Source organism: Candidatus Enterococcus avicola, assembly GCF_047470845.1.
GTDB lineage: Bacteria > Bacillota > Bacilli > Lactobacillales > Enterococcaceae > Enterococcus_D > Enterococcus_D casseliflavus.
Window position 1 is genome coordinate 1 of sequence record NZ_JBLGTY010000023.1, and the last position, 45,890, is coordinate 45,890.

Sequence of the window (45,890 nt, forward strand, 5' to 3'; positions counted from 1 at the left end):
AATCTGAGCCAGAATGTGGTTCATTCTGACCCAGATTTGATTTTACACAACTCATCAGTCCTTATTGACAAAGAGCCCTTTTTACTTAGAATCATTTGAACTTTATTTAAAGCTTTTGCTTATTTTATACTTAACTCTTTGCAGGAAACTTCTCGTTTGATACTCAAATTGCGCCAGTTTGCTCTTTTTTTCATTTAAGGTCAATAAAGATTTTATATGGCGAATCGCTTTTGGCGAAGCAGTTACGGAATCGATCGCTTCGATTAAGTCTTGATAAACATAATAAATCTGGTACTTTTCTTTTGCTTCAACGGAGAAATTGACTGTTTCGCTTTTGAAGTCATCGAAGTTATCTAATCGAACGCGGATCATTTCTACTAATTTATCTATATCACCTAATGGATAGACACAACCGTGATTAAAGAAATCATATGCTGACATGTGCCCTGGATTATTGGATATAATAACTGGTACACCGTTTAAAAGAGCCTCAACATAAACTAAACCGAATGTTTCCATTGCTGAAGAAAAAACGCATATATCTTTCGATGTCACGTGCTCCCATGGATTGTCTACATTTCCTAGAAAAGTAATATTTTTTAAACGATTTTTTTTGATATAATCGAGACATTTTTCTTTATACTCATCATCCCATGCACCAATAAAAACCAACTCAATATCGTCCCTGTTCAACTGATGATATGCTTTAATTAGTTCTAATTGATTTTTTCTCGGGTTGATACGTCCTACTGAAACGATTCTTTGAACATCTCCCTTTTTAAGGGAAACTTGTTCTAACTCTGTATAGGGAGCGAATGATTTAATTTTTTTTCTTGTAAACAGCTCTTGCAAATTATTGCTCAACTCGCCTCTAACAGCAAAAATCTCATCAGAAAATTCTTCTATAAACTCAATTTTATCCTTGTAGTAAGCAAATTCGCCGGAAGGAAATTCATGAATTAACCAGATATGAGAAACGTCTTGAACAGCCGCCGCCATCGCACCTTGGAACATGTTTGCTGTATTTGTGATTACCAACTCAATATCAAACTCGTCTATCTTTTTTGCAATGAGATCGATAGTATTTCTAAAAGATGCCGCTCGTTGTTCTTCACTTCCAAATAACATTCCTGGTGCATCCTCCCACCACCACCGTTGATTTGAAACTAAAAAACATTTGATCCCATTACTTTCAAAAATTCGCGAGTAGTCATTTACTTCGACGTCTCCACTAACCGGTGCAATATTTACTACTTCATATCCTTGCTCAACTAGATATTTCATTAAATTAAATATTGAAATTTCTGCCCCGTTGTCCATTGTGCCAGTTGGTGAAAGGAATAATATTTTTTTCATTAAAATCTCCTTTTCTTATTCTTATAAATAGCCATACAGTGCGACACAAGAATTAAAAAATGTAATGACATAGATTGTTTTAACGCAAAAGCTAGTAATTTTATTTGAATCCAAATGACTCATTACCTTTTCACTTTCAAAGCCTACTTTATTAAGAATAGGCCCTAGAAATAACGGCAGGAATGCGAGTAAATAAAAATGATACCTACCTTGTACACCTGGGACTCTTAAATCACCAATTGCAAATACTCGTGGATCACCTGTTATTGCCAAGATTGTTCCTGAAATAATCACAAAAAAAGTAGCCAAAGTAAGCACACGTGTCTTCTTAGGGATAGTGATTTTAATAAGCATAGCAGAAAGAGTAATCATCAAAGTATAGTTTATCAAATTGATGAACCCCGCGGCTTCACTAGCCATAAAGTATGGCATTGGATTCTTCAGAAAATAACCGATAGAAGCAATTACATCCGAATATGATCGTAAAAACAAAGTAATTGTGTATCCAATATTACTGATTAAATACGAAAGAACATCTTCATTTTCATCCACTGCGACAGTATTAGCTGCAGGAACATCCTCGAATATATGGAAAATCGCACCGTTCATCAACCATAAAAAGCCTAATGAAAAACATAGAAGTACTGCAAAAACCGTAATTTTTTTTGTTTTCCTCGTATCAAAATATTTTGTAGGCACAAATAAAGGCAGTGCAGCCAACAGAATCACTGGTGCCTTACAAAAAACCAGCCCAAGGCAAGTAAGCATATAAAGTATGATTTTTCGAAAATTAACTTCGCGTTCACCAACAAAAAAATTGGTGAATTGAGCCAATATCAATAGTACTAGACCATAATAAAGATTATCGTAGGTAAAACCAGATGAGATCCATACGGCAAATGGGGTCGTAGCTGCAACGAAAAGCGCTAATTTATAAACTTTGCTTACCTTTATAGCCCAAAAAGCCAACAATGCATAAAACAGAACATTAAAAATTCTCCCTAAATAATAGTGAACAGATACTCTTTGCGAGAATAATCGTCCAATGGATATGCCTATAGCACTTGGTATATAAGCGGGATTATTAAACCCGCTTTTTTCAAGCCAGTCTTCATTATAGGTAGAGGGAATAGATTCAATTTCAAGGAATTCTTTGTGGTAAAGATTAGTATTCAGTTCATTTCCATACTCGGGTTTACTAGGTAATTTGGTAATAGCTAAGAAATCTGGGGATATGGCAAGAAAATTTCTTTCATCTGTTTGATTTCTGACTTTTCCATCTGCTACTTCTAATGCGTGGTAATAATGCGTATTCTCGTCATAGTTTTGTCGAATTGGTAGAATCAGTGTATTTAATGTACCAGCAATAAAGATTAAGACAAACGCATTTCTGGCAATTTTCGTTTCATCACTTATTCTTGAAACTATCAGTAAGAGTATAGCAGCCGCTAAGGCCAAAACAATATACAGTTTAGGCCAAGTTAATTCTATATATTGTAAGAAAAACTGAGCAGTCAAAAGAATGAATAGAAAAAGAATAAGCAGCTTGTAATTCTTTTTTAGTTCAATTAGATTGTTTTTAATAAATAGCATTAATGGATACTCCTTAAAAAAGCACTTAGTTCATCTTCATGCTCTGATGTTGTACAATTTTCAATTACGTAATTATAAGCATTCTCACCGATAGTTTCTCTAAAAGTCTTATCGTTTATCACTTTTTCTAATTGGTTGAACCACTCATTATCTTTGACGAGTATGCCGTTTCTGTTGTGCGTTACCATCTCTTTAAAAGCGCCAATTTCACTTGCTAATGTAGGTATTTTCACTAAAGCAGCCTCCATCCATTTGATTTCAGACTTTGCCTCATTAAAAATCGAATGTACCAGCGGTGCTAAATTAATGTCCACTTGGCAAATCAGTTTCGGCAATTCTTTCCAATCAACAAATGGATGAATGACCAGTTGCGATTCTACCCTTTCCATTTCTTTCGGGACATCTAAATGCCCAACTAAATGCAATTCCACTTGCGGAAAAGTTTCTAAGATTTCTAGAATAGCAGGCTTAATCAATTCGAAATTCTCATTATGGGTAATTGATCCCGAAAAGTACCCGATTTTCACCTTTGTACTATCTTCCATCTTATTTTCAACTGCATCATGACTGATCGCCACCAACTCTTGGTTCGCAAGATTTCGATTAAGCAGTACATTCTGGTGATAATTCAGAAGTTCCTCTTTTAAGACACCTGTGGAAGCTATTGCTCCATCACACATAAGCATCATTTTTTTGTAACTGATAACGCCGCTATCGTAATTGTTTTTTTCAACTTTTGTAAGATTTTGGACGTACGTCAACTGATCCGTGTACTTGGTATCGATCACTAAATCATCAATATCATACAACACAGGTTTATGGTACTTTCTTGCTAAACGAATCAGTTCTGCTAATCGCTCATCATATGGTGCACGATAAATAATGATATGACTTGCGTGTTCAGCTAATCCCATCTGAAATGTAGAAAGATTAACATGCCAGACATCAAAGCCTAGGTTTTTTAACTGTTCAATCTTATTTTGTACACGGTATTTTGTTAACTGCGGAATTGCATTTTCGACACCATCTATTATGAGAATATGTTCTTTGTGCTTTTTATTTTTGATATCCTCCATGATTTGATCGATCACAGCACCTGGATACTCTGTTTCATTTCTAATATATTCAATTAATTCAGGAACTTCTGTTTTCCTCTGAAGTCCTTGCCAAGCAAATTTCTCGTCTGTATCGTTTGCAAAAGCTGTGTATTTAACGATAGGTACACCCTCTCGAACCATTTGAAGGGGATGGATATACATTGGACTATCCGTATTCTTTTCGGTTAAAGCCCCGTGTTTAAAGCCCAAGTCGCTGAAATGTTTTGTAAAAACCGTTTCATGCTTTCCGATTGCTTTTTCTCTTGAGTTTGTATCTCCAAGATTTTTCCAATAGTCATAAAATGATGGATCGTGGAACATTGATTTCTCAATTACTAAAAAATAGGACTGTAAGTGAATAGGGATATATCCATACTTGTTATACTTGGTAAAATCAGGTTGTTCTTCTCCATAAGAAATTCCCCAGAAATCAAGTTTTTTAGCTGCCATTTTATTAAATGCTTCTGTTAAATCTGAGACTGGACCAACATTCGTATCATTCACCAATAACAATTCATCATACTTACTTAATTCCTTTTCGCCAAGAAAATCGATACCATGTTTAAAGGCTGCCGTATCATATCCATCATTAGATCTAAGAACGACCTCCCCAAACTTACGAAGCTTTTCTAAGTCAGACTCCGGTAATTTACCATTCACTACGATTAATACTTTTTCTGAAAAATCTGCTAAAGAGGAAAGAAAAATGAGTTTATACTCTTGCAGCTGGGATTGGCTTTCATAGATAACATATACCAATACTCTTTTTGGATTTTGATAAACATTTTTTTTGCGTGTTGCTTTTCGTTTGCTAGATAAAACTAAAAATTGCAAATTAGGGATTTTTCTGAGTTTAACCAATAACTTTTGTTTTGCTTTATCAACAAGTACTAATCCTTTACTAGGATTTCTTAAAAATCTTAGTCCATAACTAAAAGGCTTCACAATAAGTTTACCAACCCTGTATGACTTAGATGACATCAACGCTTGTTTATCGTTTTCCAGCAACTGAATTAATTGCGCCATAGATAAATTCTGATTTTGCAAGTCATTTTTTTCAAGATTTTCTTCACGTAATCGCTGATCTATCGCCTGTTTTTCATTGTTTAAGTCTTCCACAGATACTTTTAATTCATTAACTTCTGCAAGCAATAATTCATTATCTTTGTTTTGTTGTTTTATATAATTAGTCAAATCTGCAAGATGATTGATTAAATCTTCGTTTCGGTCTTCCAGTTGCATGATATTATTCTTAATTGCTGAAAGAACCAGTTGTGGATATTGTTCCTGATGCTTGCTCAGGAGATAAAGATAAATCTCATAATAAAATTTTTCGGTCCCATGCTGCCCTTTCCTTGATATTGATTCTTGTAGCACTCGATAATTTAATTTTGTGGAAGAACATTTAACAGCTTTCGCATGGTTGGTAAGAATCAGTCGCATAAAAAAGTCATAGTCGACTAATTTTTTTCTGTTTAACGCTAAATCATATGTTAGCTGACCAACAATTTCTTTTCTTATCAACGAGCAATTATCAATAAAGTTACTAGAAAGAAACTCTTCCAATTGGAATGGTTTGGCTTCCATAAACAGCTCACCTGTTTCAACATTTACAAGATCAGTATATACAATATCTGCTTCTTCTTTTTCGGCAGTTTCAACTAGCTTTTCAATATATTGATTATCTAGATAATTATCACTGTCGACAAATAATAGGTATTTTCCGACAGCTCGCTCGAGTCCTTTATTTCGTGTCACACAAACGCCTCGGTTTTCTTGAACCAAATACTCATGTTTTAGCGAAACATGTGATAAATAATCTCTAATAATCTGATCTGAATTATCTGTCGATCCATCATTGATAATCACTAATTCTAAATGTTTATAGGTTTGGGAAGATACACTTTCCAGACACTGACCAACATATTTTTCATGATTATAACAAGTTATAATCACGGAAACTAATGGTTCCAATACGACTCACCTTTTTCTATAAGTAGATTTTTCTGATCACTTAAGCTTCTGCCAGCTTCCATTGCTTGTCAAAATACCGCTTGAGGCGATCCGCTCGCTTTTTGATCGATTTTTTCTTGGGGAAACGATTATTACGGGTGAATTTTCTTGATCTGAAAAAGCAAATGGTTCGTCCGCGGCGTTTCGAATTGATACGCCTAACCTTAATTTGCATTCATTGATATGATTTAACTCGCAAGCATATTTAAAAGTCTTTTTACCGATACCTTTTGTCATTTCATCATATGAATTGTCGTTGTACATCCAAATGTTGCGATCGATATCTGTCATTGAAAAAGCAATATACGTCTCCATATCTTTTAACACTTCATAAGAAATCAAAAACTCTACTCGTCGATTCTCATCGGTAAGCATTTCATCAGATAATAAATCTACTGTAAAGTTTCGAATTGTTTCCTCTTCTTTACTTTTTGTTTCAACTTCTTGTGGTTCTTCTAAAACCTCTTCCTTTTCAATAACGGTGGAGGCCCCCGTCTGTGTAACATTGTCTAAAGAATATTGATTTGCTACATCATCTGGGGTTCCGATGATTTTTACTTCCCCTTTATCGATCATCAGTGCTTTATTACAGTATTTACGAACAGATTCCATTGAGTGAGTCACGAGTATAATGGTCTTGTTCTCATCTTTGGCCTTCATGAAATAGTCATTGCATTTTCTTTGGAACGCTTCATCCCCGACAGCCAATACTTCATCTAAAACTAAAATATCGCTTTTCGCTTGAATCGCTACAGAAAACGCAAGCCGAACCTGCATGCCGCTTGAATAATTCTTTAATTTTTGATTCATAAATTCAGTTAATTCCGCAAACTCAACGATATCGGAATACATTCCATCCACTTCTTTTTCGGAAAAACCAAGCATAGCGCCATTCAAATAGACATTCTCTCTCCCAGTTAATTCTGGATTGAATCCAACGCCTAACTCGATGAAAGAAACCAATTTTCCGTTCACTTCTACAGACCCTTTTTCAGGTGTATAAATTTGGGAGATAATTTTTAATAAGGTTGATTTTCCACTCCCATTTCTTCCGACAATTCCAAAGAAATCTCCTTTATTCACTTCAAACGAAATATCTCTTAGGACTTTTTGCTCATTGTATCCTTTGATTCCTTTAAAATAATTAACGATCGTTCTTTTTAAGCTCGTTGTACTTTCTGTAGGAAGACGAAACGATTTTCCTATATGATCAACTTTCACTGCTATTTCATTATTCATATTAAATAATCTCCGCAAATTTTTTCGAATTTTTATTAAAAATCATGTAGCCGGCAACTAATACGATCCATGGCAAAACATATGGAATTGCGACGATCCAATTCGTATTTATTAATTGCCATACCGTAATATTGCTTGTACTTGTTAAGATATGCCGCATATCTTGAATAATTTGAGCCATTGGATTCATCATCAAAAGTTTGGCAATGTTCACGTCCATATTCATTACAAGTGTCAATGGGTAAATTAACGGTGTAAGGTAAAAACCCGCTTGAAGGACAACCTCCCAGATCGGTCCAATGTCTCGAAACCTAACATAGATTGTTGCCAAAATAAAAGACACGCCCAATGAAAAGGCATAGAGTTCAATCAGAAGCAGCGGTGCTAAAAAAGCATAGATTGAAATATCCGCTCCATTGATCATCGCAAATAAAAGAACGATCACAAGGCTGATTACTAGATTGATTAAGGCGTTGATCGATACAGCAATAACAATGATATGTGTAGGAAAGCTTAGTTTTCTAAGCAGATCGCCTCGTGTGACGATTGATGACATACCTAAATTTGTCGTTTCGCTAAAAAAGCTCCATAGAACGGTTCCCAAAAGTAACGCCACTTCAAAGTGAGGAACATCTTGTCCAAATTTAAGAAAACGTACAAAGACCACATACATGACAGTAAACAGCATCAAGGGCTTCAAAACAGACCAAACATAGCCCATAATACTTCCTTGATATCTTAGTTTAAAATCGGTTTTTACTAATTCTTTCAATAAAATTCTATTTTTACGCTCGAACATCATTTTCTCCTTTAAGGTTCCACTAATCTTTTTTACGGTAAAACTTTTTAAAGCTATCCTTAAAAAGTATACTCGACATTCCCCTCTTTCTCAACCTCTACCAGATCATTTCAAAAATTGAGAAAAAAAATTAATGTTTCATTGACAGATTAAACGAAAAAAAGAAAGCCGCATTCAACGAACGAAATTTGGCCTCCTTTTTCTCAAAGTTTTTAGTCTCTTTCAAACAAATCTCTTGTGTATACTTTGTCTTCTACGTCATGCAGTACATCTTCCATACGATTTGCTACAATAACATCAGAGATCTTTTTAAACGTCTCAAAGTCATCAATCACTTCAGAGTTATAGAAGGATTTCTCTTTTAAAGAAGGCTCGTATACTACTACGTTGATTCCATGGGCTTTGATCCGCTTCATAATTCCTTGAATGGAAGAATAGCGGAAATTATCAGAATGAGCTTTCATAGTCAATCGATAGATGCCCACAACTTTCGGTTGTCGACCAAGGATCTGCTCCGCGATGAAATCTTTGCGGGTCGTATTTGCTTCGACGATCGCTTGAATGATATTATTCGGAACCTTATCATAGTTAGCTAGGAGCTGCTTGGTATCTTTGGGCAGACAGTAGCCACCGTATCCAAAAGACGGATTGTTGTAGTGGGAGCCGATTCTAGGATCCAGCCCGACGCCTTCAATGATTTGTCGTGAATCAAGTCCCCTCACTTCCGCATAGGTATCTAATTCGTTGAAATATGCCACGCGCAGCGCCAGATACGTGTTAGAAAACAGTTTTATTGCTTCAGCTTCAGTCGGATTTGTTAAAAGCACGGGAATTTCATTTTCCCATGCATTTCGCTTGAACATCTCGGCGATCTCTTTCGCTCGCTCACTGCATTCTCCAACAACAATTCTCGAAGGATGCAAATTGTCGTATAAAGCTTTTCCCTCACGCAAAAATTCAGGTGAAAATAAAATGTTCTCTGTGTTAAAACGTGCTTTAAGATCTAATGTATATCCTACAGGAACTGTTGATTTAATAATAAACACAGCATCTGGACGCAACTCTAGCGCTTTTTCGATCACCGATTCTACAGTCGACGTATCAAAATAGTTTTTATGCTCATCGTAATCTGTAGGCGTCGCAATAATTAATACATCCCCAAAGTCAACAGCTTCATCAAAAGCTTTGGTGAAACGAACGGACAAGTCTGTCCGCTCCAAAAACTGGTGAATTTCTTTGTCTTCAAGAGGTGAGATGTTCTTTTGCAATTGATCGATTTTTTCATCCACAATATCATAAGCAAGTACTTCTTCTTTTTGCGCCAATAACAAAGCGTTTGCTAATCCTACATAACCTAAACCAAAAACGGAAACTTTCATCATGATCCCTCTTTTTCTAGTTTTCTTCTTTCTCTAAAGATGCAGTCATATCAGCCAATGCTTCTTCCCAAGTAGGAATAACAAAACCGGTATTCTTTGCTTTTGTAAGATCCAACACCGAGTATTGTGGTCGTTTTGCTTTTTGCGGATATTCTGCTGAAGTCACAGGTGCAACCTCAACATCCGTTTCTTTCAGAATTTCTTTGGCAAATTCGTACCATGAACAGCTATTGTCATTTGATAGATGGTAGATTCCATAGTCTGCATTGTTTTCGATAATATAGACCATAAATTCAGCTAATGTTCGGGTCCATGTTGGACGGCCATATTGATCATCAACGACGGTTAAGCGCGGGTGCGTTTGCGCTAAACGTTTCATTGTATATACAAAATTATGTCCATATTTACCAAAAACCCATGAAGTTCGGATAATGAAGTATTCATCTAAAAGGTCTTTCACTGCTTGTTCACCCAGCAATTTTGTACGTCCGTATTCATTTTGAGGATTCGGCGTATCTGTTTCTTTGTAGACCCCCTCTTTTTTCGTTCCATCGAACACATAATCAGTACTGATGTAAACAAACTTTGCTCCTACCGCTTTCGCCGCTTTCGCCACGTTTTCCGTCCCGTTGACATTGATTTTCTCATCAAGTTCCTTGCCTTCATCTTCCGCCTTATCTACTGCTGTGTATGCAGCACAATGATAAATAACGGTCGGTTTTAATTCTTGAATTAACGCAAGAGTTGCTTTTTCGTCCGTAATATCCATTTCCTGGGCATCCGTTGAGACATAGTTTAATCCTTTTTCATCTAATAGATGTCGCAGCTCCGTGCCCAGCTGCCCATTTCCGCCTGTCAGTAAAATCATATTTCTCATCCCTTCAAAAAAAGCAGGTTTCCCTGCTTTTATTTATTGTCCATTCGCAGCATAATTATTCTCTACCGCTTCTTTTTCTGTCTTCCACCATTTTTCGTTGTTGCGATACCACTCAATCGTATCGGCTAAGCCATCTCGGAAATTGGTGAATTCCGGTTGCCAGCCCAATTCTTCTTTCAATTTTGTCGAATCAATTGCATAGCGTAAATCATGACCTGGTCGATCATTTACGTGCTCATACGCGTCTTTGGGCTGATCCATTAGTTCTAAAATCAGTTCAATTACTGCTTTATTATCCTCTTCACCATCGGCACCGATGAGATACGTTTCACCCATTTGTCCCTTTGTTAAAATCGTCCACACAGCAGATGAATGATCATTTGTATGAATCCAGTCACGGACATTTTTCCCGTCACCGTACAATTTCGGCTTGATGCCGCTCAAAATATTGGTAATTTGTCGAGGAATAAATTTCTCAATGTGTTGATAAGGTCCATAATTATTAGAACAATTGGAGATCGTCGCTTGGAGACCGAATGAGCGCACCCAAGCTTTTACCAAAAGATCGGAACCAGCTTTTGTTGAAGAGTAAGGACTTGATGGGTTATACGGCGTTTTGTCCGTGAATTTTTCTCCCGCTCCTTCGCCATGTCCCGGAAGATCTTCTCTCAAAGGAAGATCGCCATATACTTCATCGGTTGAAACATGATGGTATCTTACATTGTACTTTCGGCATGCTTCTATCAGCGTATACGTTCCAATAATGTTGGTTTGAACAAACGGAAAAGGATCTTTCAACGAGTTGTCATTATGAGATTCTGCAGCATAATGAACGACAGCGTCTGTATCCTGAACCAATCTATCTACCAGCTCCTGATCAGCAATGTCGCCGACAACTAATTCAAAGCGATCCTTTGGAAGACCATTAAGATTGTTTTTATTTCCCGCATAGGTCAGCTTATCTAAAACTGTTACAAAAACATCAGGCTGATTATTGATCACATAATGAACAAAGTTAGAGCCGATAAATCCTGCTCCACCAGTTACAATAATTTTTTTCATCACTTTCACTCCTTATACTTCACCATAGATAAATGTATTTTCTATTTCAAATTCTTTCAGTGTTGGATGTTTTTTATCTTTTTCTGATAGAATCGCTTTTTTCACATCTATAGGCCAAGTAATTGCCAAATCGGGATCATCAAATGCAATGCCGCCATCAGCTTCAGCATTATAATAGTTGTCACACTTATACAAGAAGTTCACATTTGGAGTCAGTGTCATAAACCCGTGAGCATATCCGCGAGGTACTAATAACTGACGATGGTTGTGTTCGGTTAACAAGTACCCTTCCCACTCTCCATAGGTCGGGCTGCCTTTACGAATATCTACGATAACATCAAGTACCGCACCAGTCACCACACGAATCAATTTTGTCTGTGCTGCTTCACCTTTTTGAAAATGCAGGCCTCTTAACACACCTGCTTCAGCAGATAATGAGTGGTTATCTTGAACAAAATCAAAGTCAATTCCTTGTGCTGAAAATTTTTCTTTTGAATAGCTTTCAGTAAAAAAACCTCGATGATCGCCATAAACGTCCATCTCTATTAGTTTTACATCTGTCAATTTTGTTTCTATAACTTTCATCAAAGCGTCTCCTCTTTATTCAGCAGCTAGTCGTAATAAATATTGACCATACTGATTTTTTTTCAATGGCTCAGCTAAAGCAACTAACTGCTCTCTTGTGATATAGCCCATTCGGAATGATATTTCTTCCAAACACGCAACTTTCAAGTTTTGCCGTTTTTCAATCGTTTCAATAAAAGTAGATGCCTCAAGCAATGTTTCATGTGTTCCTGTATCAAGCCAAGCGAAACCTCTTCCCATGACTTCAACAGAAAGTTTATTTTTATCTAGATAAACTTTATTGATATCGGTAATTTCTAATTCTCCACGCGCAGACGGTTTGATATTCTTGGCGATTTCGACTACTTCGTTATCATAAAAATACAGACCTGTTACAGCATAATTTGATTTCGGCTTCTCAGGTTTTTCTTCAATAGACAAGGCGTGCATATCGTCATCAAACTCCACTACACCAAATCGTTCAGGATCATTTACATGATAGCCAAAAACGGTTGCACCTGATTCTTTTGCAGCAGCTCGTTGAAGCATTTTTGATAGACCGCCCCCATAATAAATATTGTCTCCTAGGACTAAACAAACACTATCAGTGCCGATAAACTCTTCCCCAATAATGAATGCTTGAGCGAGGCCGTCAGGACTTGGCTGTACTGCATAGTCAATTTGCAGTCCTAAGTCTTTGCCATCGCCAAATAACTCTTGAAAGCGAGGAGTATCTTGAGGAGTGGAAATAATTAAAATTTCTTTGATCCCCGCCAACATCAAAGTAGACATTGGGTAAAAAATCATTGGTTTGTCATAAATAGGCATCAATTGTTTAGAAGTTGCTTTTGTTAATGGATAAAGGCGTGTTCCTGAACCGCCTGCTAAAATAATCCCTTTCATTCATTACGCTCCTTAATTAATTTACTTGTATTTCTCACCACAGCATTATCTCATTTCTAGAAAGCTTTGTCATTCAATTCAAAGTTTTGAAATGAAAATGTAACTTTTATTTATCAAATACCTTTCTCATGATCAGGCTTCTGATTAAACCCCAGCGCCACACGAATTGCTGGGCAAATGAAGCGGATGTTTTGATTTCACTGGCATTTTTTTCATGTCTGCGATACAACGTTAACTGCTTATCGATAAGCTCGATACGGTTGCCTGCCATTGCACCGATCCACATATCATGCATTGGAATTGCTTGCGGAAACGGAAGAATAGATGGCTTCAACTCTCTTCGAAAAGCCATGCCTGCTCCGATGTATTTATTTTTAAGCAAATTTCGTAAAAATCCGACTTTCACATTCCTATAGGCAAAATAGGAGGGTTCAATCAGTTCAAGCTGTTCATCGACAATTCTCAAATCAGAAATGACTACCTGTATCTCTTTTTTTTCATTAAATTTTGCTTTTGTATCAGCAACTTTATCGGGAAGCCACACATCGTCTTGGTCGGCCAAAAAAATCAGATCGCCTGAAGCCTGGTTAATTGCGTGTTCAAAATTTTTGATAATGCCTTTTTGCGGTCCTTCCAAAAGTTTGATTCGGGGATCTGCGCGATAAGAATCGAGGATACTTCTTGTCTTGTCAGTAGAGAAGTCATCCGAAATTATCAGCTCATCATCAGGTGCAAGTTGAATTAGAATGCTGTCCAGCTGTTCTTGAAGATACTTTTCTCCGTTATAAGTGGCTACACATACTGATATCATAAATGATCCTTCCTAAATGACAAGTATTCTTTCCATGTTCTTCGACTGAATCGGTACATTTTGGGTGAAAGTGCTTGTTTTATTGTTCGAAAAAAAAGCTGTTTTTCATGTTCCTTTTTCTTTTCTTTATCGAAATCCCTATAGAATTTCGATTCACTGGTAAGAATCTGCTCATATCTTTCCCTAGTCATCGTTTTATAATGCATGACTGAAAGATCATGATTCAGCTTTTGGTTTGCGATCAAAAACCGAAAGCCTTCTTGATGTAAGCGAAGAAAAAGCCAATGATCTAAAAAATCCAGCGGAAAAGCATCATTGAATCCGCCGATTTTTTTTATAGCCGCGAGAGTGACTGCGGTGCCGGAATTGATTGCCATAATCCGCTGTTTTTGCTCACCGATAGCAGGATATGCCAGATTTCGATTGATGTAACGATCAGCTAAGACCGGTGATACCTGTATTGTGCCACTGTAAATCAGCGGCACAACAGCACCTATTTCAGTTCCGATCGTCTCAGCCATAAGAAAGTTTAGGTAGGCTTTTGTCAGCTCCGTATCTTGGTCCAAGAGAAGCAGCAAATCAAAATCGCCGCTAGACGCAGACTTAAACCCTTTATTGTATGCTTTGGAGAGGCCGGGATTGGCTGGATCATGAAAATAGGTCACTAATGGATGCTGAAAAAAAGGCTCATCATGACTTTGTGGACTGTTATCATAAACCAGCAATTGGATTTGCTGGTTCTTCACCGCTTTTTCCAAAAGCGGTGAAGCCGATGCTTCTTGCCAGCTTCTTTCATACATTACGATCGTCACAAATAAACGGTTCATCAAAACAGCCTCCAACCCCATTTATTAAAAAATTTCATCATCGAATGCATAAACACCAAAAAGAGTTTTGCACTTCTATGAGCTCCTTTACCGTATAAGTGCACGACTTTTTCAAAGGGCGTATACAAAATGCGGTACCCCGCTTTTTCATATCTCAAACACAAATCATTGTCTTCAAAATACATAAAGAACTGTTCGTCAAAGCCGCCGATTTCTTTAAAGCGAGCGATTTCTACCAGCATAAAACAACCAGAGCCCATTCGGATATAACTGGTTTGATCTTGTGGAAGGTCACGGCACTCATAAGCAGACAGTCTTTTTTTAAATACTTTTTTTACCCAATGAAACGGAATAAATCGCAAGAAATAATCGAATACAGCTAATCGTTTTCTTACTAAATACTGAATAGAGCCATCTTCGTTCAAAACCTGAGGAACTACGACAGCTGCTTCATTCTCTTGAATTCTTTTTAATAATCCTTCAATTGATTCTTTCGTGACAAGAATATCAGGATTGCAAATAAATCCGTATTCTTGCGTTGCATTCATTAATAATTGATTGTGTCCATGACCAAATCCAAGATTTTCATTGGCTGAGATGACAGTGACAAATGGATAATCTTGCATTTTAGCAATGTATTCTGCTTTCGAATTATTATCAAATATTTTCACTTCAAAGCGTGGATCCTCTCCTATCTCTTTCTCCAGATGATCCAATGTTTTGAATATATCACGACTATTATGTGTCACAATACTGATGATTATTTTATTCGTTTTTCTATTATCCATAGTGTATTGTCCTTAATGTTATAAAATGAGAGATACTAGTCAATTTGTTATTATATCACATCCCCGCGCGTAAAAAAAGCACACTCGAGCAAGCAAAGCGATTTCTTCTATTCAGTCCCAGCCGCCCTTTGGATTGCTGCTTGCTTCTTTTCTGAAGTAATCCCTCATCGTCAAGAGCAGATAAAAAACACCAGCCCCGCTAGAGACTTTCTAGCAAGGGATGGTGTGATGAGTGAATCATTTACGCTTTCGCACAAAATTTGTTTAAATTACGGATAAATCCGATTCAACAACCGTGGAAATGGAATGGATTCTCTTACGTGCTCGATTCCTGATAACCAGGTAACGGTCCGTTCTAATCCAAGACCAAATCCGGTGTGAGGAACTGAGCCGTACTTGCGTAGATCTAAATACCATGAATATTCATTTTCGTCCAAGCCGTGGGCGCGGATTTGTTCTAGCAGGTATTCATGATCGATAGCACGTTCAGAACCGCCTATGATCTCGCCATAGCCTTCTGGTGCGATCATATCGGCACAGATCACGACATCTTCTCTCGTTGGATGTGGCTTCATATAGAAAGGTTTGATGTATTTTGGATAGTTTAAGATAAAGACGGGCTGATCGAATGAATTGGCAATAAAGGTCTCATGTGGTGAGCCAAAGTCATCGCCCCATTGAATATCATCAAAGCCGTTCTTTTGTAATAATGCCACTGCATCATCGTAAGAGATTCGTGGGAATGGTAATTTGGTGTATTTTTTCAAGACTTCACGGTCACGGCCTAAGACGTCTAATGCATAGTCACAGTTATCGAGCACATTTTGCACTAAGAATGCCACGTACTGCTCTTGGACTTCCAAGCTTTCTTCTTGGTGCATAAAGGCCATTTCTGGTTCAATCATCCAAAATTCAATCAAGTGACGACGTGTCTTTGATTTTTCGGCACGGAAAGTTGGTCCAAAAGAAAAGACTTTGCCAAACGCCATAGCGGCAGCTTCCATGTACAATTGACCAGACTGAGACAAATATGCTTTTTGATCGAAATAGTTGGTTTCGAATAAATCAGTCGTTCCTTCTGGTGCTGATCCGGTTAGGATCGGTGGATCGATTTTGATGAAGCCATTCTTGTTGAAAAATTCATACGTTGCCCGAATGATTTCGTTTCGGATTTGCATGATGGCGTGTTGTTTTGAGGAACGCAACCATAAATGACGATGGTCCATCAAGAAATCTGTTCCGTGTTCTTTTGGGGTGATTGGGTAATCATGGCTTTCCCCAACAACCTCTAAACCAGAGATACCAATTTCATAGCCGAATTTTGAGCGGCTGTCTTCTCTGATTTCCCCAGTGACCAGTACGGCAGTTTCCTGATTTAGATTTTTCGCTAATTGGAAAACTTCTTCCCCTACTTCACTTTTTACAACGATTCCTTGAAAATACGCTGTTCCGTCACGAAGTTGTAAAAAGGCGATCTTGCCGCTAGAACGTTTGTTAGCAACCCATGCTCCGATTTGAACGGTTTCGCCAACGTGTTTTTTTGCATCTAAAATTTGAATAGATTCCACTTGATTCTCTCCTATCTAATTAATAAAGGCACCATAGAGCATTTTAAGCTTTTTGGCGTTTCTTTTCAACAAAATCATGGATTCGTTTGGTAGCTTCCGCTAACGTGTCCCAATCAGTTGCATAGCTGATGCGTAAATAGTCTGGTGTACCAAAACCAGCACCAGTCACTACTGCCACGTGGGCTTCCATCAGCAAGGCCTCCACGAAGGCATCAATGGTTTGATAGCCGCACATCGTCATGGCTTCTTTGACATTTGGGAACAAGTAAAACGCGCCTTGGGGTTTCGTCACCTGAAAACCAGGAATAGCGGCAATTAGCGGATATAGTTTGTTCAAGCGCTCTTCGAAGGCTTGACGCATCACTTCGATCGATTCTTGATTCCCAGTCAGTGCCTCAACTGCTGCGTATTGGCTAGCAGCCGGCGGGTTGCTAGTAGCTTGGGAAGCGATATCGATCATCGCTTTGATAATTTTTGCATCGCCGACAGCAAATCCGATCCGCCACCCAGTCATAGAATAGGTTTTAGAAACGCCATTGATCACGATGGTTTGCTTGCGGATCTCTTCTGATAAGCTTGCGATCGATGTAAAGGTATTGCCGTTATAAACCAAACGACCATAGATATCATCGGCAATGATCCAAATATTATTTTCCACTGCCCAGTTGCCGATTGCCGTTAACGCTTCTTTTGAGTAAATCGCCCCTGTAGGGTTGGCAGGCGAGTTTAAAATGATGGCTTTCGTTTTCTCTGTACGAGCAGCTTCTAATTGAGCCACAGAAACTTTAAAATCGGCTTCTTGCTTGGCTTCAACAAACACAGGTGTCCCTTGCGCTAAACGGACTTGTTCCGCATAGCTGACCCAATAAGGCACTGGAATGAGTACTTCATCCTCTTCATCAAGGAGCGCTTGAAACAGCGTATAAAGGGCAAACTTCGCGCCATCTGTCACGATCACTTGGTTTGAATCATAGTCAGCACCATAAAACTCTTTCATATAAGCAAGAATCGCCTGTTTTAACTCAGGAATCCCCGCAGTTGCTGTGTAAAAACTGGCCTTGCCGCTCTCAATCGCTGCGATCGCTGCTTGGCGAATGTTTTTCGGGGTAATAAAGTCGGGTTCACCGACAGTTAGACTTAATACGTCTACACCTTGGTCCGCTAACGCTTTTGCCTTAGCAGATGCCGCTAACGTTGCGGAGGGTTCCAATTTTTCTGCTCTTTTTGAAAGTACCATGTTTATCATCCTTTCTACGATCCAAAATTCATTCTATCATAAGCGTCTTCCTATAGTTCAGTGATCGCTTTGATTTCTTCGCCATCTTTGAAACCAATCAAATAATAGTTCAAACGACCCTCGCCATCTTTCGTCATGACTTCCCAAGTTGGCTCGCCTTCAAAAATACCCAATGCGGCCTTTTGGATTTCCTGACCTTGATGATTGTCGCGAACAAATGCCTTAGCTTGTGCTTCCGTCAGCCCATCCGCTTGATTAAAAACAGAAACCTTCTCACCGCTTTTTGGGATGATCACAACGATCTCATTGTTATTCGTATCCTTTCCAACAATGCTAAAGGAGGTTTCCTCACGAGTAAACCAATAAAATTGTTCGACCTCTGCTAAATCGGTGTATCTTTCTGCTATTTCGATTGCTTCGTTTCTTGCTTGTCGCATTGGACGAGAAGAACGGAGATAGAAAATAGAAGCGAAGAGAATAACGACCAGTAAGACTGTGATCGCACTCAGCAAAATAACCACACGCCGATGTTCTTTGTCTTTTGTTTTCACACTTCGTACTCCAATCTTAAATAAAATCCATTATATCAGATGTTCAACTCATTTTTCAAAATCGGCTGCTGCTTTTTCCTCTTGCGCAAAAAAATGTTGGATGTCTTCGGCGATCTCGGTTGGACTTGCTTCAATCAGAGGTAAGTTTTTGGGTAAGCCTTTGACCATTCGTTTGCCATATTTTGTCGATAGCAAGCGTCGATCAAGGACGACCATCACGCCGGTATCCTCCTCGGAACGGATCAAGCGCCCCAATGCTTGGCGCAGCCGTAAAATCGCTTTAGGTAAGGCATCTTCTTTAAAAGAATCAATGCCTTCTGCTTCCAAAAAGGCGTGCCGTGCTTGGACCATGGGTTGTTTAGGGTTCTCAAAAGGCAATCGGGTCACCACAGCGATCTTCAGTGCCTGTCCTGGTAAATCGATCCCTTCCCAAAAACTGCTAGTCCCTAATAAGATACCATTTTCCGCTAATAAAAATTTCTTTAAGATTTTTTCACGGGTTCCGCCAGTCCCTTGAGCAACGATTTCTCTGCCATAATGCAGGGCTTTTTTATTCAATCGATCATAGACATTTTTCAAAGTTTCGTGCGCCGTAAACAACACAAGCGCTGGTTGCGGATTGTCAAACAAAATCGGGACTAACGCTTCGACTAAATAATCCGCGTATTCGGCAGCTGATGCTTGTTGGATCGAGAGACCTTTTTTGATTACATACAGTCGCGTTTGCTTGCTGTAATCATAAAAGGCAGGAATCGTTTTGACTGGCACATCCGTCAAGCCGATCTGATGGGCAAAATATTCTTTGTTGCCTGGGATCTTCAATGTCCCCCCTAGATAAATGATGTGCTGATAGCGTTGGTACCATGTGCTCTCCACGATCGAATGTCCTTCTAGATCAGCTAACTCAATCACAGCATTTCCTGACTGGGGATGCTTTTTCAGCCAATGAACGTAACGAGGATGCCACCAAGTCAACCACGCGGTCACTGTTTGTTCCTGTGCGTCCATTTGACTAAAGAAATCAAATAAACGGGCAATCACGATCCGTTGTCTTGCATACCACCGATCATTGGTCAACTCGAATCGCTGACGCAGCTGCTGTTGAATCTCATTGATTTCCTGATAATAGAGGCTCAATTTTTGATGTAGCTTGTCCTGCTCTAATGACCCATCATAGAGGTCATGATGCTGAACGACTTGTAATTCTGGGGCATCGATCGATAAGGTGCGAAAATACTGTTCTTGTGTTTCGACCAAAACCGACAATGCATTTCGATACAACGAGAACATCCGTTGCAAAAAATCGTCCTCGGTAATGATCTGAGCAATTTCTTCAAATAGTCCTTCTTCATTCAGCTGTAAAAACTGCCGCTTGAAATGAGCAGAGTCAAAGATATGTTGACTAAACCCTTCTGCTTGCTGCGGCAACTGTTGGGCTTCATCGATCAACAAATAATCACTCGTTGGCAACAGTGGCTGCGCCCGTCGGTTTTCCTGCATTAAAAAGGCATGATTGACGATCAAAACATTGCTTTGCGCCATCCGCCGATATAAATGTCGAACAAAATCTTGTTCATAGAAGGGTTGATCTTTGGCTAAAAAGTCGACCCCGCGATGGCGAATGTCGGTAAATAAAGGATGATCAAGACGAACTAAATTCAATTCATCAAAGTCACCTGTTTCTGTTTTGGTCAGCCAGACTAAGATCCCCATCTGATATTGGGCGTATTGCTTTTGTTCTACCGGTTGATCCAGCGTCGCTTTAAAGCGCTGCAAATCAATGTAATGACGATGGCTTTTGACCAAGACCGCTTGCAAAGGCTGCTGCAGTACTTGGTTCACCAATGGAATGTCTTTGCTAATGATCTGATTTTGTAAAAGAATCGATGAGGTGCTAACGATCAATGGATTTTCTGGCGTCGCTAAATAAGCGGCTGGAAACAAGTAACCGATGGTTTTTCCCATCCCCGTTTCTGCTTCAATAATCAAATTTTTCTCTGGTTGGGTGTAATGCGTATACACCGCATTCATCAAACGTGCTTGTTGTTTCCGATAGATCAAGTGCTCGCCAAAGCGCTGTTCTTTTTCCGTTTTTACTTTCGGATACGTTTCTTGAAAATGCGTGGCTTCAAAAAGCGGAACAGTTTTTTTTCGCAGGACGACGCCGTCGATCACTTCGAAATCTTCCGCCAACTCTGGTCCTTTTTCTTTCAAAATTCCGTGAATATACTCACTCGTTTGCATCCCCATCTGACCGCTTAAAAGCGCAATCTGTTTAAGAGTCGTCCGTGGTAGCTGTCGCATGATTGCTTCAATGTATAAAAATAATGCTGCGGTCACTTCTGCATCACTATCGGCTTGATGCGGGTTGTCATGACGAAAGCCGATGCTGTCTGCTAGATCACCTAAGCGAAAGCTGCTTTCTGTCGGCAAAAACACTTGCGCCAATTCCACCGTATCGATCCCTGGAATCGATAAAGGCGGCAGACCGCAACGAACCAATTCATTGCTTAAAAAATGATAGTCAAAATAAATGTTATGCGCCACAAAAATCGTATTGCTGAGTAAGTTGTAAATTGTGTCAGCTATGTCTTCGAAATAAGGCGCTTTGCTTACTTGCTGGTTTGTGATGTGTGTCAATCGTTGAATTTGCTTAGAAATTCTGCGGTCAGGGTTGATATCTGCGGCAAAACGATTAATGATCTTGCCATCTTGGACTAAGACGCAGCCAAATTGAATAATTCGATCAATCGTCGAATCAGTTCCTGTTGTTTCAAGATCCACCACAGCGTATATGGGTTTCATTGTATTCCTCCTTGCACACTGTCTGCATTATACTACAAAATCAATGGCGATTACATCTGTTTTCCCATCGGATACGAGGGTTCGCAGGAAGAAGAACCTTACTATCTAGTATCCGTATTTATCAGCTAAAGGAATTTGTCACTCGTCGCTGATCGCTTTTTTCGACAAAAAAAGGGATCTTTTTTATAATTTACTCTAAGGAGGCGAAAAAAATGAATGATTTCAAAAACAAACGAGTGATTGTAACGGGGGCTGCTTCAGGGATTGGAAAAGCGGTGGCAGAACAATTTCTAGCCCAGGGTGCTCTTGTTGGGTTGATTGATCGCAACGAAGAGGAGCTACAGGAGTTTCTTGCTGACTATGACGCACAAACCCACTATCGTGCCGTTGACGTCACTGAAGCAGAGAAGCTGCAAGAAGCGATGAATGGTCTTGTGGAAGAACTAGGTGGTCTCGATGTACTTCACGTCAATGCCGGCATCAACGGTACTTGGACACCGATCGAAGAATTGACGGTGGCGGAATGGGACCAGACAATCAACACAAATTTACGCAGTACCTTTATTACCGTCAAAGCTGCGATCCCATTTATGAAAGCAAACGGCGGCAGCATTGTCATTACGAGTTCAGTCAATGGAAACCGCATCTTCAGCAATTTTGGTGCGACTGCTTACAGTACATCTAAGGCAGGTCAAGTCGCCTTTACAAAAATGGCTGCGCTGGAACTTTCTGGTTATAATATTCGGGTCAATGCCATCTGCCCTGGGGCGATCGCAACGAATATCGATGCCAGCACAGAAATTGAAGAAGAGGTTGCTCGCGTTGAGATCCCCGTCAAATATCCAGAACGTTCTCGACCATTAAAACAAGAAACAGGCGTGCCAGAACAAGTCGCCAACCTTGTGCTTTTTCTATCTTCAGAGGCTGCGGGCAATATTTCTGGAACGGAAGTCTATATTGATGGAGCGGAATCTTTGCTTTAATACAACAAAAAAACGAAAAATCAAACCTGATCCCCTCACTTGTTTCAAGTAAAACCTGTGAGATGGATCATTTCTTGATTTTTCGTTTTTTCTTTTTGTTTATTTTTCCACCAAAGCTGCGATTTCTTCTAGAAAAGCAGTCTTGCCATAAAAATCTGCATTCAATAACTCGGGAAAAATGGCTTCAAAGAAATAGGTCACACATGGACGATGCTGAAACGCTTTGACCGTCAAAACCGCTTCACGAAACATTTCTTTGAACACTTTGTCGGGGTTGCTTTTTGAGATCTCTTCAAAAGATTCATACAAAAGATCGATCTTATCCGCAATTGCCAAAAGCTGTCCTTCAAGGCTGTTGTCTTTGCCATCCGCCAAGCGTCTGCGATACGTCGCTTGAAAGCTTTGGGGGATTTCTTCTTCGATGAAGGCATCGGTCATTTTTTCTTCAACGGTTGATAACATCGCCCGCAATTCTTTGTTTGCATATTTGACTGGCGTTTTGATGTCGCCGATGAAACGTTCCGTGTAATCATGGTTCAAGGCTTTTTCATAAAGAATTTGCCAATCGACTTGATTTCCCGCTTGTTCTTCGATATCGGCTAAGGTCTGGGCAATCATGGTTACTCGAAACGAATGAGCGGCCACGCTGTGCTCGGTAAACTTAAAAAATCCAGGTGCTCGTTGGATTTTTTCTAAATTAGCCAATCCAAGAATAAATTCATTCAATCCCATCAGTCTGCCTCCTTTTTTTCTAAGAGTATAACAACTACTTTCTCCGCAAGCAAATATCACGCGCACAAAAAAAAGAGCAGCTAAGCTGCTCTTAAAAGGCATTCATAAATTACGCTTTGTTAACGTTAGTCGCTTGAGGGCCACGTTGTCCGTCTTCGATATCGAAAGTCACTGCTTGACCTTCTTCTAAAGTTTTGAAGCCTTCGCCTTGGATAGCTGAGAAATGAACGAATACATCGTTACCGTTTTCTGCAGTGATGAATCCAAAACCTTTGTCTGAGTTAAACCATTTAACTGTACCTGTTTCCATAATAAAAATCCTCCTTGTGTTTATACACATATTTTGCAATTACTTGTATAAGGTGAAAATGTGGAAGATGTTTAAGATGAAACAAGCTACCATAATTTACCGTAACAAAAACTACACTTTGTATTATAGCACATTATCTTCTTTATGACTAATAGAAAATCAAAAAAAATGAAAACGCCTTTATTTTTTTGTGATTCGCAAAAAGACTGCTGCACTAAAGATCTGCAACAGTCTTTTCTTTTTTGGAAACGATTTATTTACGAAGGACGAAACTGCGTTTAGTAGCGCAAAATCGCAGTCAAACTTTTTTCTCCTGGGGCATCTTTTTGTTCCAAAATAGATACCTCGCCGCCGTTTTCTAAAACATCGATTGCCAGCGTATTTAACACTTGGCGACGATCGTATTCCGTGTCAGGATCTTCTCCAAACCCATCGGCGAGATTGGAAGTCGCTACAAACAGATTGGCGATCCTGCCTTCTTTAGCTGCAGGTACGATATCAACCAATTGGTCAATAAATTTCCGATCCAACAGCTTGCCGTATTCCCCAACTTCTTTTTGTGTCAACTCCGCAATCAGCTTTTGCGTACACGTTTGGATCTCTTTCAAAGATAACGATGCTGGTGAAGAGGAAATGCTTGGTTCTGCTTTGAAAAAGTTCGTTTTTGCCACTTTTTTAAACAGCGTTTGATTTTCTGGTAAAGCAAAAAGATACATTGGTAAATGCTCTTCGTTTGAAAAATCATTCTTAAAAAATGCATCAACTGCTTGGTAGTAGTTGACGTGATCGATCTCGACTTCTTCATCTTTGGCACTAAAGCCGTGATAAGCGACGCCTTCTCCCCCTGAGTTAGGGCCACCTTGGGCACTGTAATTAAAGTTGCCGCCGCCAGTGATTTCTTCCCCCAGCGCTTTTTCGATCGTTGTCGGTGCCTCTTCTGGCAACTCGACTTCACGCACTTGATTGTTTTCAACTTGATAGACTTGCATTGAATCGCGATTCAACGCTAAGAGATAAAATGGGTAATTAAATTGTGCGTTTTTGATGACAGCTAATACATACGGGGTTTCCCCTACGTAATATTGATCATCCACACGAATACTTAACCGATGAACTAGTACATCTTCTGGTGTGATAATCACCGCCACACTCGTTGTACTGTTACGCCAAAATGATTGATCTGCAAGCAGTTCATCAATTTTCGTTTGAAAAAGATCCCAAGAATGTTCTGGGTATTTCTTTTCAAAGCGGCGCTTCGCATCTTTGGCAAAGTTCTTAAATTTGATTTGATCCTTTTCGACATTCTGGTGGCCGACATGCGTATTGAGCATGATCGTGACAAATGGTCCTTTGATTCCGTCAGATATTACCTGCGATAAAAAACTTTTTCCAAATTTTCCCATTCCACATTACCTCCTGCTTAATCAAATACAAATAAAGTGTACCATGCTTATTTTCTTCCATAAAGTAAAACGATTGCACGCGTTTATTTCCTCATTCGTTTTTCTGATTACTCACTATACTGGCTATTTTTCAGCGGATCAGCCAAGGGATTTCTGGTGGCCCATAGAAAGCCTCGTTTGGTCCAAGTCTGAATGGTGGGCTCTTCTAGCTCTTTTAGACTGTGTCCAACGGATTGGAAAAAGACTCTGCCCTTGCCCCATTTTTTGATCCACATCATTGGCAGTATGACGTCTTGGTTAGCTGCATTCGGATGATCTTTAGCGGCAAATGTTGAGGTAGCTAACACAGTGACGGCTGGATCAACCAGACAATAGTATTGCTCCGTCGTCAACTGAGGGATCGATTGAGTATTTGCCGTAATATAGTGATCTGTCGTAAGATCGATGCTATAGGTCGTTTCCAATCCACCAGGATGTGCCAAAAAACAGCCGCCAGTCAGAAACAACCAGCCTTTACTGGCTTGAAAAGCCGAGGCAAAGCCGCCATGAACGCCTGCTAATCCTAACCCTTCTGCTACAGCCTGAGTGACATTTTGCAGCGGCTCATCAGGCAATTCTCCTCGCGTCCAATTCATGATCAACAGATCCAGCCTTTTTAATTCTTCTTTATGATAGAGAGGTTCAAAATCTGAGGCGAGTGTCACCTGATATCCTTCTGACTCCAGCAACGTTTGGTAAAACTGACTGGTTTCTTTTGGGGCGTGTCCTTCCCAACCTCCGTAAATGATCAATGCTTGTTTCATTTTGTGTTTCCTCCTTTCTTTCTAACTTAGCGAAAAAAATGCAAAAAGCGAAGCAGAACGATTCTCCGTTTTCCTTCGCTAGTAATTTTTTCTGATTTAACGGTTGATTGAACGCCCGACACGATTGATGGTATGGCGAATACCTCTAATTGCAACTGATGTTTCGAAAATATTTTCGGTCGGTGCCATGCCGCCATAGCCAGCATCACCAATATGCTGCAGATCGACCCCACAAGTTTTGTTGATAATGGCTAATTGTCGCAACGTTTCTGGACGCGCGCTTTCTTGACTCGTTCCGATCGCTGACATCGTCAATAAGTCATATTGTTTGGCAATTTGAACAGCTTCGATCAGATCCTTTTCTAGAAAGCCTTGAATCGAGCCCACGGAAGGCAGTAACAAAATATCTGCCCCAGCTTCAGCGTAAGAAATGATGGCTTCTCGATCAACCACAGGTTCATCTGAGCCGGCACTGTGCATTTTTCCAGCGATGATCAACCCAGAGAAATGTTCTTTTGCCAATTTTACTGCTTTAGCGATTTCTCGGTTGGTCACACCCGTTCCAGGATTGCCTGTAAAGCAAAGAAAGTCCACCCCGAGTTCTTGGGCTTTTTTGATGGTGTCAACCGAACTTGTTCGGCCTTGACTGATGCTGATCTTTTCACTCATCATTTCCGTCGTAGCTGGGATCGGCTCAAGATTGATGCCAACAGGTCGTCCAATCAGTTGTTTTAGTTGAGGAATCGGATTTTCAATGGGTTGTGTAGGATCAAGCAGCTGCTCCAATGTGATACCAGGCATCCCAAAAATAGCTGGACGATAACAATCAAAGCCATTCAACAAAATCAAGTCAGACCCAAAAGCTGCCGCGACTTCTGCGTTGGGGATGTCGCCAGCTTGCGGCATGGTTTGAACCACCGTTTCACAGACGATCACTCGTCCTTCGCTCGCTTTAATGGATTGTTTCAATTCTTGCGCCGACATTTCTTTGATTTCACTATAGTTTGCACTTATCAATCGTTTGACCATGTTTTTCTTCCTTTCTTTTCCTTCTCATCTTGCGAGAAACACGAATAACAGGTAAAATATAGCTATTGTGTTCCCTTAGTTAAATGGATATAACAAGTCCCTCCTAAGGATTAGTTGCTGGTTCGATTCCGGCAGGGAACGTTTTTTGAAGAAAAAGATTCCTTATTTTTAAGGAATCTTTTTTTGTTGGAAAGCAACTACCTCTGCCTCGATTTGCTTAGAAATAATCTTCCAGAATCGGCTTTCCGTCTGGTAAGTTTTCCTGAATCATCACTGCAGCTTCCTTCTCCGTTTCCATTTGCTGGAAAAAAACCAAGGAATCAAGGGATTGTGCCTGCAAAAACAGTTGCACAAAGCGCTGAATCGACAAGGTTGCTTTTGGCAGCTGGGTGGCGGTCGTTTTCGTGACATGATGCTGAGCGTTTTCGATCGTCACTTCATAACACCCATTATTCCATGGGGCATATTCGTCCCCTTGAATTTCTATGGCAAAACGACCAGCTTTTTTCAACGTAAATGGATAGCTTGTTAGAAACCCTTCCACATCGACGACTCTTGCCATCATGTCCGGGCGCACTTGGTAGTGAGCCAATGGTTTGGCTGCATTTACTTGCAGGACTTCCCCATCAAACCCTGGTCGATAATGGATCTGCGCTACTGAATCTGCATGGGAAACGATAAACCGATTGAATCCTTGATATGCGTCAGCGGTCAAATAGCCCCACTCTTGAATATCAAAGCGTCCTCCTTCAACAAAGTAGATCAAATACCCTTCAGGAACGCCCGCTTCATTGCGATAAATCGCAAACGTATACGGTCTGCGCAAAACAAACTTGATTTCTTCCCACCAGGCTTGGCGAATCAGCCCACCTTTTTGATGGCGAGGCAATTGATGATAAATCTCGTGAATGATCGGCTGTGCTTCCTCCCAATTCATGCGTTGAATCCTTCCGTTCACTTTCTTCCCATCGGGCCATTGATGCGCATCAACTTCATAAACGGTGCGTTCAAAGGTATATTCATACCCATATCTGCGATAAAACGCAAAGGAGAAAGGTGCCAGATAGGACAGAACGATTTTTTGTTCATAGCAATCTTTAATGATTTGTTTCATGATCCGATCGATCCGACCTTGGCTGCGATACTCTGGATAAGAAGCCACAAAACCGATCCCTGCCATTGGATAGGTCGTTCCATGAAAATTCACATCAAAAATAGTTGCCATGATTTGGCTCGCTAGTTTTCCATCCTCGTCGTAGGAACCATAATTCCATGAATTCTCCGCGAGCTTGCGATAGCGCTTGATATTTGTTTCATTCAACTCCCACTGAAAGGCATAAGAAACCAATTCCAGTACTTCTTGCGAACCGAATTCGGTCATTTTTTTGACATCTGTCATTCCTTCATCTCCTCTACTTGAAAACACGCAAGAAACGCAAAAAAGGCGTCAGTCGACCCCTTAATATGCTTCTTCCATCATACTCAACATTTTTTTAAATTGCTTGCGTTTGAAATATCCTAGAATGGTGCCTAAGAGCATGTCATTCAATTGTTGCATGAAGCCATGTGATTTCATGGTTTCCGTATAAATGACTTTACTGCTCTTTTCATCAAGCGGCGCTACTTCATAGCGAGCGACAAATTCATTTTTCGTTGTTTCTGTTTTGAATTGATAAACTTGATTTTCAATGATTTCTTCGATCTCTATCTTCGCACGACTCGTAGTAGAAAATTCCTTTACATATTGAAATCCTGCCAGTTGCTTTCTAGAAAGTGTTTTTCCAGTTGCTTTTCGTACGTCAAAGATAACAGAATCCATAATTTGATCGTAAAAGACATTTGCTGGAATCGATAAATCTTTTTCAATTCTCATTAAGACTTCCTCCTATCTGACTCTTCGGCTTTCTTCTTTCCTTTCATGAACAAAAGACTGCCAGAAATAAGCAAGAAAATACCTGTTGTAAAACTGAATATATCTAACTGCTGATTACTTGGATTCATACTGTATAGGACTACGAGTAGACCGATACTACATATAAACAAGCCGTTTTTTATCATTTTCAATCATCCTATCTATTCGTTGATCCACAGAGAACCTACTCAAACACCAACTGCTTGAAAGTATAAAACAGAACCCCAAGGCTGTGCTTTGATCAATTCTTTTGCTTTTTTTGCCGCCGCTTCTGAATCGGAAGCTGTGGTAGTAAAAATAAGTTTAATCCCTTGTTTTTCTTTGAATGTAAAAGAAATTCCATCTTCGTTATATCCTTCAAGTAATTCTTTGATGGCATCTTGCTGCATTGCACTTGCTATTGAAATCATATTCTTTTCCTCCTAAATAATCAATAATAAAAGGAGGAGCTGCTTTACTTCAAGCGAAGCCATAGCAGTTCCTCACAATCTACAGGTCTATTCGCCTAGTTTTGGATCAATTTTATTTGCTGAAATAACGAACGGCGCCCAAATGAAGAATGTAACGACCATACATACCAACGTTACGATTGGGGCACGCCAGTCAGCTCCTGTTGCCAAGAATGATAGCAACATTGGTGGAACGACCCACGTTACTTGTTGTGAAACAGGTGCTACTAAACCAAAGTACGTTGCTAACCAGCCGATTGAAGTGGCTACTAGCGGAGCAATAATGAACGGAATAAACATGATCGCATTCAATACGATTGGCAGACCGAACATTACCGGTTCATTGATGTTGAATACACCAGGTCCGATTGACAATTTTGCAACAGTTAGATAATCCGCACGTTTTGATAGGATCAAAATAGCAATCAGCAATACAATTGTACCACCTGAACCGCCAAACCAAGCAAATGAGTCAAAGGATCCGCGTACCCACATATATGCCTTGCCGTCTTCGATTGCGGCAAGGACCGCGTTTGTCCCAGTTTGTCCTTCATATCCTTTTTGGAAGATATCGATATTGATCAACTGCGCTTGTCCCCAGATACCTTCTAAAACTGGAGCCAGTACGTTTGGACCATGGATTCCGAAGAACCAGAAAATTTGAACAAAAACAGTTACGATCAAAACTGCGCCAAGTCCTTGAGACAAGCCCAGGAATGGTTCTGCAATATATTTTTGGACAAGATCAATAATTAATTGTCCATCAGTTAGTTTACCGACAATAAAGTTAATAATTGCAATGACATATAAGGCGATTGTTGCTGGCAAAATCGCTGCGAACGCTTTCGATACTGCTGGCGGTACTGAATCAGGCATTTTGATAGTGATATCAGCTAACATCAATTTACAGAAAATAATAACTGAAATAGCCCCCATGATCATTACGGTAAAATAAGCGTTTCCGTTTAGATGATCGAGTTTCAACCAACCCCATCCACCTGCTGTAATTGCATCTGCTGTTGCAGACCATCCGGAAGTTGCTGACCCAGCATTGATTTCATCCATCAAAGCTGTTGGAACAGCTGTCGCCACAGAAGTGCTGTATGAAAAAGCAATACCTTGAATCAATGTCGCTACCCCAACGATCCCACCTGCGAGATCATTCACTCGATAAGCACGAGCCAGATTATATCCCCAAGAAAAGGCAAATACTAAACCAGCAACAGCCAATGTACCATTCCATACGAAGCCATTGATACTAATAATTTCACGAATAACTGGAATGGTACTGGCATCATAACTCGGCCAAAATTGCGGTGGTAAGTCACGAATGATCGCGTTGATCATTACTGCGATCGAACCAGCCATAGTAGCGGGCATTGTTCCAATAAAGGCATCACGTAATGCAACTAAGTGCTTCTGGGCTCCAATTTTTGCAGCTACAGGGAGAATGTACTTCTCCATCCAACTTGTTAATCCATCCATTCTTAATTCCTCCTATAAGTTCTATTCGTCAAAGAAGATTTTTTGATTCATCGACAATAACTACTTCTATCCGTTCAAAGATTATTCGTTATTTAGACGTCGATAGACATCAATGATTTCTTTCGCTAAATCGGTAAATGCGATTGACGTCATTAGGTGATCTTGTGAATGCACTGTCAACAATGTCACGGTCATATGATTGCCTTGAGCTTCTTGTGTCAATAATCCTGTTTGCGAATGATGCGCTTCCACAAGAGATGCTTCAGCATCTTTGATTTTTTGGTCAGCTAATTCGAAGTCCCCTTCTTTTGCTGCCGCGATTGCTTCCATTGCGTCACTTTTTGCATTACCACCATACATGATCAATCCCATAATGGCTTCCAAATTTTGCTCATCCATCTTTAAAAATCCTCCTTACACTTCGATCCTAAAAATCTTAGTTCATTAATGTTTCTGCTTGTTGCAATACTTTTTCGCCGTTCATCATGCCATAGTCTGCCATGTTGATCACGTCCAAAGGAATGCCTTTTGGTGCTAGTTTTTGTTCAAATTGTGATTTCATGAATCGTACTTGTGGTCCTAATAATAGAACATCGACTGGTTTCGACTCCAAATGTTGGTCGGCTTCTGAAGCTGAAACAGCAAAGATATCTGCTTCCATTCCTTTTGCTTCGGCTGCTTTTTGCATTTTCGTCACCAATAGACTGGTACTCATTCCTGCTGAACAAACAAGCATAATCGTTTTTTTCGCCATCGCGTATCTGCTCCTTTCTGTTGTAAGTTACACTTTACTATAAAGCAAAAAGCGTGCCAAAAAAAAATAAGTCCAGACCTTTATATATCAATGGTCTGAACCAATTTTTCTTTTGCACACTCACGGATTTATCATTACACACTAATATTGTGTGCGGATTCATCATAACTTTTTATTTCATTTTCTAAGAACATTTGTGTTAAATAGGCGATCTCATCTTCAGAGATTTTGATTTGATAGTTTTTCTCTATCTGCAATAAATGAGTTCGCAACACATCTGTTTCGATACGATAGCGTTTTTGGAAGGCCGTCAAATTGGGGAAGGTACGGGAATGTTCCTTCTTCAATAAACTTTCCACTAGAAAGGCTAAATGAATCACTAAGCCCGCATCAACGGTAGGTTCAACAATCACATGCAATTGATTTTGAATTTGATGAACGATTCGCTGCAGACTTTCGATCAGATGATAGACGGACCCCACATGCGTTAAGGTATTTTCTAATGAACGTACGATTTTTTCAATCGGCACTTCATCTGAAACGATCCGCTTCAGCACATTCAACCGATTGTCATCAAAGACATCATAGGCGGAAAAGAACGGGATATTTTGATAATCGATCTCGACGGTGCCCGCAATGGCTTTGATCTCATATTCTTCTAGCAAGCCATCAATATGTTTCTTGAAGGTTTCTTTTTCAATAAATTGCATTTGAATGATCTCGACTTTTGATTGATCGACGACGGGATAAATTCGTTGATAAAGTTTAGCAGCGACACCTTCTCCAGTAAAGCAAGTGACGATGACTGCTTTTTTATTCCCCTTCGCTTCGCGAACTGTGCGGAACTGTTCTTGCACGATGGTTTCAAAAGAACGCTGAATGTTTTGATAAATGTCTTCTAAACTTCGGCCACTTTCCGCCATTCGCAAAGCCTCTAAGACGATCATCGTACTGACCATCGAGATGGCTTTCGTACGAATCCCGGTCTCTTCAGAAATCAAATTCGCAAATGAATTGAGGGAACCCATATCAGTTAAAAGCAATAAGCCGTTGCTCATCTTTTCCTTATTGTCAGTGACATAGTTCAATAGCTGCTCATACATTTGACCGACTTCCATATCTAAAGACATATTCATCGCTTTGCCGTGGTCGGTTTCAAGCAGCTCTTGTGCCGTTTCCAACATACTGCTGGCAGTCGCCTTGCCGTGCATCAAGACAATGATCTCGACTTTTTCAAGGGGCAGCTGCGAGGGTTGTTTGACTTGAATCGCTAAAAACATACTGATAAAGCCGATCTCATCGAAGGGGATCTCGACATGGCGTTCTTCTTCGATAATGGTCGATAGATCCATTGCCACCTGGAACTCGGATTTCAAGTTTTTTCTGACTGTATTCAAATCTGGATGAACGATCATATGTCCTTCTTTGACACGTTCCAGTGTACTTTGCAGATGCAGTGCAAAGGCAAAGCGGGCTTTTTCACTATAGGTTCGAGACAATCTTTGCCCAGCTAGATCATAAAGAACATTTGTCAGTTTCCAAATGTCTTCTGGAATCAGTTCTTTATGAACGGGATTTTGGATCAATTCTTCGACATACTTTTCAAAGTACGCATCGACATCTTTAGAGATCAAATTTTCCAGATCGACATTGGCTACGCCCGTTTCAATCAGCGAGCTGACTTTTTCTTCGATCTCGTTATACACTTGCATATTCCGTTGTGGATCACGAGACCAGACGACATCTGGGTCGCCAGGTTCAAAACTTAGAAAGTCGCCTTTGCCATCCAAAAACCGATCCAAGCGTTCCGACATTTCTTTGATCTTTAACAAGCCTTTTTGAACTTGCAAGGAGCAGTCGCCTTTTCGAATCAGCAAGTGTTTTTTTCCATAGGTTCGATAATGCAAAAATGCTTTGGCACAGACGAGTTTAAGGTCGCGCTTGATTTGGCCAATGTTGCCTTCTGCATCATAGAGCATAAAGGCCAATATCGCATCTCGTTCGACATCGATTCGTTGATTCAGACGGGTCGCCTCTTGCTTGATAAACAATGAAATGATTTCATACCGTTCATCTAAGGAACGACTTTCCACATTTGGCAAAGTAATAGCCATGGGAATTCGCCGATTGAAGGTCGTTAAAAAGGTTTCTGATGATTCCGTGGTGGCACCGATGATCTGCACGGCGGCTTCATGAACTTGATTACTTTCCCCTAGAGGACGGTAGATCCCTTTATCAATGAAGGTAAAGAGCATTTCTTGGCCTTCTGGCGGCAGTCGATGGATCTCATCTAAGAACAGGATGCCGCCATCGGCTTTTGCCATCAACCCTGGACTATCTTCTGCGGCACCAGTGTAGGCGCCTTTTTTGATGCCAAAGATGTGACCAAACAACAATTGCGGATTTTGTGCATAATCCGCACAGTTAAAGGATACGAATGGGGCATCTTTTTCTAACATATTTGATTCAACCGCAAAGTGATACATACATTCGGCAAATAAGGATTTACCCGTACCTGTCTCCCCAAAAATAATGGTATGGAGCCCTCTAGGCGGATATAAGATCGCCGCTTTGGCTTGCTGGATACTTACTTTCAAGGAAGCTTGGACTCCAACCAGACTTTCAAAACTCACTTCAGAGGAAACATCCACATGGACCGTTTCTTCTAAAGGCTCATAAACAACCGGACGGCCGGAACGTTTGCCGATTTTCTTTTCTTTATAAAGCTCACTGAGATAACGGCTTGCATTGCTGCGATCGATTTGTAAGATTTTAGCGACATCAACTGCGGTCAACCCTTGCTTATGCAGTTCGATCGTTTGAAAAATCTCTTCTTTTCGCGAATTCATTCGATAGCCTCCTCATTTTTTTACACACTAATAATAAACAACGTTAATGGTAACACAAAAAGACGCTCAATGGCGTCTTTTTCCTTTGTCTTTTTGCTTTTTCGTCTTTTTCTTGCTCTTTTTGACAGGAGTGTGTAATTTTTCAGGCGTTTTCTTGGAAATTTTCTGCACACTTGCTGTTTTCGTTTCTTTCTTGCTTTCTTTTTCGACAACAGGTGCTTCTGTGTGTAACTGTCCCCCATGCAGATAGACTTCCTTGAGTTCTATGGACAACTGATTCGCGATTTTTTTCAAATCCTTCAAGGAATGGTCTTGAACGATCGTGACGACGGTTCCTTCTTTGCCCATTCTCCCAACGCGTCCTGCGCGGTGTAAATAGGATTCTTTTTCTAAAGGGACTTCTGTATTGATCACGTAAGGCAAATCCACGACATCTAAGCCGCGAGAGGCGACATCGGTCGTCAATAGTTCCACTAGTTTTCCTTGGCGAAAGCTCTCTAATGCACCTTTTCGTGCAAGTTTGTTTTGATCAGATGCCAGAGATGCCACCGGCAAGCCATGAAACAATAGCTTTTCTTCCGCATTCCCCATTGTGCTTAATTCATTGAAGAAAACCAAAGCTTGAAAGTTTGTTAAATGAGCAAAGCGTCTTAAAGCATCCACGATTCGTCGTTGCGGATAGTTCAAATAGTAATGATGGATGACGCCTTTGCTCTGATCTTCTTGGGTAACATCAATGATCAGCGGCTCTTTTGACACGAATGGTCGAATCTCATCAATCACTTCGTTCGCGGTTGCTGAAAAGAAACTACGCTGGATTTGTTTTGGTAATGTTTGATTGATCTTGGCTGCTAGGGTGAAGGCACCCTCCTTCAATAATTGGTCAACCTCATCCAATACCAATGATTGCAGCTGCTGGGTCTTGATTTTTTTGGCTTTGATCAATTCTAACACTCGGCCTGGGGTACCGATCAAGACCTCGGGTTTGTCTTTTAGTTTTTCCACTTGGCGTTTCGTACTTGCGCCGCCAATTAACGGCAGAACGGTCAAACCAATGGCTTGGGCCCATTCCCTTGCTACTTCTGTGACTTGCATCGCTAATTCTTGTGAAGAAGTCAAAATCAACAGCTGATTGCCTTGCTTTGCTTCGACCTTTGTTAACAGTGGCAAAAGGTATGCCAATGTTTTACCAGAACCGGTCGGTGAGATTCCTATGACAGACGCGCCGTCTTTTAAAGGACCAAAGGTTTTTTCTTGGATCAAGGACGGTGCGTGATAACCAGCCGCTTGCCATTTTTCCTGCCAGACGTCTGGCAATTGTGTCAATTCAAATACTGTCATAAATGTTCCATTCCTTATTTTTTATCTGCATCAAAAATGATATCGGCCTGCTTACGCATCAAAGAGACGGTTTCATTGACACTGCGGGCAAGTTCCACCCATTCCTCATAGAGTTGTCCTTGTTTAGGATCATCTTTGTTTTCAATGATGTCTGCAAAGTCTTGCGCTTCTTCGATCATCGGATTGTCTAAAGCAGCGACTGCTAATGGATGCGTTTGTTTTGTTTGGCGTTCATAAAATGCTGCTTCTTCAATAGCATTGACGGCATTCAAATCTAATGTCCCGTCTTCAAAATAAATTTCTGATCGTAACTCTGAATCAGCGATTTTGCCTGTTTGGATCGTGACATCAAAATCAGCATAGCGTAGCACAGCAGTCCCGATACCATCTACACCCGTCGGTAATTTGCGCGCAAAATAATGAACGTCCTGCGGTTTACCAAACCAAGCGACCGCCGCATATACTGGATACACACCCAAGTCTGCTAAAGCTCCGCCAGAAAAATGTGGAGAAAAGATATTTGGTTCCTCCCCAGCTAGTACAGCGTCATAACGAGACGAGTATTTCATATAAGAAAAGTTCGCCCCAAGAATGGCACCGCGTGTCGGTAAGAATTCGGCTACGGTTGAAAAACTCGCTTCATGAATGTTGCGAGCTGCTTCAAAGAATAAAACCTGTTGTTGGTTTGCTAGGTCAATGATCTCCGCCATTTCCTCAGGCGTTGAAAAGGCTGGCTTTTCCACAATGACATTTTTTCCTGCCAAAATCCCTTGCTTGGCTTGTTCAAAGTGCAAACTGTTCGGAGAAGCGATATAGACCGTGTCCATATGAGCTAAGCCAAAAAAAGTGGCCAAATCGGTCGCATATTCGATGTCCCCGTATTTTTCCCCAAAGCGTTGCGCTGTGGCTAATTTCCTTGAGTATACGGCTACCAATTGATACCGTTTGGTTTCGTGGGCTGCTTGTACAAATTGATCGGTGATCCAATTTGTGCCGATAATCCCTAAATGAATCATGTGTTTTCCTTCTTTCTTCTATAGATTGGGGTCGTCAAATTCGACGTTCAAATCAAAAGGGATCGGTTCTTTGACCGCGATCATCCCTTGGTTTACCTGGCAATTATAAGCAAACACTTCGACACCTTTGCTTTGCGCTTCAGCGATCTTATCGGCCAGATCCGGCTGCATCTGTCGATGGATCGTGGCGCTTTGCACCACTTCAAATTGGATCATGAACAAAACCGCCGCATAATAGCCTGCTTCTTTGGCATGGATCAATTCATTGACGTGTTTCAAGCCGCGAATCGTTGGCGCATCTGGGAAAGCGCCGATTTGCTTGTTTTCAAGTGTCATCCCTTTAATTTCTATAAACCCTTTTTCTTGTTCGTCTGTTTCAAAATAAAGATCAAACTTAGACATCCCATAGACGACTTCACGCCGCAAGAGGGCAATTTTCCCTTTGATATTTGGCAACTGGATCGTGCCATCCAAAAGGCCTTCATAGCCTAACCGATTGGGTACTTGACTATCAATATTGATCCATTGGTCTTCTTTCTTGACTGAGATCAAATCGTAATTGGTTTTACGTTTCGGATTGTCCCAATATTGGAGGGTCACGAGTGCCCCTTTGTGCAATAGTTCTTTTCCTCGTCCCGTATTTTTCACATGGACGATCACTTCTTGCCCATCGACTAGACATCGGGCAATGAATCGGTTGTCGCGAACGAGAAACGTGGCTAAGAGGGTATTCGGATAATTCATTTTCTCACCTGCTCTTTTGAATCATAGCATATTTTGATAAAAACTTCTAAACTTCAAACTAAAGTACCATGCTTTTTTCCCTTCTCATGGTATACTTATGGCAATTATTTTCTAGTGTGCAGAAGCGGGCATCTTGTTCACAAGGTGCAACTAGATGAATCGTAAGTGATAGGACGTGTATAAATGAAGAAAAGGTCTCTATTGATTGGTTTATCTCTAGCAACGGGCGTGGTCAGCTCCTTGCTGTTGCGAAAGGAAAAACAAAAAAATGAAAACCGCCAAAATTTCATTGGAAATTGGCGTTTTACTTCAAAGACAAAAGAAGATGTCATTTTAGAAATTGCCAATGATTATTCATTGACCATCGAAGGCAAACCGTTGCCTGTTTCCATTGTTGAACTGACTCCGATGCGATTAGTGTTACTGGACACATTTGGCTATCATTTAGTTCTGGAACAAAAAGGCTCCGTTATTACTTTATATGATGAAGCAGAAGATTGCCACTATTCTTTGACAAAAATCACGTAAGGGACATGAGAAGATCGAGTTCATGTTTTCTTCACATTTTCTTCGGTCAATTCTCAGACTTTTTATCAGCATTTCCTGGCAATCCATGCTATCATTAACTTAACAAGTGGTTGAACAAGGTGTTCCGTTGAGTGATGTTTGATCGTTCATAGATTAAGGTGTAGGTTCGATTCCTACCTTCCACATTTATTTTAAACAGAAAGAAGGGATTTTTATGTTAACGACCTTTATTTCACTCTTTTCCATCTTTGCTTTAGCTGCGTTACTAGCTGGGACATTCTTTTTAGCAAAATTGGCCATGCAACAAGAAACGAGAGCAGTGAAAGTTCCCGTCAGAGCCCAAAACCAAAACCCGAGAATCCATTCCAATCGTCGCTAAGTGAAATCGTTTGACCCGATGTCAATTCAGAAAAACTTGTCTTCTTTATTAAATAGGAAGGCAAGTTTTTTTTTGCGGTCTGTTGCCCTTAGGTCTTCTAGTTTGAAATGGTTTACCAACGTCCATTCCCCCTTTGAGCGGTCTTCGTGCAATTAAATGCTAAGTTTTCTCTTAGAGTATTGCAACAGCGGATACTCTTTGTTAAAATTTTTGCTTAGATACAACTTAAAAGGAGCTACTACATATATGCAGAAAATAACCAAGTTCGGGTATTCCTTCGTTGCTGCTTTGGCAATCCTCTTTGCTGCTGTCGGCATCCCCCTCGTTTCATATGCTGATGATACAGCAATGAGCATCGAAGAGATCCAAGAGTTTTCGATTGACGCCAAAGCCGCCTACTCCATTGATTTTGACACAGGGAAAGTGTTGTATGATCAAGATGGCGAGACAGCCATGGGTATTGCCTCCATCACCAAGATCATCAGCCTCTACCTTGTCGCTGAGCAAGTAGAACAAGGAACGATCGCTTGGGATGATCCTGTGCCGATTTCCGATTATGCCGCTAATCTCAGCGTGTCCCCTAACTTATCAAATGTCCCTTTGCATCAAGACGTTACCTATACAGTAAAAGATTTGTATGATGCCAGTTATATCCAATCTGCAAATGCTGCAATCGTCGCGCTCGCGGAGCTGATTGCTGGGTCTGAAAGTGCCTTTGTGGATTTAATGCAAGAAAAAGTGCAATCATGGGGCATCACCGATGCAAAGATCGTCAATGCTTCTGGCTTGAACAATGCTTATCTAGGGGAAAATATTTACCCAGGATCAACTTCAACGGATGAAAACGAACTATCCGCAAAAGATGTGGCATTGATTGCCCGTCATTTGTTACAAGACTTTCCAGATGTTTTGGAAGTAACCAGCCTTTCAACGAAACAATTTGGTGAAGGTTCCTATTCGCCTGTCGAGATGGTCAATTGGAACTGGATGCTTCCAGGTTTTACGAATACGAAAGATGGTGTCGACGGTCTGAAGACTGGTACGACAGATATGGCAGGTGCCTGCTTTGTCGGAACCGCCGTTAAAGATGGCCAACGAATCATCACCGTGGTGCTAAACGTCAATGGTCATGCAGAAAATCCTAGTGTTCGTTTTATTGAAACAGGCCGTTTGATGGATTACTCGTTTGACGCTTGGGAACAAGTAGAGATTTTACCAGAAAATGCGCAACTAGAAGATACCCAGACGGTTGCAGTCAAAGATGGGAAAGAATTGAGTGTGCCCGTTGCCTTAAATCAAGGTTTGACCCTATGGGTGCGTGGGGATATGGATGCCACAGCCTTTGAAACAACTATTGACTTTAATGAGCATTATCGTGATTCTGCCCTGCAAGCGCCATTGACTGAGGGCACAGAAGTCGGTACCGTAAGTGCTTCGATTCCAGCTGATACGCTTGGTTATATTGATGATTCCGATCATGACGAGACTGCAGGATTGATCACAACACAAACGGTGGAAAAAGCCAACATCTTTGTTCGTGCTTGGCGCGGCGTGTCCAACTTTTTCAGTAATCTTTTTTAACCTAAACAAAAAAATCTGTCCGAAGCAAAGACTGCTTCTCGGACAGATTTTTTTTATTCTACTGTTTCCACCGTTGCTGTTGCCAATGGCTCCACAGGGAAAAACAATTCAACTTCCCCCTCCTTAAAATGAGGAAGATACCTTTCTTGGATGGCTGCTGACAACTGGACGTTGTTTTCTGGTAAAACTTCCATCAGCATTTTTTCAGTCATCATCGTTAAGTTTTTTTCATCTGTTTTTACAACGAGATAGGTCATTGCGGGCATTTCCCAACGGACCCAACCGACAGGAGGAAAATTTTCTGTCTGGACTTGAACGCCTGCCAAGTAGCGACCGGTTTCTTGCCAAGGCTCTAACCAATTGGTGCCATCACTCATCAAGCCCCAAAATTCCAGTTCTTCTGCCTTTTGATCACTTACGAGAAATTCGATCTCTTCAAAATCCTTTGTTGCAAGTTCCCAAAGCGCTGGTACCCAAGAAGCACCTTCTTCTGCTAACCCCTTGCCCTCTTTTCCAATCACATAAAAAGCGGGTCGTTCGACGCGAATCACTTCACCTAATTGCATGTTCCTTCCTCCTTCTTTCCTTCATTTTAGCGAATTGCAAGAAATTCAGCAACTTTGACCTTAGCAACAAGCAATTTCTGCCATTTTTCGGTATACTAAGTGTATCGTTAAAGGAGTGAAAAACATGGATTTTACGCAATTGCTGATTTTTGCCATCAGCTATGTGTCGGGCGTGATCGCCGTTCAAAAATGGCGCAAGAAAAAAGATGATCCGGATATTTTCTTTTTTGAATGTTGTTGGACGATTCTAGCCCTGCTAATTTATTTAGCTGTCTCAGAATTACGGACAGGTAGTTTCTTTATTTTGATACCCGTCGCCTTCGCCGGCCTTTTTTTATTTTCTTATCGGCGCAACAAGCACCAACTTGTAAATGGCTTACTTTTTAATTTGTTCGTGCTGGCTTTTGGCGGCTACTTAGTCATTAATTTATACCGAACCCAAGACATACTCGTAGGTGGTCTACTCGCTGTATTACTGGCAATCTTCGTTGCTGTACTATTATTCGGTTTGGCAACACTCGTGGTCTTTCTTTACTGGAATTCCATTATCGTATTACGAAGAGAATCGCGATCGATCGCCAATTTGTTAACCCTGATCTTAGCGGTGGTTTTGACCGTTTTACTATTTTCAGATACCCTTTTGCACTTTTTCCCAGATTGGATCCGAACCTTATTCGGCATTGTTCCCCTAAGTCTTTTGTATCTGTTTGTAGTCTTTTTGAACTTTTTATCCATTTCAGTCATTTATCAGTTCAACCATCCTCGCTATAATCAGGACTTTATCATCGTCTTAGGTGCAGGCCTTTTGAATGGCACCACGGTCTCCCCTTTATTGGCAAAACGCATCAATACAGCGATCTCGTTCTACGAATCGCAATTTAAAGCGAAAAAAACCGCGCCTCGATTACTGATGTCAGGCGGACAAGGAAGCGATGAGCAGCTGCCGGAAGCTGTTGCTATGAAAGAATATGCGATTGCCCAAGGCGTACCAGAAGGTGAGATTTTAGTGGAAACAAATTCCACGACTACTTATGAAAACATGAAATTTTCGAAAGAAATCATGGATTCGCTTAAGCCAAACGGCTACAAAGCAATCTTTGCCTCAAACAATTACCATATTTTTCGTGCTGGTCTCTATGCAGATCAAGCCCAACTTAAAGCGGATGGTATCGGAGCACCTACTGCCTTTTACTATCTACCGAATGCCTTTTTAAGAGAATTTGTGGCAATCCTTTTTATGCACAAAAGACGACATTTAACGGTATTGATCACCTTACTGATTCTCTATGCAGGTGCAGCGATCCTCCAACTTATTTTTGGCTAAACAAACAAAAAAAGTTCTTTGAACCAGTTGGTTCGAAGAACTTTTTTCTTATTGAATCGTGCGATGTTTCTTCCAGAAGCGTTGTTGCCATTTTTCTTTCATGCTGTCTGTAAGGGGTTCTGATGCTTCTTTGATCGCACAATATTTGTCCACCATCGTGACGATATAGCTTTCTTTATAGCGTGGCGGTGCAATCGTTGCTCCCCACATATGTTTCAAGATGATATCTTTTTCTAGATCACTAAGTTCAGTGATTTTTTCGGCATTTTTTACTGCGATTCGTGGATGCATGTACGCATGGGTACCTTCGTCAAACTTTGTAGTACGCCAATCGTAATAAAATAAATCATGAAGGAGTCCTGCACGAGCTGTTGCACGAGCATCGCCGCCCCATTTCTTGGCCAATTTGTAACTATAATAAGAGACGCTGATCGAATGTTCCAAACGTGTGGAGTTCATATGCTGCACAAAATTGGCTAATTTTTTTACAGCTTCTGTTTCTAACAGGTCAGCCACATAAGACATATATTCGCTATCTTCTTGCCATTTTTCTGTCATAAATTTTTGTCTGCCACCTTTTTTGATCTGCTTGATTGTTACAAGACAAAGTATAGCACCTATTCCTGCAAGTTTCTAGGTGAGGTGCAATAGATTCAAATAGTTTAACAGTTCCTTAAAAATCTAGCTGACAGCAAAATACATCAAAATACCTGCCGCAATGGCGACGTTCAATGATTCCGCCTGACCATAGATAGGAATATATAGATTTTTATCGGTCAATGCCAACAGTTCCTGATTGACCCCTTGCCCCTCGTTGCCTAAAATGAAGGCAGCCGCTTGTCCTTTAGGAAGCTCGGTATAAGGGACTGCTTCTTTGTTTAACTCGGTACCATAAATCGCCACACCAGCTGCCTGCAGCTGCTTTAAAAATGGCGGGATCGCTCCTTCTACGATCGGCAGATGATAGTTGCTACCTTGCATGCTGCGCAAGACTTTGGTGCTGTAGAGATCGGCTGTTCCTTCGCCGAGAAAAACCCCGCTGAATCCAGCGGCATCCGCTGTTCGAATCATGGTGCCAACGTTTCCAGGATCTTGCACATTATCTAAAATCAGCCAATTGCCCGTCAGTGTCTGTAAGTCTTGTTCTTGTTTTTCCACCACGGCAAAAATCCCTTGTGGTGTTGGCAAATCAGAAAGCATCGCTGCGATCTCCTCTGTGATCAAATAGCTTTCTTCCTGATAATCATCGAGTTGCCCGTTGGCTTCACTTAACCCTCGCGGGGTCACCAACAATGCTTTGATGGGTACTTGTGCGTGCAATGCTTCTTGCACCAAATGCCAGCCATCGATCAAATAGCTATTGGTTTGTGTCCGATGTTTTTTTTGTGTTAGTTTTTTGATTTCCTTGATAAAGGTATTTTTTTTCGATTGAATTTCTTTCATCTTGTCACCTCGATTCATTATAGCATGAGTCAATCGATCTAACTTGTTCTTTTACTGAAAAAACGCTATCATATAAAGCAGAGGAGGGATTGTCCATGAAGAAACTACGAATCCATGTGCAAGGACGTGTCCAAGGCGTCGGCTTTCGTTATACCACAAAAATGCTTGCCGATCAGTTGGGCGTCACCGGATCTGTAAAAAACGAAGCGGATGGTTCTGTTTCGATTGAAGCAATTGGCGATGAAAAAGCCATCGATGCCTTTGTTGCTGGGGTTAAGGATTCTCCTTCACCCGCTGGGAAAGTAAATCAGATCGACATCCAACCAGACGATGCTATCAAAGAGCGTCGGAGTTTTGATGTAGTGTACTATTAACAATTGAATGTTTTCTAAGTCGAAAGATTGATTTTTCAATGAATTTCTCTTTGTACATTGAAATAGTCGGTCTTTTTTAGTATAGTTATTTTTGTCTAAATTTATTGTGAAGAGGAAGAATAGAATGTCTAAAATGAATAAATGGCTGCTTTCATCAGGATTATTTGGCCTGTTATTAGCATTATCAGGCTGTGTCAGTACCAATGCTGATGGTACGCCGAAAGAAACAGGAATGATTTATCGCTTTTTGGTGAAACCATTAGGGGATATGATCACGATGCTCGTAGAAAACTTCAACTGGTCTTACGGCTGGGCGATCATCGCCGTAACGATCGTTGTCCGTGTCATTATCTTACCATTAGGGATCCATCAGTCTCGAAAAACGATGGTTCAAAGTGAAAAAATGCAGTTTCTGAAACCTCAAGTGGATATTGCACAAGCCAATTTGAAAAAAGCGACCACTCGGGAAGAACAAATGCAAGCGCAAGCGGAGATGCAAAAAATTTACTCTGAAAACAACGTCAGTATGTTTGGCGGTATCGGATGTCTCCCTTTGCTGATTCAGATGCCGATCTTCTCTGCTCTTTATTTCACCGCTCGTTACACACAAGGAATCCAAAACTCTGAATTCTTTGGCGTATCATTAGGCGACCCCAGCCTCCTCTTTGTGGCGATTGCTGGTCTTTCCTACTTGGCACAAGGATATATCTCAACCATCGGGATTCCTGAAGAACAGAAAAAAACGATGAAAACCATGTTGATCGTTTCTCCATTGATGATCGTTTTCATGTCCATGAGTGCACCAGCTGGTGTGACACTCTACTGGGTAGTTGGTGGGGTCTTCAGTTGTATCCAAACGTTTATCACGAATGTCATCATGAAACCAAAAATTCGTGCCCAAGTCGAAGCGGAAATGAAAGCAAATCCGCCTAAAACGGTAGTTACGCCTCGTAAAGACGTAACGCCTGAAAAAACAGAAGCTGTCAAAAAAGCGTTGAACACGACAAAGCCTAACGGAAAAGGTCGTAACGCTGGCAAGCAGCAACGGAAGTAATTCTTGACCAAATCGCTCATTGGGCGGTTTGGTTTTTTGTTGTTTTCAAATGGGAATCAGTTGCTTCTTCTATTGCCTTTCGCTATAGTAAATGAGAGGTGAGCGCATGTTTCAAGCATATATCAATATTTTTGTCATTTTCAGTCTCATGTTTATCGGTTATTGGTTGTCTTACAAACAATGGTTTTCTAATCGAACCGCCGATACGTTTTCAAAACTGGTGTTAAATGTCTCATTACCCGCCAATATGTTTTTGACGATCATTAAAAACTTTACGAAAGACGAGTTTCTCTCATTAGTTTCCGGGATGATCATCCCTTTGCTTTCCATGATGATCACTTACTTCGCCGGTTATTTATGGCGCCGTTTCGCGCAAGTTGAAACCAAACACCAAGGGGCATTTTCCGCCATGTTTACCTTTTCCAATACGATCTTCATCGGCTTACCGATCAATTTAGCCATTTTTGGTGAAAAAGCCGTTCCCTATGTGTTGTTGTACTACATCGTAAATACGACATTATTTTGGACCATCGGTATTTTTGAGTTAGCAAAAGATAACCCCGATTTCGGCGAAGCCCGCATTTCCTTTCATCCATTGGTCATGCTAAAAAAGATTTTTTCGCCAGCCTTGATTGGTTTCATTATCGGCTTGATCTGGATGCTGTTCACATTACCACTGCCCTCCTTTGTTGATGGGCTTGGAAGCTACCTAGCAGATTTAACGACGCCTCTATCAATGTTTATTATCGGGATCATCGTGTACTTTGGCGGGCTCAAGAACTTGCGAATGACCAAAGACATTGCTGGTGTCTTGTTTGGTCGCTTCGTTCTTTCGCCCCTCGTTGTATGGCTATTAAGCAGGATCATCCCTGTTCCTGAATTGATGCTTTCTGTGTTTATTATCCAAGCCTCCATGCCCGTCCAAAACTCTGTCCCGATCCTTGTGCGAAACTATCAAGGGGATGAAGAATTTGCAACTTCTTGTCTAGGCTATTCCGTCTTACTCTACATGGTGTATCTGCCTGTTTTGCTTTTTTTCTTTTTTAGTTAGTTAACGAACTTTGACGAAAAATACTCGTTACCAAGGGCATTCGCTTCTTTCGGTAACGAGTATTTTTCTTCTCTTTGTATAGTAAAGGTTCGATTGATTCGCTGTCCGAGCGGCAACTCCCCTTATGATTTGTCACTATAGACCACGATTTTTCTGATTTTCGCCAGATTGTGGCTGCTTAGGTTACCTTCATAAACAAGACAAAAAAAGCCCATCATGCAGAAACTAGCTATATGTAGTGACCCCAAAAAGTTAGACTTTTATGGAGTGGAGAAATCCACTCCTTTTTTGTACGATAAAATTAACTGTTA

General features: G+C 40.5%; 44 protein-coding genes and 1 tRNA gene. 9 read left to right on the forward strand and 36 right to left on the reverse strand.

Annotated elements, in window-relative coordinates:
* Positions 1 to 102 precede the first annotated feature (102 nt).
* From ACI3E5_RS14865 to ACI3E5_RS14945, 17 genes are all read right to left on the reverse strand, one after another.
* Positions 103 to 1,356 carry a glycosyltransferase family 4 protein gene (locus ACI3E5_RS14865; protein WP_167827092.1) on the reverse strand — a complete coding sequence of 418 codons (1,254 nt, stop codon included), beginning with the start codon at positions 1,354 to 1,356 and terminating at the stop codon, positions 103 to 105.
* 21 nt (positions 1,357 to 1,377) lie between these two features.
* The gene (locus ACI3E5_RS14870) at positions 1,378 to 2,949 is read right to left on the reverse strand and encodes a DUF2142 domain-containing protein (protein WP_325845997.1); all 1,572 of its coding nucleotides are present in this window, start codon (positions 2,947 to 2,949) and stop codon (positions 1,378 to 1,380) included.
* A complete protein-coding gene (locus ACI3E5_RS14875) occupies positions 2,949 to 6,020 on the reverse strand; it encodes a rhamnan synthesis F family protein (RefSeq protein WP_325845998.1) in 3,072 nt (1,023 codons plus the stop codon). Before ACI3E5_RS14875 ends, ACI3E5_RS14870 begins: the two co-directional genes overlap by 1 nt.
* A gap of 36 nt (positions 6,021 to 6,056) precedes the next feature.
* Positions 6,057 to 7,298, reverse strand: coding sequence for an ABC transporter ATP-binding protein (locus tag ACI3E5_RS14880; RefSeq protein ID WP_005229526.1), 1,242 nt, complete (start codon positions 7,296 to 7,298; stop codon positions 6,057 to 6,059).
* A gap of 1 nt (position 7,299) precedes the next feature.
* A complete protein-coding gene (locus ACI3E5_RS14885; protein WP_005229524.1) occupies positions 7,300 to 8,100 on the reverse strand; it encodes an ABC transporter permease in 801 nt (266 codons plus the stop codon).
* 209 nt (positions 8,101 to 8,309) lie between these two features.
* Entirely contained in the window at positions 8,310 to 9,476 is a 1,167-nt protein-coding gene (locus tag ACI3E5_RS14890; RefSeq protein ID WP_325816483.1) for a nucleotide sugar dehydrogenase, read from the reverse strand.
* Between the two features lie 16 nt (positions 9,477 to 9,492).
* Positions 9,493 to 10,344, reverse strand: coding sequence for a dTDP-4-dehydrorhamnose reductase (rfbD, locus tag ACI3E5_RS14895; protein WP_325846000.1), 852 nt, complete (start codon positions 10,342 to 10,344; stop codon positions 9,493 to 9,495).
* 42 nt (positions 10,345 to 10,386) lie between these two features.
* Positions 10,387 to 11,415 (reverse strand): dTDP-glucose 4,6-dehydratase, encoded by a 1,029-nt coding sequence (rfbB, locus tag ACI3E5_RS14900; RefSeq protein ID WP_325846002.1) that lies wholly within the window; start codon positions 11,413 to 11,415, stop codon positions 10,387 to 10,389.
* Between the two features lie 12 nt (positions 11,416 to 11,427).
* A complete protein-coding gene (gene rfbC, locus ACI3E5_RS14905; RefSeq protein WP_005229516.1) occupies positions 11,428 to 12,000 on the reverse strand; it encodes a dTDP-4-dehydrorhamnose 3,5-epimerase in 573 nt (190 codons plus the stop codon).
* A 15-nt stretch (positions 12,001 to 12,015) separates the two neighbouring features.
* On the reverse strand, positions 12,016 to 12,882 hold the full coding sequence (gene rfbA / locus ACI3E5_RS14910) for a glucose-1-phosphate thymidylyltransferase RfbA (RefSeq protein WP_005229515.1): 867 nt from the start codon (positions 12,880 to 12,882) through the stop codon (positions 12,016 to 12,018).
* A 106-nt stretch (positions 12,883 to 12,988) separates the two neighbouring features.
* A complete protein-coding gene (locus ACI3E5_RS14915; protein WP_325846003.1) occupies positions 12,989 to 13,693 on the reverse strand; it encodes a glycosyltransferase family 2 protein in 705 nt (234 codons plus the stop codon).
* Positions 13,690 to 14,520 (reverse strand): glycosyltransferase, encoded by an 831-nt coding sequence (locus tag ACI3E5_RS14920; RefSeq protein ID WP_498822050.1) that lies wholly within the window; start codon positions 14,518 to 14,520, stop codon positions 13,690 to 13,692. The genes ACI3E5_RS14915 and ACI3E5_RS14920 overlap by 4 nt, the downstream gene beginning before the upstream one ends.
* On the reverse strand, positions 14,520 to 15,308 hold the full coding sequence (locus tag ACI3E5_RS14925) for a glycosyltransferase family 2 protein (RefSeq protein ID WP_005229506.1): 789 nt from the start codon (positions 15,306 to 15,308) through the stop codon (positions 14,520 to 14,522). Before ACI3E5_RS14925 ends, ACI3E5_RS14920 begins: the two co-directional genes overlap by 1 nt.
* Positions 15,309 to 15,577: 269 nt before the next feature.
* The gene (asnS, locus tag ACI3E5_RS14930) at positions 15,578 to 16,876 is read right to left on the reverse strand and encodes an asparagine--tRNA ligase (protein ID WP_498822049.1); all 1,299 of its coding nucleotides are present in this window, start codon (positions 16,874 to 16,876) and stop codon (positions 15,578 to 15,580) included.
* Between the two features lie 43 nt (positions 16,877 to 16,919).
* Positions 16,920 to 18,113: a pyridoxal phosphate-dependent aminotransferase gene (locus tag ACI3E5_RS14935; protein ID WP_005229502.1), complete on the reverse strand. Its 1,194-nt coding sequence runs from the start codon at positions 18,111 to 18,113 to the stop codon at positions 16,920 to 16,922.
* Between the two features lie 50 nt (positions 18,114 to 18,163).
* Positions 18,164 to 18,664, reverse strand: coding sequence for a cell wall elongation regulator TseB-like domain-containing protein (locus ACI3E5_RS14940; RefSeq protein ID WP_015510034.1), 501 nt, complete (start codon positions 18,662 to 18,664; stop codon positions 18,164 to 18,166).
* 48 nt (positions 18,665 to 18,712) lie between these two features.
* Positions 18,713 to 21,469 carry a helicase C-terminal domain-containing protein gene (locus ACI3E5_RS14945; RefSeq protein WP_325846006.1) on the reverse strand — a complete coding sequence of 919 codons (2,757 nt, stop codon included), beginning with the start codon at positions 21,467 to 21,469 and terminating at the stop codon, positions 18,713 to 18,715.
* Positions 21,470 to 21,681: 212 nt separating this feature from the next.
* Between ACI3E5_RS14945 and ACI3E5_RS14950 the strand changes: the two genes are divergently transcribed.
* Entirely contained in the window at positions 21,682 to 22,452 is a 771-nt protein-coding gene (locus ACI3E5_RS14950; RefSeq protein WP_325846007.1) for an SDR family oxidoreductase, read from the forward strand.
* Between the two features lie 99 nt (positions 22,453 to 22,551).
* On the opposite strand, the gene ACI3E5_RS14955 is transcribed toward ACI3E5_RS14950, so the two are convergent.
* The 5 genes from ACI3E5_RS14955 to ACI3E5_RS14975 form a co-directional block, all read right to left on the reverse strand.
* Entirely contained in the window at positions 22,552 to 23,184 is a 633-nt protein-coding gene (locus tag ACI3E5_RS14955; protein ID WP_010749341.1) for an HD domain-containing protein, read from the reverse strand.
* A gap of 109 nt (positions 23,185 to 23,293) precedes the next feature.
* Positions 23,294 to 23,494, reverse strand: a complete 201-nt coding sequence (locus ACI3E5_RS14960; protein ID WP_003126918.1) for a cold-shock protein — start codon at positions 23,492 to 23,494, stop codon at positions 23,294 to 23,296.
* A 278-nt stretch (positions 23,495 to 23,772) separates the two neighbouring features.
* A complete protein-coding gene (locus ACI3E5_RS14965; RefSeq protein ID WP_005229492.1) occupies positions 23,773 to 24,897 on the reverse strand; it encodes a baeRF6 domain-containing protein in 1,125 nt (374 codons plus the stop codon).
* A gap of 107 nt (positions 24,898 to 25,004) precedes the next feature.
* Positions 25,005 to 25,700 (reverse strand): ThuA domain-containing protein, encoded by a 696-nt coding sequence (locus ACI3E5_RS14970; protein WP_498822046.1) that lies wholly within the window; start codon positions 25,698 to 25,700, stop codon positions 25,005 to 25,007.
* 96 nt (positions 25,701 to 25,796) lie between these two features.
* Positions 25,797 to 26,729 (reverse strand): DUF7916 family protein, encoded by a 933-nt coding sequence (locus ACI3E5_RS14975; protein ID WP_498822044.1) that lies wholly within the window; start codon positions 26,727 to 26,729, stop codon positions 25,797 to 25,799.
* A 69-nt stretch (positions 26,730 to 26,798) separates the two neighbouring features.
* Here ACI3E5_RS14975 and ACI3E5_RS14980 point away from each other — a divergent pair.
* Positions 26,799 to 26,870 (forward strand) — tRNA-Arg (locus tag ACI3E5_RS14980).
* 76 nt (positions 26,871 to 26,946) lie between these two features.
* Here the strand turns inward: ACI3E5_RS14980 and ACI3E5_RS14985 are convergent.
* From ACI3E5_RS14985 to sfsA, 11 genes are all read right to left on the reverse strand, one after another.
* A complete protein-coding gene (locus ACI3E5_RS14985) occupies positions 26,947 to 28,128 on the reverse strand; it encodes a GNAT family N-acetyltransferase (protein WP_325846009.1) in 1,182 nt (393 codons plus the stop codon).
* Between the two features lie 60 nt (positions 28,129 to 28,188).
* Positions 28,189 to 28,602, reverse strand: coding sequence for a DUF3284 domain-containing protein (locus ACI3E5_RS14990; RefSeq protein WP_015510041.1), 414 nt, complete (start codon positions 28,600 to 28,602; stop codon positions 28,189 to 28,191).
* Positions 28,602 to 28,787 carry a DUF3188 domain-containing protein gene (locus ACI3E5_RS14995; RefSeq protein ID WP_010749336.1) on the reverse strand — a complete coding sequence of 62 codons (186 nt, stop codon included), beginning with the start codon at positions 28,785 to 28,787 and terminating at the stop codon, positions 28,602 to 28,604. The genes ACI3E5_RS14990 and ACI3E5_RS14995 overlap by 1 nt, the downstream gene beginning before the upstream one ends.
* A 42-nt stretch (positions 28,788 to 28,829) precedes the next feature.
* Positions 28,830 to 29,051, reverse strand: a complete 222-nt coding sequence (locus tag ACI3E5_RS15000; protein WP_010749335.1) for a hypothetical protein — start codon at positions 29,049 to 29,051, stop codon at positions 28,830 to 28,832.
* A gap of 87 nt (positions 29,052 to 29,138) precedes the next feature.
* Positions 29,139 to 30,575 (reverse strand): PTS sugar transporter subunit IIC, encoded by a 1,437-nt coding sequence (locus ACI3E5_RS15005; protein WP_010749334.1) that lies wholly within the window; start codon positions 30,573 to 30,575, stop codon positions 29,139 to 29,141.
* An 81-nt stretch (positions 30,576 to 30,656) separates the two neighbouring features.
* Entirely contained in the window at positions 30,657 to 30,974 is a 318-nt protein-coding gene (locus ACI3E5_RS15010; RefSeq protein WP_005229473.1) for a PTS lactose/cellobiose transporter subunit IIA, read from the reverse strand.
* A 37-nt stretch (positions 30,975 to 31,011) separates the two neighbouring features.
* On the reverse strand, positions 31,012 to 31,329 hold the full coding sequence (locus ACI3E5_RS15015; protein WP_005229471.1) for a PTS sugar transporter subunit IIB: 318 nt from the start codon (positions 31,327 to 31,329) through the stop codon (positions 31,012 to 31,014).
* A gap of 134 nt (positions 31,330 to 31,463) precedes the next feature.
* Positions 31,464 to 34,178: a sigma-54-dependent transcriptional regulator gene (locus ACI3E5_RS15020; RefSeq protein WP_325846010.1), complete on the reverse strand. Its 2,715-nt coding sequence runs from the start codon at positions 34,176 to 34,178 to the stop codon at positions 31,464 to 31,466.
* 66 nt (positions 34,179 to 34,244) lie between these two features.
* A complete protein-coding gene (locus tag ACI3E5_RS15025; RefSeq protein ID WP_325846011.1) occupies positions 34,245 to 35,519 on the reverse strand; it encodes a DEAD/DEAH box helicase in 1,275 nt (424 codons plus the stop codon).
* 14 nt (positions 35,520 to 35,533) lie between these two features.
* Positions 35,534 to 36,535 (reverse strand): Gfo/Idh/MocA family protein, encoded by a 1,002-nt coding sequence (locus ACI3E5_RS15030; protein WP_325846013.1) that lies wholly within the window; start codon positions 36,533 to 36,535, stop codon positions 35,534 to 35,536.
* Positions 36,536 to 36,553: 18 nt separating this feature from the next.
* A complete protein-coding gene (gene sfsA, locus ACI3E5_RS15035; RefSeq protein ID WP_060792906.1) occupies positions 36,554 to 37,279 on the reverse strand; it encodes a DNA/RNA nuclease SfsA in 726 nt (241 codons plus the stop codon).
* 183 nt (positions 37,280 to 37,462) lie between these two features.
* On the opposite strand from sfsA, the gene ACI3E5_RS15040 reads away from it, so the two are divergent.
* The 3 genes from ACI3E5_RS15040 to ACI3E5_RS15050 all read left to right on the forward strand — a co-directional run bounded on the left by ACI3E5_RS15040 (position 37,463) and on the right by ACI3E5_RS15050 (position 39,767).
* Positions 37,463 to 37,807 (forward strand): DUF4828 domain-containing protein, encoded by a 345-nt coding sequence (locus ACI3E5_RS15040; RefSeq protein WP_015510045.1) that lies wholly within the window; start codon positions 37,463 to 37,465, stop codon positions 37,805 to 37,807.
* A 214-nt stretch (positions 37,808 to 38,021) separates the two neighbouring features.
* Positions 38,022 to 38,186 carry a hypothetical protein gene (locus ACI3E5_RS15045; protein ID WP_005229460.1) on the forward strand — a complete coding sequence of 55 codons (165 nt, stop codon included), beginning with the start codon at positions 38,022 to 38,024 and terminating at the stop codon, positions 38,184 to 38,186.
* A 246-nt stretch (positions 38,187 to 38,432) separates the two neighbouring features.
* Positions 38,433 to 39,767, forward strand: coding sequence for a serine hydrolase (locus tag ACI3E5_RS15050; protein WP_016610746.1), 1,335 nt, complete (start codon positions 38,433 to 38,435; stop codon positions 39,765 to 39,767).
* A 53-nt stretch (positions 39,768 to 39,820) separates the two neighbouring features.
* Here ACI3E5_RS15050 and ACI3E5_RS15055 read toward each other — a convergent pair whose 3' ends face one another.
* Entirely contained in the window at positions 39,821 to 40,333 is a 513-nt protein-coding gene (locus ACI3E5_RS15055) for a GyrI-like domain-containing protein (RefSeq protein ID WP_010749327.1), read from the reverse strand.
* A gap of 124 nt (positions 40,334 to 40,457) precedes the next feature.
* Between ACI3E5_RS15055 and ACI3E5_RS15060 the strand changes: the two genes are divergently transcribed.
* Positions 40,458 to 41,657, forward strand: coding sequence for a YdcF family protein (locus tag ACI3E5_RS15060; protein ID WP_498822040.1), 1,200 nt, complete (start codon positions 40,458 to 40,460; stop codon positions 41,655 to 41,657).
* Between the two features lie 48 nt (positions 41,658 to 41,705).
* Here the strand turns inward: ACI3E5_RS15060 and ACI3E5_RS15065 are convergent, their stop codons facing one another.
* Positions 41,706 to 42,215 (reverse strand): HD domain-containing protein, encoded by a 510-nt coding sequence (locus ACI3E5_RS15065; protein WP_005229452.1) that lies wholly within the window; start codon positions 42,213 to 42,215, stop codon positions 41,706 to 41,708.
* 123 nt (positions 42,216 to 42,338) lie between these two features.
* The gene (locus tag ACI3E5_RS15070) at positions 42,339 to 43,100 is read right to left on the reverse strand and encodes a TrmH family RNA methyltransferase (RefSeq protein WP_015510047.1); all 762 of its coding nucleotides are present in this window, start codon (positions 43,098 to 43,100) and stop codon (positions 42,339 to 42,341) included.
* 95 nt (positions 43,101 to 43,195) lie between these two features.
* On the opposite strand from ACI3E5_RS15070, the gene ACI3E5_RS15075 reads away from it, so the two are divergent.
* The 3 genes from ACI3E5_RS15075 to ACI3E5_RS15085 all read left to right on the forward strand — a co-directional run bounded on the left by ACI3E5_RS15075 (position 43,196) and on the right by ACI3E5_RS15085 (position 45,579).
* Complete coding sequence (locus ACI3E5_RS15075; protein WP_325846014.1) at positions 43,196 to 43,474, forward strand: acylphosphatase; 279 nt, start codon at positions 43,196 to 43,198, stop codon at positions 43,472 to 43,474.
* 124 nt (positions 43,475 to 43,598) lie between these two features.
* Positions 43,599 to 44,528 carry a membrane protein insertase YidC gene (gene yidC / locus ACI3E5_RS15080; protein WP_325846015.1) on the forward strand — a complete coding sequence of 310 codons (930 nt, stop codon included), beginning with the start codon at positions 43,599 to 43,601 and terminating at the stop codon, positions 44,526 to 44,528.
* 106 nt (positions 44,529 to 44,634) lie between these two features.
* Positions 44,635 to 45,579, forward strand: coding sequence for an AEC family transporter (locus ACI3E5_RS15085; protein WP_325846016.1), 945 nt, complete (start codon positions 44,635 to 44,637; stop codon positions 45,577 to 45,579).
* Positions 45,580 to 45,890: the final 311 nt, after the last annotated feature.

Coding starts and splice junctions, on each gene's coding strand:
- ACI3E5_RS14865 (WP_167827092.1), bottom strand. CDS start 1,356: ATGAAAAAAATATTATTCCTTTCACCAACTGGCACAATGGACAACGGG.
- ACI3E5_RS14870 (WP_325845997.1), bottom strand. CDS start 2,949: ATGCTATTTATTAAAAACAATCTAATTGAACTAAAAAAGAATTACAAG.
- ACI3E5_RS14880 (WP_005229526.1), bottom strand. CDS start 7,298: ATGAATAATGAAATAGCAGTGAAAGTTGATCATATAGGAAAATCGTTT.
- ACI3E5_RS14885 (WP_005229524.1), bottom strand. CDS start 8,100: ATGATGTTCGAGCGTAAAAATAGAATTTTATTGAAAGAATTAGTAAAA.
- ACI3E5_RS14890 (WP_325816483.1), bottom strand. CDS start 9,476: ATGAAAGTTTCCGTTTTTGGTTTAGGTTATGTAGGATTAGCAAACGCT.
- rfbD (WP_325846000.1), bottom strand. CDS start 10,344: ATGATTTTACTGACAGGCGGAAATGGGCAGCTGGGCACGGAGCTGCGA.
- rfbB (WP_325846002.1), bottom strand. CDS start 11,415: ATGAAAAAAATTATTGTAACTGGTGGAGCAGGATTTATCGGCTCTAAC.
- rfbC (WP_005229516.1), bottom strand. CDS start 12,000: ATGAAAGTTATAGAAACAAAATTGACAGATGTAAAACTAATAGAGATG.
- rfbA (WP_005229515.1), bottom strand. CDS start 12,882: ATGAAAGGGATTATTTTAGCAGGCGGTTCAGGAACACGCCTTTATCCA.
- ACI3E5_RS14915 (WP_325846003.1), bottom strand. CDS start 13,693: ATGATATCAGTATGTGTAGCCACTTATAACGGAGAAAAGTATCTTCAA.
- ACI3E5_RS14920 (WP_498822050.1), bottom strand. CDS start 14,520: ATGAACCGTTTATTTGTGACGATCGTAATGTATGAAAGAAGCTGGCAA.
- ACI3E5_RS14925 (WP_005229506.1), bottom strand. CDS start 15,308: ATGGATAATAGAAAAACGAATAAAATAATCATCAGTATTGTGACACAT.
- ACI3E5_RS14935 (WP_005229502.1), bottom strand. CDS start 18,113: ATGGTACTTTCAAAAAGAGCAGAAAAATTGGAACCCTCCGCAACGTTA.
- ACI3E5_RS14945 (WP_325846006.1), bottom strand. CDS start 21,469: ATGAAACCCATATACGCTGTGGTGGATCTTGAAACAACAGGAACTGAT.
- ACI3E5_RS14950 (WP_325846007.1), top strand. CDS start 21,682: ATGAATGATTTCAAAAACAAACGAGTGATTGTAACGGGGGCTGCTTCA.
- ACI3E5_RS14955 (WP_010749341.1), bottom strand. CDS start 23,184: ATGGGATTGAATGAATTTATTCTTGGATTGGCTAATTTAGAAAAAATC.
- ACI3E5_RS14960 (WP_003126918.1), bottom strand. CDS start 23,494: ATGGAAACAGGTACAGTTAAATGGTTTAACTCAGACAAAGGTTTTGGA.
- ACI3E5_RS14965 (WP_005229492.1), bottom strand. CDS start 24,897: ATGGGAAAATTTGGAAAAAGTTTTTTATCGCAGGTAATATCTGACGGA.
- ACI3E5_RS14970 (WP_498822046.1), bottom strand. CDS start 25,700: ATGAAACAAGCATTGATCATTTACGGAGGTTGGGAAGGACACGCCCCA.
- ACI3E5_RS14975 (WP_498822044.1), bottom strand. CDS start 26,729: ATGGTCAAACGATTGATAAGTGCAAACTATAGTGAAATCAAAGAAATG.
- ACI3E5_RS14985 (WP_325846009.1), bottom strand. CDS start 28,128: ATGACAGATGTCAAAAAAATGACCGAATTCGGTTCGCAAGAAGTACTG.
- ACI3E5_RS14990 (WP_015510041.1), bottom strand. CDS start 28,602: ATGAGAATTGAAAAAGATTTATCGATTCCAGCAAATGTCTTTTACGAT.
- ACI3E5_RS14995 (WP_010749336.1), bottom strand. CDS start 28,787: ATGATAAAAAACGGCTTGTTTATATGTAGTATCGGTCTACTCGTAGTC.
- ACI3E5_RS15000 (WP_010749335.1), bottom strand. CDS start 29,051: ATGATTTCAATAGCAAGTGCAATGCAGCAAGATGCCATCAAAGAATTA.
- ACI3E5_RS15005 (WP_010749334.1), bottom strand. CDS start 30,575: ATGGATGGATTAACAAGTTGGATGGAGAAGTACATTCTCCCTGTAGCT.
- ACI3E5_RS15010 (WP_005229473.1), bottom strand. CDS start 30,974: ATGGATGAGCAAAATTTGGAAGCCATTATGGGATTGATCATGTATGGT.
- ACI3E5_RS15015 (WP_005229471.1), bottom strand. CDS start 31,329: ATGGCGAAAAAAACGATTATGCTTGTTTGTTCAGCAGGAATGAGTACC.
- ACI3E5_RS15020 (WP_325846010.1), bottom strand. CDS start 34,178: ATGAATTCGCGAAAAGAAGAGATTTTTCAAACGATCGAACTGCATAAG.
- ACI3E5_RS15025 (WP_325846011.1), bottom strand. CDS start 35,519: ATGACAGTATTTGAATTGACACAATTGCCAGACGTCTGGCAGGAAAAA.
- ACI3E5_RS15030 (WP_325846013.1), bottom strand. CDS start 36,535: ATGATTCATTTAGGGATTATCGGCACAAATTGGATCACCGATCAATTT.
- sfsA (WP_060792906.1), bottom strand. CDS start 37,279: ATGAATTATCCGAATACCCTCTTAGCCACGTTTCTCGTTCGCGACAAC.
- ACI3E5_RS15040 (WP_015510045.1), top strand. CDS start 37,463: ATGAAGAAAAGGTCTCTATTGATTGGTTTATCTCTAGCAACGGGCGTG.
- ACI3E5_RS15045 (WP_005229460.1), top strand. CDS start 38,022: ATGTTAACGACCTTTATTTCACTCTTTTCCATCTTTGCTTTAGCTGCG.
- ACI3E5_RS15050 (WP_016610746.1), top strand. CDS start 38,433: ATGCAGAAAATAACCAAGTTCGGGTATTCCTTCGTTGCTGCTTTGGCA.
- ACI3E5_RS15055 (WP_010749327.1), bottom strand. CDS start 40,333: ATGCAATTAGGTGAAGTGATTCGCGTCGAACGACCCGCTTTTTATGTG.
- ACI3E5_RS15060 (WP_498822040.1), top strand. CDS start 40,458: ATGGATTTTACGCAATTGCTGATTTTTGCCATCAGCTATGTGTCGGGC.
- ACI3E5_RS15065 (WP_005229452.1), bottom strand. CDS start 42,215: ATGACAGAAAAATGGCAAGAAGATAGCGAATATATGTCTTATGTGGCT.
- ACI3E5_RS15070 (WP_015510047.1), bottom strand. CDS start 43,100: ATGAAAGAAATTCAATCGAAAAAAAATACCTTTATCAAGGAAATCAAA.
- ACI3E5_RS15075 (WP_325846014.1), top strand. CDS start 43,196: ATGAAGAAACTACGAATCCATGTGCAAGGACGTGTCCAAGGCGTCGGC.
- yidC (WP_325846015.1), top strand. CDS start 43,599: ATGTCTAAAATGAATAAATGGCTGCTTTCATCAGGATTATTTGGCCTG.
- ACI3E5_RS15085 (WP_325846016.1), top strand. CDS start 44,635: ATGTTTCAAGCATATATCAATATTTTTGTCATTTTCAGTCTCATGTTT.